53 protein-coding genes and 1 pseudogene (1 of these 54 running past the window's edge) are annotated in these 57,671 nt (G+C 39.5%); 17 read left to right on the top strand and 37 right to left on the bottom strand.

Annotation, left to right across the window (positions count from 1 at the left end; all coding sequences use genetic code 11):
* Positions 1-451, top strand: partial view of a class 1b ribonucleoside-diphosphate reductase subunit alpha gene (gene nrdE / locus NFR51_RS05875; protein ID WP_251712805.1) — the 3' end only. The gene continues 1,718 nt to the left of window position 1, outside the view; only the last 451 of its 2,169 coding nucleotides appear in the window; its start codon lies off the left edge, out of view; its stop codon occupies positions 449-451.
* Positions 452-465: 14 nt separating this feature from the next.
* Positions 466-1,452 (top strand): class 1b ribonucleoside-diphosphate reductase subunit beta, encoded by a 987-nt coding sequence (nrdF, locus tag NFR51_RS05870; protein WP_202231339.1) that lies wholly within the window; start codon positions 466-468, stop codon positions 1,450-1,452.
* Positions 1,453-1,565: 113 nt separating this feature from the next.
* Here the strand turns inward: nrdF and NFR51_RS05865 are convergent, their stop codons facing one another.
* The 5 genes from NFR51_RS05865 to queG form a co-directional block, all read right to left on the bottom strand.
* Positions 1,566-3,242 (bottom strand): hypothetical protein, encoded by a 1,677-nt coding sequence (locus NFR51_RS05865; RefSeq protein ID WP_251712804.1) that lies wholly within the window; start codon positions 3,240-3,242, stop codon positions 1,566-1,568.
* A 227-nt stretch (positions 3,243-3,469) separates the two neighbouring features.
* Positions 3,470-4,405, bottom strand: a complete 936-nt coding sequence (gene ftsX, locus NFR51_RS05860; protein WP_202230990.1) for a permease-like cell division protein FtsX — start codon at positions 4,403-4,405, stop codon at positions 3,470-3,472.
* A complete protein-coding gene (gene ftsE / locus NFR51_RS05855) occupies positions 4,398-5,090 on the bottom strand; it encodes a cell division ATP-binding protein FtsE (protein WP_251422258.1) in 693 nt (230 codons plus the stop codon). Before ftsE ends, ftsX begins: the two co-directional genes overlap by 8 nt.
* A gap of 205 nt (positions 5,091-5,295) precedes the next feature.
* A complete protein-coding gene (prfB, locus tag NFR51_RS05850) occupies positions 5,296-6,393 on the bottom strand; it encodes a peptide chain release factor 2 (protein WP_251712803.1) in 1,098 nt (365 codons plus the stop codon).
* Positions 6,394-6,597: 204 nt separating this feature from the next.
* Complete coding sequence (queG, locus tag NFR51_RS05845; RefSeq protein WP_251712802.1) at positions 6,598-7,662, bottom strand: tRNA epoxyqueuosine(34) reductase QueG; 1,065 nt, start codon at positions 7,660-7,662, stop codon at positions 6,598-6,600.
* Positions 7,663-7,765: 103 nt separating this feature from the next.
* Between queG and NFR51_RS05840 the strand changes: the two genes are divergently transcribed.
* The 4 genes from NFR51_RS05840 (at position 7,766) to NFR51_RS05825 (ending at position 13,207) form a co-directional block, all read left to right on the top strand.
* Positions 7,766-9,391, top strand: coding sequence for an Rqc2 family fibronectin-binding protein (locus tag NFR51_RS05840; RefSeq protein WP_251712801.1), 1,626 nt, complete (start codon positions 7,766-7,768; stop codon positions 9,389-9,391).
* A gap of 279 nt (positions 9,392-9,670) precedes the next feature.
* On the top strand, positions 9,671-11,200 hold the full coding sequence (locus NFR51_RS05835) for an ABC transporter ATP-binding protein (protein ID WP_251712800.1): 1,530 nt from the start codon (positions 9,671-9,673) through the stop codon (positions 11,198-11,200).
* A complete protein-coding gene (locus tag NFR51_RS05830; protein WP_202230984.1) occupies positions 11,184-12,254 on the top strand; it encodes an ABC transporter permease in 1,071 nt (356 codons plus the stop codon). Before NFR51_RS05835 ends, NFR51_RS05830 begins: the two co-directional genes overlap by 17 nt.
* Entirely contained in the window at positions 12,254-13,207 is a 954-nt protein-coding gene (locus NFR51_RS05825) for an ABC transporter permease (RefSeq protein WP_251712799.1), read from the top strand. The genes NFR51_RS05830 and NFR51_RS05825 overlap by 1 nt, the downstream gene beginning before the upstream one ends.
* A gap of 571 nt (positions 13,208-13,778) precedes the next feature.
* Here the strand turns inward: NFR51_RS05825 and NFR51_RS05820 are convergent.
* From NFR51_RS05820 to NFR51_RS05790, 7 genes are all read right to left on the bottom strand, one after another.
* Positions 13,779-14,798, bottom strand: a complete 1,020-nt coding sequence (locus NFR51_RS05820; RefSeq protein ID WP_251712798.1) for an Rgg family transcriptional regulator — start codon at positions 14,796-14,798, stop codon at positions 13,779-13,781.
* Positions 14,799-14,923: 125 nt separating this feature from the next.
* Positions 14,924-15,901: an L-lactate dehydrogenase gene (locus tag NFR51_RS05815; protein WP_237459985.1), complete on the bottom strand. Its 978-nt coding sequence runs from the start codon at positions 15,899-15,901 to the stop codon at positions 14,924-14,926.
* Positions 15,902-16,150: 249 nt separating this feature from the next.
* Positions 16,151-17,659 (bottom strand): pyruvate kinase, encoded by a 1,509-nt coding sequence (pyk, locus tag NFR51_RS05810; RefSeq protein ID WP_202230981.1) that lies wholly within the window; start codon positions 17,657-17,659, stop codon positions 16,151-16,153.
* Positions 17,660-17,769: 110 nt separating this feature from the next.
* Positions 17,770-18,798 carry a 6-phosphofructokinase gene (gene pfkA / locus NFR51_RS05805; RefSeq protein WP_202230980.1) on the bottom strand — a complete coding sequence of 343 codons (1,029 nt, stop codon included), beginning with the start codon at positions 18,796-18,798 and terminating at the stop codon, positions 17,770-17,772.
* A 253-nt stretch (positions 18,799-19,051) separates the two neighbouring features.
* The gene (nagA, locus tag NFR51_RS05800; protein WP_251712797.1) at positions 19,052-20,203 is read right to left on the bottom strand and encodes an N-acetylglucosamine-6-phosphate deacetylase; all 1,152 of its coding nucleotides are present in this window, start codon (positions 20,201-20,203) and stop codon (positions 19,052-19,054) included.
* Positions 20,204-20,303: 100 nt separating this feature from the next.
* Entirely contained in the window at positions 20,304-21,470 is a 1,167-nt protein-coding gene (locus NFR51_RS05795; protein WP_251712796.1) for a toxic anion resistance protein, read from the bottom strand.
* 9 nt (positions 21,471-21,479) lie between these two features.
* The gene (locus NFR51_RS05790) at positions 21,480-22,058 is read right to left on the bottom strand and encodes a 5-bromo-4-chloroindolyl phosphate hydrolysis family protein (protein WP_251712795.1); all 579 of its coding nucleotides are present in this window, start codon (positions 22,056-22,058) and stop codon (positions 21,480-21,482) included.
* Positions 22,059-22,376: 318 nt separating this feature from the next.
* Between NFR51_RS05790 and NFR51_RS05785 the strand changes: the two genes are divergently transcribed.
* The 6 genes from NFR51_RS05785 to rsmG all read left to right on the top strand — a co-directional run bounded on the left by NFR51_RS05785 (position 22,377) and on the right by rsmG (position 27,031).
* Complete coding sequence (locus tag NFR51_RS05785) at positions 22,377-23,396, top strand: NAD(P)H-dependent glycerol-3-phosphate dehydrogenase (protein WP_251712794.1); 1,020 nt, start codon at positions 22,377-22,379, stop codon at positions 23,394-23,396.
* A gap of 25 nt (positions 23,397-23,421) precedes the next feature.
* The gene (gene galU, locus NFR51_RS05780) at positions 23,422-24,348 is read left to right on the top strand and encodes a UTP--glucose-1-phosphate uridylyltransferase GalU (protein WP_251712793.1); all 927 of its coding nucleotides are present in this window, start codon (positions 23,422-23,424) and stop codon (positions 24,346-24,348) included.
* A gap of 97 nt (positions 24,349-24,445) precedes the next feature.
* Complete coding sequence (locus tag NFR51_RS05775) at positions 24,446-24,841, top strand: NusG domain II-containing protein (RefSeq protein ID WP_251712792.1); 396 nt, start codon at positions 24,446-24,448, stop codon at positions 24,839-24,841.
* Positions 24,838-25,368, top strand: coding sequence for a Gx transporter family protein (locus NFR51_RS05770; protein WP_251712791.1), 531 nt, complete (start codon positions 24,838-24,840; stop codon positions 25,366-25,368). The genes NFR51_RS05775 and NFR51_RS05770 overlap by 4 nt, the downstream gene beginning before the upstream one ends.
* Positions 25,359-26,318, top strand: coding sequence for a polyprenyl synthetase family protein (locus NFR51_RS05765; RefSeq protein WP_251712790.1), 960 nt, complete (start codon positions 25,359-25,361; stop codon positions 26,316-26,318). Before NFR51_RS05770 ends, NFR51_RS05765 begins: the two co-directional genes overlap by 10 nt.
* Positions 26,318-27,031, top strand: coding sequence for a 16S rRNA (guanine(527)-N(7))-methyltransferase RsmG (rsmG, locus tag NFR51_RS05760; RefSeq protein WP_251712789.1), 714 nt, complete (start codon positions 26,318-26,320; stop codon positions 27,029-27,031). The genes NFR51_RS05765 and rsmG overlap by 1 nt, the downstream gene beginning before the upstream one ends.
* Positions 27,032-27,157: 126 nt before the next feature.
* Here the strand turns inward: rsmG and pyrF are convergent, their stop codons facing one another.
* From pyrF to NFR51_RS05745, 3 genes are read right to left on the bottom strand one after another with little or no spacing between them, the layout of a single operon-like run.
* Complete coding sequence (pyrF, locus tag NFR51_RS05755; protein WP_251712788.1) at positions 27,158-27,877, bottom strand: orotidine-5'-phosphate decarboxylase; 720 nt, start codon at positions 27,875-27,877, stop codon at positions 27,158-27,160.
* The gene (locus NFR51_RS05750; RefSeq protein WP_251712787.1) at positions 27,870-28,805 is read right to left on the bottom strand and encodes a dihydroorotate dehydrogenase; all 936 of its coding nucleotides are present in this window, start codon (positions 28,803-28,805) and stop codon (positions 27,870-27,872) included. The genes pyrF and NFR51_RS05750 overlap by 8 nt, the downstream gene beginning before the upstream one ends.
* Positions 28,805-29,614 carry a dihydroorotate dehydrogenase electron transfer subunit gene (locus NFR51_RS05745; protein WP_277613156.1) on the bottom strand — a complete coding sequence of 270 codons (810 nt, stop codon included), beginning with the start codon at positions 29,612-29,614 and terminating at the stop codon, positions 28,805-28,807. Before NFR51_RS05745 ends, NFR51_RS05750 begins: the two co-directional genes overlap by 1 nt.
* Before the next feature lie 574 nt (positions 29,615-30,188).
* Here NFR51_RS05745 and NFR51_RS05740 point away from each other — a divergent pair.
* The 3 genes from NFR51_RS05740 to NFR51_RS05730 are packed head-to-tail and all read left to right on the top strand — an operon-like array spanning position 30,189 to position 33,337.
* Entirely contained in the window at positions 30,189-31,418 is a 1,230-nt protein-coding gene (locus NFR51_RS05740; protein ID WP_251712785.1) for an SPFH domain-containing protein, read from the top strand.
* A gap of 21 nt (positions 31,419-31,439) precedes the next feature.
* A complete protein-coding gene (locus NFR51_RS05735; RefSeq protein WP_251712784.1) occupies positions 31,440-32,540 on the top strand; it encodes a TFIIB-type zinc ribbon-containing protein in 1,101 nt (366 codons plus the stop codon).
* On the top strand, positions 32,537-33,337 hold the full coding sequence (locus NFR51_RS05730) for a TPM domain-containing protein (RefSeq protein ID WP_251712783.1): 801 nt from the start codon (positions 32,537-32,539) through the stop codon (positions 33,335-33,337). Before NFR51_RS05735 ends, NFR51_RS05730 begins: the two co-directional genes overlap by 4 nt.
* 28 nt (positions 33,338-33,365) lie before the next feature.
* Here NFR51_RS05730 and NFR51_RS05725 read toward each other — a convergent pair whose 3' ends face one another.
* Positions 33,366-33,899, bottom strand: coding sequence for an rRNA large subunit pseudouridine synthase E (locus NFR51_RS05725; protein ID WP_251712782.1), 534 nt, complete (start codon positions 33,897-33,899; stop codon positions 33,366-33,368).
* Positions 33,900-33,989: 90 nt separating this feature from the next.
* On the bottom strand, positions 33,990-37,175 hold the full coding sequence (gene carB / locus NFR51_RS05720) for a carbamoyl-phosphate synthase large subunit (protein WP_251712781.1): 3,186 nt from the start codon (positions 37,173-37,175) through the stop codon (positions 33,990-33,992).
* A gap of 489 nt (positions 37,176-37,664) precedes the next feature.
* Between carB and NFR51_RS05715 the strand changes: the two genes are divergently transcribed.
* Positions 37,665-38,099, top strand: a complete 435-nt coding sequence (locus NFR51_RS05715; RefSeq protein ID WP_251712780.1) for a Spx/MgsR family RNA polymerase-binding regulatory protein — start codon at positions 37,665-37,667, stop codon at positions 38,097-38,099.
* A 37-nt stretch (positions 38,100-38,136) separates the two neighbouring features.
* Here NFR51_RS05715 and NFR51_RS05710 read toward each other — a convergent pair whose 3' ends face one another.
* From NFR51_RS05710 to NFR51_RS05655, 12 genes are all read right to left on the bottom strand, one after another.
* Positions 38,137-39,408, bottom strand: coding sequence for an ABC transporter permease (locus NFR51_RS05710; protein WP_251712779.1), 1,272 nt, complete (start codon positions 39,406-39,408; stop codon positions 38,137-38,139).
* Complete coding sequence (locus NFR51_RS05705) at positions 39,401-40,300, bottom strand: ABC transporter ATP-binding protein (protein ID WP_251712778.1); 900 nt, start codon at positions 40,298-40,300, stop codon at positions 39,401-39,403. The genes NFR51_RS05710 and NFR51_RS05705 overlap by 8 nt, the downstream gene beginning before the upstream one ends.
* 419 nt (positions 40,301-40,719) lie before the next feature.
* Positions 40,720-41,901, bottom strand: coding sequence for a CHAP domain-containing protein (locus NFR51_RS05700; protein ID WP_251712777.1), 1,182 nt, complete (start codon positions 41,899-41,901; stop codon positions 40,720-40,722).
* A gap of 231 nt (positions 41,902-42,132) precedes the next feature.
* Entirely contained in the window at positions 42,133-42,564 is a 432-nt protein-coding gene (locus NFR51_RS05695) for a flavodoxin family protein (protein WP_251712776.1), read from the bottom strand.
* A 152-nt stretch (positions 42,565-42,716) separates the two neighbouring features.
* Positions 42,717-44,030, bottom strand: coding sequence for an FtsW/RodA/SpoVE family cell cycle protein (locus tag NFR51_RS05690; RefSeq protein WP_251712775.1), 1,314 nt, complete (start codon positions 44,028-44,030; stop codon positions 42,717-42,719).
* A 105-nt stretch (positions 44,031-44,135) separates the two neighbouring features.
* Positions 44,136-44,741 (bottom strand): TVP38/TMEM64 family protein, encoded by a 606-nt coding sequence (locus NFR51_RS05685; protein WP_202230491.1) that lies wholly within the window; start codon positions 44,739-44,741, stop codon positions 44,136-44,138.
* Positions 44,742-44,758: 17 nt separating this feature from the next.
* Positions 44,759-45,154, bottom strand: a complete 396-nt coding sequence (locus tag NFR51_RS05680) for a CvfD/Ygs/GSP13 family RNA-binding post-transcriptional regulator (protein WP_251712774.1) — start codon at positions 45,152-45,154, stop codon at positions 44,759-44,761.
* 1 nt (position 45,155) lies between these two features.
* Complete coding sequence (locus tag NFR51_RS05675) at positions 45,156-45,746, bottom strand: peptidylprolyl isomerase (protein WP_251712825.1); 591 nt, start codon at positions 45,744-45,746, stop codon at positions 45,156-45,158.
* Between the two features lie 316 nt (positions 45,747-46,062).
* The gene (locus tag NFR51_RS05670; protein ID WP_251712773.1) at positions 46,063-46,695 is read right to left on the bottom strand and encodes a response regulator transcription factor; all 633 of its coding nucleotides are present in this window, start codon (positions 46,693-46,695) and stop codon (positions 46,063-46,065) included.
* A gap of 17 nt (positions 46,696-46,712) precedes the next feature.
* Positions 46,713-47,693, bottom strand: a complete 981-nt coding sequence (locus NFR51_RS05665; RefSeq protein WP_251712772.1) for a sensor histidine kinase — start codon at positions 47,691-47,693, stop codon at positions 46,713-46,715.
* The gene (gene liaF / locus NFR51_RS05660; RefSeq protein ID WP_251712771.1) at positions 47,690-48,307 is read right to left on the bottom strand and encodes a cell wall-active antibiotics response protein LiaF; all 618 of its coding nucleotides are present in this window, start codon (positions 48,305-48,307) and stop codon (positions 47,690-47,692) included. The genes NFR51_RS05665 and liaF overlap by 4 nt, the downstream gene beginning before the upstream one ends.
* Positions 48,308-48,373: 66 nt before the next feature.
* Complete coding sequence (locus NFR51_RS05655; RefSeq protein ID WP_251712770.1) at positions 48,374-48,712, bottom strand: metal-sulfur cluster assembly factor; 339 nt, start codon at positions 48,710-48,712, stop codon at positions 48,374-48,376.
* A 203-nt stretch (positions 48,713-48,915) separates the two neighbouring features.
* Between NFR51_RS05655 and NFR51_RS05650 the strand changes: the two genes are divergently transcribed.
* On the top strand, positions 48,916-49,446 hold the full coding sequence (locus NFR51_RS05650; protein WP_251712769.1) for a TetR-like C-terminal domain-containing protein: 531 nt from the start codon (positions 48,916-48,918) through the stop codon (positions 49,444-49,446).
* A 45-nt stretch (positions 49,447-49,491) separates the two neighbouring features.
* Here the strand turns inward: NFR51_RS05650 and NFR51_RS05645 are convergent, their stop codons facing one another.
* The 8 genes and pseudogenes from NFR51_RS05645 to NFR51_RS05605 form a co-directional block, all read right to left on the bottom strand.
* Positions 49,492-50,661: a MalY/PatB family protein gene (locus NFR51_RS05645; protein ID WP_251712824.1), complete on the bottom strand. Its 1,170-nt coding sequence runs from the start codon at positions 50,659-50,661 to the stop codon at positions 49,492-49,494.
* Between the two features lie 48 nt (positions 50,662-50,709).
* Positions 50,710-52,761 carry a maltose/glucose-specific PTS transporter subunit IIBC gene (malX, locus tag NFR51_RS05640; RefSeq protein ID WP_277613155.1) on the bottom strand — a complete coding sequence of 684 codons (2,052 nt, stop codon included), beginning with the start codon at positions 52,759-52,761 and terminating at the stop codon, positions 50,710-50,712.
* A 106-nt stretch (positions 52,762-52,867) separates the two neighbouring features.
* The gene (locus NFR51_RS05630) at positions 52,868-53,596 is read right to left on the bottom strand and encodes a MurR/RpiR family transcriptional regulator (protein ID WP_251712768.1); all 729 of its coding nucleotides are present in this window, start codon (positions 53,594-53,596) and stop codon (positions 52,868-52,870) included.
* 555 nt (positions 53,597-54,151) lie between these two features.
* Entirely contained in the window at positions 54,152-54,502 is a 351-nt protein-coding gene (rplS, locus tag NFR51_RS05625) for a 50S ribosomal protein L19 (RefSeq protein WP_251712767.1), read from the bottom strand.
* An 87-nt stretch (positions 54,503-54,589) separates the two neighbouring features.
* The gene (locus NFR51_RS05620; protein ID WP_251712766.1) at positions 54,590-55,981 is read right to left on the bottom strand and encodes a sensor histidine kinase; all 1,392 of its coding nucleotides are present in this window, start codon (positions 55,979-55,981) and stop codon (positions 54,590-54,592) included.
* A gap of 9 nt (positions 55,982-55,990) precedes the next feature.
* Entirely contained in the window at positions 55,991-56,386 is a 396-nt protein-coding gene (locus NFR51_RS05615) for a response regulator transcription factor (RefSeq protein ID WP_251712765.1), read from the bottom strand.
* Positions 56,386-57,039, bottom strand: coding sequence for a GTP pyrophosphokinase (locus tag NFR51_RS05610; RefSeq protein ID WP_251712764.1), 654 nt, complete (start codon positions 57,037-57,039; stop codon positions 56,386-56,388). Before NFR51_RS05610 ends, NFR51_RS05615 begins: the two co-directional genes overlap by 1 nt.
* Positions 57,040-57,341: 302 nt before the next feature.
* Positions 57,342-57,671 (bottom strand): annotated as a pseudogene (locus NFR51_RS05605) (hypothetical protein); the annotation flags it as partial.

Raw genomic sequence — 57,671 nt, 5'->3', positions numbered from 1 at the left:
TAATTCTTACCGAATGGCTGTTGCACCAAATGGTTCTATCTCTTACATCAATGATTGCTCTTCTTCTATTCACCCTATCGTCAATCGCATTGAAGAACGTCAAGAAAAGAAAGTCGGTAAGATTTATTACCCTGCGGCTGGCCTTTCAACAGATACCATTCCCTATTACAAATCTGCTTATGATACAGACATGCGTGCCGTGATTGATGTTTACGCTGCTGCAACTGAACATGTTGACCAAGGACTGTCTATGACCCTCTTCATGCGTTCAACCTTGCCGGAAGGTCTTTACGAGTGGAAAATTACGAACAACAAAATGACAACACGTGATTTGAGTATCTTGCGTAACTATGCCTACAACAAAGGAATCAAAACAATCTATTACGTCCGTACATTTACTGACGATGAAGCCGAAGTTGGCGCAAATCAATGTGAAAGCTGTGTTGTTTAAAAAAAGGAAGTACTATGTCTGAACAAAATAACCAAAAAGTCCCTACTTACTATGCAGCCATCAACTGGAATGCAATTGAGGACTCTATTGATAAATATACTTGGGAAAAACTGACCAGCCAGTTTTGGTTGGACACACGTGTCCCTGTTTCTAACGACCTTGATGATTGGCGCAAGCTACCGCAGGTTGAACGTGATACCTTTGCCAAGGCCTTCGCTGGGTTGACTCTCTTGGATACTTTACAGTCTGTTGATGGAGCTGAGGTGCTTAAGCATGATGCACGCACCCCTCAAGAAATCGCGTGTTTCAACAATATTCAGTTTATGGAGTCCGTGCATGCCAAGTCATACTCCACAATCTTCAGTACTTTAAATACAAAATCAGAGATTGAAGAACTTTTTGACTGGGTAGATACGAATGTCTATATGCAAAAGAAAGCCAAGATTATCAACGATATCTACCAAAACGGCAGTGCGCTTCAAAAAAAGGTGGCCAGCGTTTTCCTTGAAACCTGCCTCTTCTACTCTGGTTTCTTTACCCCCCTTTGGTATCTGGGCAATAACAAGATGATTAACTCTGCAGAAATCATCAAGCTCATCATTCGTGACGAAAGTGTCCACGGGACATACATTGGCTACAAGTTTCAACTGGGCTTCAACGAGCTGCCAGAAGAAGAACAAAGTGAACTTCGCGACTGGATGTATAACTTGCTTTACGAACTTTATGAAAACGAAGAAGCTTATACACACCTGCTCTATGATGAAATCGGTTGGACAGATGAAGTCTTGAAGTTTCTCCGTTACAATGCCAATAAAGCACTGATGAACCTAGGCCAAGACCCCCTCTTCCCAGATACAGCAGCTGATGTCAACTCTGTTGTGATGAACGGTATCTCTACATCTTCATCAAACCATGACTTCTTCAGTCAGGTCGGAAACTCTTACTTATTGGGCGAAGTTGAGCCTATGTCGGATGAGGATTATACTATCGGTATGAAGTAAAAACAGAAAGTCAGAAACAAAGATAAAACGTGTACTAACTCTGGTAAATACAAAAAATAAAAATGCTCAACCTTGCTATTTACACGCAGGTTGAGCATTTTTTGTTTGCTCCCTCAATTGGATTGATTGACAATAAGGGCAGGGCGAACACCTCTGGCATCTGTTGTCCAATTTATATTACCACTGCCATGCAAACCTCCAGAATAGACAGTTTCACTTGCAGCAAACACCCGCCAAGCACCGTTACCTCCAGCAACACCGGGAGTCCGAGTAAACCAGTCATTATTTTCTCCAGCATTTCCAGCTACCCGTTCCGCACTACTCGGGAAAGCACGTCCTGGTCCCGATAAACGAACCACATCTGCTAGAGAAAGTGCAAAGGCACGCGGGCTACCACTTGAATTAACTTCCGTAATATCTGCCGCTACATCAGAAAAGTCACTGAGATTGACAGGTATCCATCGCCAAGTTGCTTCCTCATAACCACCCCCTGGCCTCCAAATCAATTCGCCCTCTCCAACATTCCCTGTATTAAAGGTATCTGACACGGGCTGAACCATAGCTTGCACTGCTGGATCAAGAGCTCCATACCAGCTGTTAAGCGCATTATTTTGACCGTTAAAGGTTATATTTGGAATCATCTCGTTCCTGATAATCATATGGTTGTTCCCCATATTCTCCAAATAACGGTACTGCTCCCCAGCCATAGTAAAGATGGTTCCCGGTGCCATGATGCTAAAGTTGATTTGGTCAGGTTGGACATTATCATCTGGTCCCGGATTCCCCCAGTTGTTATCGATAGAACCGTTTTGTACAGCTGTCAGGAAGTCTGACAGGTCGGCATGATGCGTATAGTCTGGATCTGCAGCCAAGAAATCATTGATACGGTCAGGACTGATCAGTTGCCCGTCCACATGGATACCATAATAATATTCGCCCGGGATGTTGTCCGCCGCTGCGGTCATCTGAGCTGCATCCAAGAGGTAAGAAGTGGTCTCTCCTGCTTGGAGTTGGTTCGCCCAGTAAGCCCAGCCTGTTTGGTGGTCAATCACCCAGAAGTTCCCGACTTTCAGATTATTCGGTAGGGCTGCCCACTGGCTGATTGTCATTGGGGCACGGTCTTGTTGCAGGTTTTGAGCGGCATCATGGGTGACTTCTTCGCCCGGCCAGACTGATCCGCTGTTGTCAAAGCTGTCGCCAGAGGACCAGTAGGCATCTGTACCGTCTCCGGGATGTGTAGCTCCATCTGTGACACCGTCTGTGGCTGTACTTGTGACCCAGTCACGGGCATGTCCTGCAGAGGCGGTCATCAGGTCTGAGTTGTCCCGATTGAAGGTGGGCATGAACCATGGGGCATCTTGGCCTGAGCGACTCCAACCAAAGGTCAGGTTGGCGTAGGTGTTGAAAGCAGCTGAGTCACCTACACGGGTGTTGAGATTGGTCTCTGAGGGACCCATGACCGTCCAAGTGTTCACTTGGTCACGGATGGTGCCGTTCACTATAGGCGTAAAGTCTGTATCTCCTGCTGAGCGTTTCTCCATGAACTCGGAGAGGCGGATACGGGCCATGAGGGGCACATTGCCATAGTTCTCCACGAAGACGTCCTTGTTTTCGGTGTCACGGTTGTAGTAGTCGTGGACACGGCCGCCGGGGATGTTTTCTCGGAGCCGGTCATTGATGGCCCGCTGGTTGAAGGCTTGGAAGGCGAAGGTGCCGCCTACCAAGAGCAATAAGAGGGACAGGAGCGCGAGGTTGCGCAGCCGCCGCTGGTTTTTCTTTTCTGGTGTCATAAACTCCTCCTTTGACGTAACCTGTACTTTTAGATTTTCATTACATATACATTTCTAATGTTACGTTTACTTTCTGAGTCTATAGTATAAAAAAAAAAAGGTCAAATGAAATGAGTGTTTGATGAGAAAAATCAAGCACAACTTCTTTATCATGCAGACCTTCTGTACAACGAAAAAAGCTTAAGCGGGTTCTTTCTACCAGCGCTTAAGCTCTATTTTTATTATATTTAAACTTTTAAGAAACGACGCATCGAAGTGACTGCTCCAAGTGAGCCAATCAAGATTCCGATAAGGAAAAGCAAACCAATCATCATTGGGACAAAGCTTTGTGCAGGCAAGAGGTATAAACTCTGTGACTTCAAGCTTGGCGTAAAGCTTGAAAACGCAAGATTATAAAGCCAAGCAATTAAAGCACTCGGAAGAATTGCTCCAAGCAGTCCCACCCAAGCTCCTTCAAGGAAGAAAGGCCAACGGATATAACCGTTACGTGCCCCAACCAGTCGCATGATTTGGATTTCACGCTGACGTGACATGATGGTGATACGAATTGTATTTGAAATGAGGAAAACGGCAACCAAAATGAGAAGTGCTGCAGCTGCCCCGCCCCAAATCTTAACATTATTTCCTAAAGCAAGGATACGTTCTGTATTGGCGCCACCGTAGTTGGCAGATTGGATACCTTCTATTTTTTCAATAGACTGAGCAACTTTTTCTACATCCTGTGGGTTATCCGCTTCGACAATATAAGCATCGTAGAGGGGATTTGCATCGCCTTGGAAAAGAGACCACGCATTCCCTAGTGTTTCTGTCAATTGCTTAAGTTGCTCATCCTTACTTGAAAACTTAACTGAACGGATGGCTGGAATTTTTTCAATTTCTGAATAAATTTTTCGATAGTTGGGGTTATCGATTTTTTTATTAGCATTCTTAGGATCTTCTATTTGCTTGTCCATATCATGAACGTTCAATTCCATATATGCAACAACACGAACATTTTTTTCAATATCGCTTGATAACTTCGCTGTATTTAAAATAACGGATAAGAAGATTCCTACCAAGGTCAAAGTAATCATGACAGAAGAAACTGCTGCTACAGTCATCCATCCATTACGGCGGAGATTTTTCAGTGATTCTAACAAATGTTTAAAGAAATTTCTAATCATCGTAACCGTAATCTCCTTCCGCTTGATCTCGAACAATGCGTCCATTTTCAATAGCAACAACACGGTGACGTAATGTATTTACGATTTGGCTGTTGTGTGTTGCCATCAAAATAGTCGTTCCTTGCAGGTTAATCTTTTCCAACAAGTTCATAATCTCCCATGAATTTTCTGGATCCAGGTTCCCTGTAGGCTCATCAGCAATTAAAAGCTTTGGTGCATTGGCAATAGAACGCGCAATGGCAACACGCTGTTGCTCACCACCTGAAAGCTCATCAGGAAAAGAACGCAATTTGTGCTTAAGGCCAACAAGATCTAAAACTTCATTGACACGCTTTTTGATTTCGCGTGGACGTTTACCAACAACTTCCATCGCATAAGCGATATTTTCGTACACTGTTTTCTTAGGTAGAAGTTTGTAGTCTTGGAAGACAACACCAACAGAACGACGCAATAAAGGAACATCACGACGTTTAAGTTTCATCAAGTCAAATTTAGCAACAATACCTGTTCCTTTGTCAATCTTTAACTCATGATAAAGCAGTTTGATAAAGGTCGACTTACCAGCTCCAGACGGACCAACAATATAAACAAACTCTCCTGCTTCTATATCAAGAGAAATGTTGCGTAATGCTGTCGTTCCGTTAGAGTACTTTTTTGATACATTATTCAATTTAATAATATTCATTATCTTTAGTCTCCATTGAATTGTTTTGCAACTTCTTTTCTATGTTATTCTATACAAATAGAAATAAGAAAACCCTTTTATAAGGAGTTTACAACTCCAAAAAAGCAAAGGTCTTCTCATTATACCAGATAAAAAGATTTTTAGGTATAAATTACATTACTGATTTTCGGAGAAGTTACAAAAAACTTTCTAAAACATTACTCATCTACATTTTCCAACGCAGATAGGCGTGGATAAATCCATCCAAATCACCATCCATTACCTTGTCAATTTGTCCGGTTTCGTGTTCTGTTCTGGTGTCTTTAACTAACTGGTAGGGCATAAAAACATAAGAGCGAATTTGACTTCCCCATGAAATATCTGCTTGATCTCCACGAAGTTCATCAACTTCGGCTTGTTTCTTGTCCATTTCTAGCTGATAAAGTTTAGACTTCAGCATAGCCATAGCTTTATCACGGTTTCCATACTGTGTACGATCCATGGTAGAGGCAACAACAATTCCTGTAGGAATGTGTGTTAAACGGACTCCCGTGGAAACTTTATTGACATTCTGTCCCCCTGCACCGCCTGAGCGGAAGGTATCCATCTTGATATCCGCATCTCGCACATCTACTTCGACTGTATCATCAAGCTCTGGCATGACATCAACAGACGTGAATGAAGTATGACGACGATTTTGTGAGTCAAAGGGAGATATACGCACTAAACGATGGACGCCTTTTTCACCACGTAAAAAGCCGTAAGCATTGCGGCCCTCAAATTTTAATGTAGCTGACTTTAATCCAGCTACATCACCGTCTTGATAATCCAAAATTTCAACTTTGAAGCCATGAGCGGCGCCCCAGCGTTCATACATACGCATGAGCATGCTGCCCCAGTCTTGAGACTCTGTCCCTCCTGACCCCGGATGAATTTCTAAAATCGCATTCATGTGGTCATAGGGTTGATTGAGCATGATTTCTAATTCATAAGTTTCAATCTTCTTGTCCAGTTTTTCGATATTCTCTTCAAGTTCATCCTGCATATCTTCATCAGTTTCTTCTTGAAGCATCTCCAACAAGACCTCGCTGTCTTCATGCAGTCTTGCAATAGACATGAAGTTTTCGTACTTAGCCTTAAGTGCATTAGATTCATCAATAACCTTTTGAGCTGCATCATTATCATCCCAAAAGTCTGGCTCTGCCATATCATTATCAAGCAAAGCAATTTCTTCTTCTAGACGATCTAGGTCAAGCGAACTCCGAAAGTCCTCGACTTTCTGCCCATAAGACTCTAGCTTGTTTCTCATTTCAGATAGTTCCATAAGCTCCATTTTATCATATTTGTCCCAAAAAAGACAGTAGACCAAATGCTGTTCACGGAATTTTCACAGAAAATGAAAGCCCCATCCAAATTCCAATAATGTGCAAAAGAATAAAAACGTTGAGCAATCATATTACAGTTTGATTTTTTCGCCTTGTCTATTTTCTGGCATATTGACAAAATTTTATCGGCTGTAAAAGTGACATTAATGCTCCTCTTTTTCTCTTCGTCTGATTTTGTGTTTATTTTCAAGTTTTTCAATGGCCCATTCTGCTGCATCAACTATATAATCTCGGACATCATTTTCAGCAATATCATGTAATTTAGGCAAAGCTGTGCGATCATTGGCATTGCCCAGCGCATAAATGGCATTACGCTGAATCGGATTTTTCCCACGCCAGCTTCCAGCCATATTTCCAAATTTATCCATGAAGGCCTTGTTTGACAAGTCCAAGAGTGGGAGTAACTCAGGGTTTGTCAATTCAGGATCCGGCTCCATTTCTGGATGAAAATGACTATTTATCCCCTTATTATAGGGACATACAACTTGACATATATCACAACCATAGATGACGGTTTTAATTTTTTCACGAAATTCCTCTGGCATGGCGCCGCGCGTTTGGGTTTGGTAAGACAAACAGCGTTGTGCATTAAGCCGCCCATCTCCTAATAGAGCACTTGTCGGGCAAAAATCTACACAACGTGTACAAGAGCCACACCCGTAGTCCACAGGTTGATCCGCCTCAATCTCTAGGTTTGTCACTAACTCCCCTAAAAACAACCAGGAACCATATTCCTTACTCACGAGCAGGCCATTTTTTCCGATAAATCCAAGACCAGCACGCGCAGCTACTGCCACATCAATGAGAGCCCCCGTATCAACCATTGCTTTGTAATTAAAAGAACCCGCCAACTGCTCTATTCCTTCAGCCAAATCTTTTAATTTTTTCTGTAGGACATGGTGATAATCTTCGCCCCAGCTGCCTCGTGAAAAGGAACCACGGCGAAACGCCGTCTTTTGCGGCTTACTCTCAGCTTTATTTGGATAAGCGATACCAATCGAGATAATCGTTTTTGCATCCTCTAAAGACAACCTAGGTTGCAGACGTTCATCAAGATTTTTATGTTCAAACCCTGATGTATGCCCCGCCTCTTTTTGTTCAATCAAAGACGCACGCAGATACTCAAAATCATCCGCTTTGCTAAAACCAATTTTCTGAATATTAAGTTCCACCGCAAGTTTTTGGATTTCTTCTTTTAAACTTTTCATCGCTTAACCCTTTCTTTATACCCATCTTAACATAATTTCTAACAGCAGTTTCAATAATTATGGTAAAATAAGCTTTAGATTATTAAGAAACACGGGGTAAAATATGGCTTTCGACGGTATTTTCTTACATCATATGACAGCTGAAATTTCCGAAGTTCTCAAAGGAGGACGAATCCAAAAAATCAATCAGCCATTTGAACAAGAACTTCTTTTAACTGTACGTTCAGGACGGATTTCACATAAACTATTACTTTCGGCACATCCAACCTTTGGACGCATTCAAATCACAAAGACCGAATTTCAAAATCCGCAAAATCCCAATAATTTTGTCATGATTTTACGCAAGTACCTCTCTGGTGCTTTTATTGAAGAGATCGAGCAAGTAGGCAATGATCGCCAATTAATTTTCCATATCTCAACCAAGGATGAGATTGGTGATTCTATGCAGATTGCACTGGTTGCCGAAATCATGGGGAAACACAGTAACATTATCCTCATGGATAAAAGCAGCAATAAAATTATCGAAACCATTAAACACGTTGGCTTTTCTCAAAACCAGTACCGAACACTTCTTCCTGGCTCAACTTACATTGCACCACCTACAACAGAAAAGATAGACCCTTTCCATGCCTCAGATGAAAAGATTTTTGAAGCCTTACAGACACATAAACTCCAAGACACTTTCCAAGGTATTGGTCGTGATAGTCTTCAAGCTTTAGAAGGATTGACACTTCCTGAGTTTAAGGAGAGGCTCTATACAGTTCTTCCTTCTATCTACCCCAATGATAAGTTTTCCGCTATCAAATTAAACGAAAACTATCAAGCCTTTTCCAATTTGTCTGAGATGCTTGATGTTTACTATGCGGATAAAGCTGAACGCGACCGTGTAAAGCAGGTTGCAAGTGAAGTCATCAAAAAAGTTCAAAATGAACTCAAGAAAAATCGTGACAAGCTAAAGAAACAGGAAGCTGAATTACGTGCAACTGAAAATGCTGAAATTTTTCGGCAAAAAGGCGAGTTATTGACAACATTTCTGCATCAAGTCCCCAACGATAAACCTGAGGTAATACTTGATAATTACTATACAAATAAACCCATTACGATTAGCCTCAATCTCGCACTCAGTCCTTCACAAAATGCACAGCGTTACTTTCACCGCTATCAAAAACTAAAACAGGCCGTAAAATTTTTAGATGAGCAAATCAAAAACACCAAACAAACTATTGCTTATCTCGAATCTGTTGAAGCCAATCTTACCCATGCTGACGTGGTCGAAATTACAGATATTCGTGAGGAGTTAATCCAAACAGGATTTATTAAAGCCAGACATCGCAACAATAAAAAGCAAAAAATGCTTCCACCAGAAAAATATCAGGCAGAGGATGGTACGGTTATTTTGGTAGGAAAGAACAATCTCCAAAATGAACAAGTCAGTTTCAAACTCAGCCGTAAAGGGGATCTTTGGTTCCACGTTAAAGATATTCCTGGCTCACATGTGTTAATCACTGGCAATCCTAACCCTTCCGATGAAACCATCACTTTCGCAGGAGAACTCGCTGCATACTTCTCTAAAGCCCGTTATTCCAACCTGGTTCAGGTTGATATGATTGATGTTAAGAAACTCCATAAACCAACAGGAACCCCTCCTGGTTTTGTGACTTATACAGGACAAAAAACCATTCGTGTCACTCCAGATGAAACGCGAATCAAAAAGGCAAGGATAAAGTAAAAAGTTCATAAATATTTTTGTGAATTTTTCTTTAGCCCCCAATATTTTTGTATTTTTGTAAAAATTGTCAAAACTCCTTTGAAATACGGAAATTTTTGACATCTCGCGAAGGCGTTTTATACTTTGATACAGAAAGTTCTTTATAAAAGCCCTTTTATTTGTTATAATGAAATGTAATTATTTTGTCTGAAGTGTAGTTATATTGGGGCTTTCAGTAAGTTTCTCTTTTTAATTTTAACTTTAGTCATTATGCCATAAAAATTTTTAGAAGGAGCCGCCATGGCCAACGAAAATGTTATCCAAATGATTAACGTTACCAAAAAGTTTGGTGACTTTGTCGCAAATGACAAAATCAACTTGGAGCTGAAAAAAGGTGAAATTCATGCTTTGCTCGGTGAAAATGGTGCCGGTAAATCAACTTTGATGAACATGCTCTCTGGTCTTCTGGAACCTACAGAAGGTGAGATTCATGTTAACGGCAAACTTGAGCAAATAGACTCCCCGACAAAAGCTTCACAGCTTGGTATCGGTATGGTTCATCAACACTTTATGCTGATTGATGCCTTTACCGTTACTGAAAACATCATGCTGGGAAGTGAAGTAACAAAAGGTCTAAGCCTTGACCTAAAAACAGCTCGAAACAAGATTGTTGAATTGTCTCAACGTTATGGACTTGCTGTCGAACCAGATGCGCTTGTTCGCGATATATCTGTAGGACAACAACAACGCGTAGAGATATTGAAAACACTTTATCGTGGCGCAGATATCTTAATTTTTGATGAGCCCACAGCCGTGTTGACCCCCTCTGAAATCACTGAACTCATGTCCATCATGCGTAATTTGGTTAAGGAAGGTAAGTCTATTATCCTTATCACCCACAAACTTGATGAGATTCGTGCTGTAGCAGATCGTATTACCGTTATTCGTCGTGGTGTTTCTATTGAAACTGTTGAGCTGGGTGATAAGTCAAACAAAGAACTTGCTGAGATGATGGTGGGGCGTTCCGTTTCGTTCAAAACGGAGAAAGAAGCTGCAAATCCTCAGGAAGTCGTGCTTTCCATAGACAACATCTCCGTTAAAGAAAAACGTGGCTCTTTTGCTGTTAAGGGACTTTCCCTAGACGTACGTGCTGGTGAAATCGTCGGGCTTGCAGGTATTGACGGAAATGGTCAAACCGAACTAGTCAAAGCAATCACAGGTTTGATGAAAATTGACTCTGGTTCTGTTAAACTCAAAGGAAAAGATATCACAACACATAAACCACGTAAAATTATTGAAGATTCTGTTGGACATGTTCCCGAAGACCGTCATCGTGACGGTGCTATCCTTGAGATGACTGTTGCAGAAAACATTGCTCTTCAGACTTACTATAAAGCCCCATTAAGTAAATACGGTTTCCTTGACTACAACAAAATCAACGCCAAGGCCCGTGAACTCATGGAAGAGTTTGACGTTCGTGGTGCTAGCGAGATCATTCCTTTCAAATCACTCTCAGGCGGAAACCAACAAAAAGCCGTTATTGCACGTGAAGTTGATCGCAATCCTGATTTACTCATTGTTGCTCAACCGACCCGTGGACTTGATGTCGGTGCCATTGAATACATCCATAAGCGCTTGATTCAAGCACGTGATGAAGGTAAAGCAGTTCTCGTTGTTTCTTTTGAACTCGATGAAATCCTTAACGTTTCTGACCGTATTGCTGTAATTCATGACGGACAAATCCAAGGAATTGTAAATCCTGAAACCACAAGCAAACAAGAGCTCGGAATTCTTATGGTCGGAGGTAATATTAATGAACAGCAAAACTAAAAAAATCCTTGTACCTGTCATTGCCGTTCTTTCGGGTTTTGCGATTGGTGCAATTATCATGCTCCTCTTCGGATTTAATCCCATTTATGGTTACGAAGATTTAATTATCGGTGCCTTTGGTACACCACGTGCCATTGGTGAAACACTTCAAACAATGGGACCTTTAATCCTTTGTGCCTTAGGTTTTTCAGTAGGTATGAAGGCTGGTCTCTTCAATATTGGTATGTCCGGCCAAGCGCTTGCTGGTTGGATTATGTCCATGTGGTTCGCTTTGAGTTTCCCTGATATCCCCAAACCGATAATGCTTCCTTTAGTAATTATTATCGGGATGTTCTTCGGTGCGCTCATGGGGGCTATTCCTGGTATCTTGCGTGCTTTTCTTGGAACATCAGAAGTCATTACTACCATCATGCTTAACTATGTCATCCTCTTCATGTCAACATTCTTGATTCATGATGTCTTTAGTTCAAAGATTATGATGCCAAACTCAAGTGACCAAACACAATTAATCAGTTCAAATGCTTCTTTCCGTACAGCCTGGCTGTCTGATTTAACCAATAATTCTACCTTGAACATTGGACTCTTCATTGCCCTAATCGTTCTGATTATTATGGCCATTGTCCTTTCAAAAACAACGCTTGGTTTCGAAATCAAAGCAGTTGGGTTAAATCCAGATGCTTCTGAATATGCAGGAATTTCAGCAAAACGTACCATCATCATGTCTATGATAGTAGCTGGTGCTCTCTCAGGTCTTGGAGGCGTCGTTTACGGCTTCGGATATATGCAAAACTTCGTGACCCAATCAGTAACACTTGATATTGGTTTCAACGGTATGGCTGTTGCCCTCTTGGGCGAAACAAACCCAGTAGGAATTCTGTTTGCTGCCTTCTTATTCTCAATGCTTCAAACAGGCTCAGGTAACATGAGTAATATTGATAATATTCCGCCACAAATTGTACAAATCGTGACAGCTACAATTATCTTCTTTATCGCCGTTAAATTTATTATCGAAAAGGTTCTCCCAAATGTTAAGAAGAAAGGAGAAAAAGCATAATGAATGTTGTAGACACACTACAAATTATAGTTGCAAATATGCTCATTTACTCAACACCCTTAATTTTTACAAGTATTGGTGGTGTTTTCTCCGAACGTGGCGGTATTGTCAACGTTGGGTTAGAAGGAATCATGACAATGGGAGCATTCAGTTCTGTTGTCTTTAACCTCGCTCTCAGTGAAAGCTTTGGTGATCTCACACCTTGGCTGGGTATTCTCTTTGGAGCCTTTGTCGGTGGTATTTTCTCTCTCATCCATGCTGTTGCAACAATTAACTTCCGTGCCGATCATATCGTATCTGGTACTGTCCTTAACTTGATGGCACCTGCACTTGGCGTTTTCTTGATTCAAACTTTCTACCATGCAGGTCAAGTCAACATCAGCAACCAAATCGGTTACTGGAATTTCCCCGTCCTATCGAAAATTCCAGTAATTGGACAAATATTTTTCTCACAAACTTCACTACCAGGATTCATTGCAATTCTTGTTGCCTTTCTTTCTTGGTATATTCTCTTTAAAACGAAATTCGGTCTCCGCCTTCGCTCTGTTGGTGAAAATCCTCAAGCAGCAGATACTTTAGGTATTAATGTTTACCTTATGCGTTACTCCGGCGTAATCATCTCTGGTATCCTCGGTGGTATCGGTGGAGCTATCTACGCACAATCTATCTCAGGAAACTTCTCTGTAGCGACCATTGCTGGACAAGGGTTCATCTCGTTAGCAGCGATGATTTTTGGTAAGTGGAATCCTATTGGAGCAATGCTTGCCTCCCTTCTCTTCGGTCTCTCAACATCACTGGCTGTAGTAGGTGGACAAATTCCTGTGATTAAAGAAATACCTTCTGCTTTCCTTCAAATGGCGCCATACGTTGTAACTATCATCGTTCTCGCTGCCTTCCTCGGAAAAGCTGTTGCGCCTAAAGCTGATGGTGTCAACTATATCAAAACAAAATAAGTCATAAAAGCATTTCAAGTCTGAAATGCTTTTTTTGTGTTCTTGTAAGACTATGGAGTTTTCTACAACCTCTTCATTTATCTCATCATTCTGGATGGTTACTTATTTATTTTTGAAATAAGTTTTTTGAGGAAATAAACAAGTGTGAGGATTAAAACAAGTGTTACTATAAAAATAATGCTGACTATGATCAATTATTATAAACCACTATTCTATTCGAATTATCTAGCCTTACTCGGACCCATCCTGTCCAAGAGAGCACATTATGTATTGGAGTATTGAAGCCAAACCGTGCTGTTGCCTGCCTGCTATGATTAACTTTTACATTAGATGTTCGAACAGGCATTGCAATGATGTAATTTAAGTCATATGTGGAAAGAATCACTTGCTCTCCCTTCTGCATAAACTGTAGAGACTGGTAATAATTTTTCTCATAATATTTCCTTTCTTTTTGTCTTCTTCTGGTTGTACGATTTAATCTCCTTTATAAATTATTTTTTTACAAAAACTTCCTTACACATCTATTATACATTGAAATTTAGGCAAAAAATTAAACCATGCCAAATGTGTCCTATTTTATTAATTTTTCATAATTTTCCTGATACCACTCCTTCATGAGTCCGTTTTGCTTAAGGGACATATCACAGACTTCCTGCATAATCACTTTGTGTCTTTCTTCTCCTGTTTCTCTATAGCTGTATAAACTTTCCACAAAATGATAAGTTGTCTTAGTCAGCTCATCCGACTCCCGTAAAAACTCCTTGGAAAAATCTAAAAAATATCTGGCTGCTATAGATTTTTTTCTTTTTATTCGTGACAGTGCAATTTTCAGTCCTGCTAATGCTAATCGTCGTTGACAAAAAAAGCGATCCTCAAAGAGATATTTTAAACTTAGAATATCTGTACATATCAATTTTAGATTACTTGAACTCAGGAGATATGCGGTATGCTGAAAAACAAAGAGTTCATAATTTGTCCATAAATCTACTGTCATGAAGAACCCCTCCAGTTCCCTGATCTCCTCACAAGAAATTTTCTCTAAAAGAACTTTGATACTTAGGGATAGAAACAAAAATCTCCCACATTCTTTCGTTTCAAGATAAAATTTTTGGAGAGCAGGCTTATCTCCCTTATAATAAGCACCATCAATGTCTTGAAGCAAAGCGCCAAAGGGTTCTTCTGCTCCCTTATTGAGCAAGAAACTATAATCTTGTAGACTAATGTTCATCTCTTGCAACATGGCATATATTGTGTCAAACCCCAACATGATTATACTTGTCTCAAACAGTTTAATCTGATGACTTGTCACTGGAATATCTGAGAAATCTTGGAGGGAAAATCCTCTTTGTTCTCTTAATCTCTTAAATACCTTTCCATACCTTGGATATATTTTTTTATCATGTGTTGCATGATAAAAATCATCTAGACTAAAATCTAACCTCTGTAATAATGCTTCTAGCTTAGATATAGGAAAATCAGTTTCTCCTTTTTCATATCTTGTCAAAGTTCTCCGAGGTACAATATCTTCCATTTCCTTTAGGGAGACCTTTCTCGCTTTTCTTATTTTTTGAAAAAGTTCTCCATAATTCATAGTACTCATTTATCCTATATTTCTATCTCTTTCCATATATTTTTACTTCTCTATGCTTAATACGAAAAAAAATGATAAAAATAACAAAAAAAATACCCAAATACTGGGCATTTTTCCAATAAATACTAATTTTTAGCAGCTGATGCAAATTCTTCTTTAGAGAAAGCTTCGTCCAAAATTTCTTTAAGCTGCTTAGCTGAGGCTTGCATTTTTTGCAATTCAGCATCGTTCAATGGAATGTTTACTGGGCGAACGATACCTTTATCACCAACGATAGCTGGTTGACCAATGTAAAGATCTTCAACGCCTTCATATTGTCCCTCTTGGAAAGTTGAGAGTGGCAATACAGCATTTTCATTGTCAAGGATAGCTTTAGTGATACGTGCTAAGGCTACAGCGATACCATAGAAAGTTGCACCTTTCTTCTCAATGATAGAGTAGGCAGCATCACGAACTGACTCGAAAAGTTCAACCAATTCTTCTTCTTTTACGCCACGGCTATCTTTAAGGAATTCTTCAAGATTAACACCGGCAACGTTAGCGTGTGACCATACAGCAAACTCTGAATCTCCGTGCTCACCCATGATATAAGCATGAACTGAACGTGCATCAATATCAAGTTTTTCTGCCAAAGCTTGACGGAAACGTGCAGAGTCAAGTGAAGTTCCTGAACCAATCACGCGTTCTTTAGGGAAACCTGAGAATTTCCATGTTGCATAAGTTAAGATATCAACAGGGTTAGCAGCAACAAGGAAGATACCATCAAAACCAGAAGCTACAATCTCAGTAACCACTTGTTTAGTGATACGCAAGTTCTTCTCAACGAGATCCAAACGCGTTTCACCTGGTTTTTGTGGTGCACCAGAAGTCAACACAACCAAGTCAGCATCATGAGCATCAGAATAATCCGCAGAGTAGATTTTTTTAGGAGAAGTAAACGCAAGTGCGTGTGAAAGGTCTTCTGCATCACCTTGTGTTTTTTCTTTGAAAATATCTACGATACCTAATTCTTGCGCAATTCCTTGGTTTACAAGTGAAAAAGCATAGCTTGAACCTACGGCACCATCACCAACGAGGATAACTTTTTTATGTTGTTTAGTCATAATTGTTCATTCCTTTCCTGAATGCAATAATAATGTTTACTGTACTATTATAGCATTTTTTCACAATCCTGTCACATTAGAAAGTGATTTATATCACATTGTAACGCTTACATTTTAATTATCATAAATAGCTGAAGTTATTGACTGAAAAACAAAGTATATTTTTGCTTTTTATTGGTAGCAGCAGCCTTTTATTATATGAAAAAACGCCTTTTACAGGCGATTAATCTTAGAATAAACTCTTGAAAATTATTTGATTGTACGGATACGCATGGTATTTGTACGGCCTGAACCAACTGGTACACCAGCAACAATAACGATATTATCACCTGACTCTACTAGACCAGAAGCTAGTGCAGCTCTCTCAGCTACTTCAAACATATCATCTGTTGAATCTGGTTTATCCATAAGCATTGGGATAACACCCCAGTTAATCATAAGTCCACGCTCGACTTTTTCGTCAAAGGTGATTGCCAAAATATCAGCTTCTGGACGATATTTAGAAATCAAACGCGCAGTTGCCCCTGACTCAGTCAAAGCAACAATAAGTTTAACCTCCATTGATTCTGCAGCATTTTTAACTGCTGAAGCAACAACTTCCGTTACTGAATCTTTATCACAGTTTTCTGGGTGAAGGCGACCGTACTCTTTCAACAATGTTTGAGCATTTTTGTTAACGGTAGCCATTGTACGAACTGATTCGCGTGGGTATTTACCATTCGCAGACTCACCTGAAAGCATTGTTGCATCAGTACCATCAATAACTGCGTTGAAGACGTCAGAAATCTCTGAACGTGTTGCACGTGGTTTTTCAGTCATAGATTCAAGCATGTTTGTCGCTGTAACAACAACCTTACCTGCTTGGTTAACTTTACGGATGATTTCTTTTTGGAACACAGGAACCATCTCGAACGGTACTTCAATACCCATATCACCACGGGCAATCATGATACCATCAGCTGCATCTATGATTTCATCAAGGTTATCAATACCTTGCTGATTTTCAATCTTAGCCAAAAGTTGTACGTGTGTATTACCAGTTTCTTCAAGAATAGCACGTACTTCGTTAACGTCTTTAGCAGTACGTACGAATGAGATTGCGATGAAGTTCAAACCATTTGGTTGTGAAAGTCCGAAACGGATATCGTCGTTGTCACGTTCTGCAAGCGCGGGGAAAGGAATTGTAGTGTTAGGAATGTTAACACCTTTTTGTTTACCGATAGCACCATCGTTTTGTGCCACAACATCAAATTCACGTGCTTCAACGTCTTTAGCAGCTACTGTAAGTCCCAATTTACCATCATCGATAAGGATTGTTTGACCTACCTCAACATCGTCAAAGATGTCCAATCCACCAGCAACATTCAAAGCAATATTATCACGTGTTGATTTCAAACCTTGTTTTGTAGAAACACGGAATTTATCACCAGTAACATATTTGTATTCGTCTGCACCATCTTCGAATACTTCAGTACGCATCTCAGGACCTTTTGTATCAAGCAAGAACCCAACTTTACGACCGGCAATTTCTTCAGCACGAAGAACAGTCGCCATACGTGCAGCCTGCTCCGCGTGGTCACCATGTGAGAAGTTGAAACGGAAAACATCTGCACCTTCATTGATTAAATCTGCAATTGTTTGTGCTGATGTTTCAACATCAAGTTCTTCTGCCCAGTATCCTTTTTCTCCGAATTTTTTACCGCCACGAGTTTCTACCGCAGGTCCAAGTGTTGAGACAATTTTTACGCGTTTGTTCATTTTGAGTAATTCTCCTATTTTATATAAATATACCTCTTACCTAGTAAAATGTGAATACCCTATATTTTAGATGAGCACAAAAATATCTAGACAAGATGATAACTAATAACTTAATTAAATTTGATGTCAAGATTGTTTAAATCAGCATTTAAACGATAGAGTTCCAATCCAGCTTTATGCGGATTGTTAACAACGATTTTACCTTCTTCTGTCAGACTGAAAAGTGCCCCTTCTTCTGCAGTACCAAGGATTGGGCTTTCGACAAGTTTTTCATTACGAATGCCGACAGCAACCCCACCGATGCCATCACGAAGTAGTTCAACCGCACGTGCGCCCATACGAGATGCGAGAACGCGATCTCGCGGTGTAGGTGAACCACCACGTTGAATGTGACCAAGCACAGAGACACGAAGGTCAGAATCGTCACCAGCAGCTTTGAGTTTCATGGCAAATTCTTCACCCGACATAACGCCTTCAGCAACAACGATGATGTGGTGATTTTTCCCTTTCGCATAACCTGACTTGATGTTACGAACGATGCTTTCAAATTTGAATTCTTTCTCAGGAATTGCAATATCATCAGCCCCTGCTGCTATACCAGACCAAAGAGCGATATCTCCAGCATTACGTCCCATAACTTCAACGACAAAAGTCCGGTGATGAGATGATGACGTATCACGAATTTTGTCAATAGCATCAACAACTGTTGATACAGCTGTATCAAACCCAATAGTAAAGTCTGTACCAACAATGTCGTTATCGATAGTACCAGGAAGCCCTACTGCAGGGAAGCCATGTTCAGTTAAACGCATAGCACCATGATAAGAACCGTCACCACCAATAACAACGACACCTTCAATGCCGTGCTTCTTAAGTTGTTCAATACCCGCAAGCTGCCCTTCAAGTTGAGCAAACTCTGGGAAACGCGCTGAATACAAGAAAGTACCACCACGTCCAACTTTATCACCAACACTTGCTGATGTCAGTGGGAAAATATCGCCTGCTACCATCCCTGCATAGCCGTGGTTGATACCGTAAACTTCGATATCTTCAGAAATCGCTTTACGAACAACAGCACGAATGGCTGCGTTCATACCTGGTGCATCACCACCAGAAGTCAAAACTGCAATGCGTTTCATTAAAGTTTTTTCCTCCATCATATCCGATACTTAATTTGCAAAAGCAAATTTAAAGTTCAATTTTTGTTTCATGTTTATTATATCACGATATGAAAAAAAAATCTCTTTAAAACGCTATGATAGCGTTTTTATTTGCACTTTGCTAAATGTAATGGTTTTCAACTCGCAAAAAATTCCTACTGTTTATAAGTCTATTTTCTAGACTGTCAAATAAAAAAAGGTGCTCTTATAGACAACTTTTCCTTTCATAATATTAAGCTTGATAACGTTTCACGCCATCAAGATAAGTTGCAACAAGTTCAAGATGTTCGTCAAGAACAATAAAGTCCGCATCCAAACCTTCTTCGATTTGACCACATAGATTATCGATTTTTACAGACTTCGCAGCGTTTAAGGAAGCCATTTTAATCGCTTCAGCTGCTGTTGCAATTTGCCAGTCCACAACATTTTTCACTGCATCTTTGAGAAGCAGAATGGAGCCTGCAAGATTGCCACCTTCTTTCAAACGTGCAGCTCCATCTTTAACAATAACTGGAAACTCACCAAGATAGTATTCTCCATCACTCAGCCCTGCTGCACGCATTGAATCGGTAATCAATACGATATGGTCCGTGCCTTTTTCACGCATCAAAATTTGACATGCTTCTGGGCGCACATGAAAACCATCGCAAATAAGTTCCGCATAAGTATTTGGCAAGTTGAACACCGCACCAACCATGCCAGGCTCACGGTGATTAAGACCACGCATACCATTAAAGGCATGTACCCACATTGAAGCACCAGCTTGAACAGCTGCTACTGCATCTGCATAAGTCGCGTTTGAGTGACCAAGTGCAACAGTAAAACCATGTTCCACCGCTTCTTTAACAAAGGCAGTTGACCCTTCACGTTCTGGTGCAATACCAATCTTAATCGGCAGCCCTTTTGCTGCTGCATCATATTGTGCAAGTTCGTCATATGAAGGATCACGCATATATTTAGGATTTTGAGCGCCTTTGAATTCCTCGGTAAAGTAAGGACCTTCAAAGAAAAGACCACGAATTTTAGCTCCCGCTGCCTTGCCTACATTTGAACCGATTTCATCTGCAATTTCCAATAATTCTTCATGACTAGCAGTTACAGCCGTTGGGAAAAAGCTCGTAACTCCTGCAGCAAGTAACCCCTCACTCATGGTTTTGATGATGCCCTCAATCTTACGATCATTAGTATCTGCACCACCAAAACCATGGATATGGGTATCTACTAATCCTGGTGCAATGATTTGTCCTGAATAATCTAAAATTTCTGACCCGACTGGTGCCTCCGCTGTCCATTGTCCAAATTTACCGTTACTAATCTGCAAGAAACCACCCGTCTTCACTTCATAGGGATAGAAAAATTTATCTGCTTTAATATAATAGGCCATAACCCGCTCCTCCGCTGCTCTGTATTCACCAATATTCTAACATTCAACAATAAAAAAGTCAAGAATTGGTATATATCAATGCTCGACTTTTTATTATTCTTTATTTAGATAATTCTAGCAATTTTTGCTTAATCTCATCTTCCATCTTGATTAGCTCTTGCTCAGACTGTTGACGTTTTTGACGTCCGTCAGACTGGATACGCATTGTTTCCTGAATCGTGTCAATGAGATTCTGTTGTGTTACTTTCAGCGTTTCAACATCAATAAGACCACGTTCATTTTCTTCTGCTGCTTCGATAGTTGAAGACTTAAGCATTTCAGAGTTCTTGCGAAGAAGATCATTTGTTGTTTCAGAGACGATACGTTGACTAGCCAAAGCATCCTTTTGCTTAAGCAAAGTCAAGGCAATAGCAACCTGATTTTTCCAAAGTGGAATAGCAGTATTGATTGACGTTTGAATTTTCTCCGCAAGCTCTTGATTCGTATTTTGAATCAAGCGGATTTGCGGTGCTTGTTGAATCGTCAGTTGACGAGCCAAGCGTAAATCATGTGCACGCTTGTCCAATCTATTTTTATAAGCCTCAAGATCACTAACTTTTTGAACGGCGAGAGCCCCATCATCACCTGTCCCTTGCGCTTCTCGTCGTGCTGCTGGAAGAATTTCCTGCTCAAGTTCTTCAATTTTGAGTTCAGCACCAGCAATGTATACATTGAGTGCTTTAAAGTAGTTTAGATTTTCATCATAGAGCTTGTCAAGCATTTCATTGTCTTGCAACAAGCCCTGTTGCTCATTATTTAGCTTGGCTGAAATTTTGTCAATACCAGCACCGATTTTTTGATATTTTTGTGTTACCTCAAAAATTGACTTTTTAACCTTGCCAAACATCCTTTGGAAAACACTTTTATTTTCAGCGACAAGTTCATTGGGGTTAGCTTGTTGTAAATTATACATTAAGTCAGTCAAAGAACCACCAACTTCTCCCAAATCTTGTGCTTGAACCTTGTCCAAAACACTTTGGGAAAAAGCCGAAATTTTATCTTGAGCATTTGCACCATAAGCAATTACTGACTGTGAGCTGTTCTCATCCAACTGCTTCGCTAATTCTTTAGCTTTGGCCAGTTCTTCTGGACTCAATGCATCTATTGCACGTAGAGATGCTCTTTGGTGCATATCTACCAACTCTGTCTTTTGACTTTCCGAAAGAGCCTCTGCTTCTTTTACAACCTTATCATCATTAATTAATTCATCTAAAATAGGGTTTTCCATTGTTACTCCTTAATCAAACTTTACTTCATGCTTAATGACATTCACATCATCCATCAAAATATCATGATAGTTTTTAGAAATGTTGGATGATAATGTCTTAATCAAAAGCAATGTTTCATCCATATCACGCTCTATTTCTTGAGTTTTTACAGATTGTTTTTGCATCTCAGTATACTTCTCGGTTAATTTTACCATATTTGGCAAGTCTTTATAGAGAAATTCATTCTGTTTCGTTAACTGTGTAGGATTCTGCACAATATATTTGAACAGGAGTTTACTTGCTTCAATACCACCTGTTACTGAATCAACGACTTCTAACTCATCGCTTCTTTTCGTGTTTGCTTCCCATTTTTCAATATTCTCTTTAGCATCAGCTAGAGTGTCACGAAAGATTTCAATGTCGCTTTCAGAAAGCCCTGCTTCTTGGTAGCGCTGGATATTCTCTTTACGTGCTGGCTTTTTCGTTGGCTTATCCTTTTTTATAGTTTTCCTTCTCAGCAAACTTATAAGCCAAAGTGCTACTAGTAGAACTAGAATTGTCCGTATAAATCCAGACATTCCATTCATCATAATCCCTGTCATATGCATTTTTAGCCTCCGTTCTTGTCTCCTGTTATAACAAGCTTTCTTTTCTTATTTCATTTTCATCAGCCAAATGGCTATACTTTAATTTTATCATATTCTGAGAAAAACTTTTCAGACTTTCGTATGATTTCAAACAGAGGATAAGCTTAGTTTGAGAAATGTTAATCAAGGACATGTCTTTTTTATCGGACTTATACGCGATAGCTTTTCATTCTGCTTTTAAAAGGCTTTCATGTTTTCAGTGAATTTTAATACATATTGTGGTAAAATGAGAATGTCTTGGGCTCTTAGTAGCTACGATATACTAGTAAAGGAAAAAGTATGAATCCACAAAAAATTGCCGTGCTTGGTCCTGGATCATGGGGAACTGCTCTTTCACAGGTTCTTAATGACAATGGGCATGAAGTACGTATTTGGGGAAATAATGTTGACCAAATTGCTGAAATTAATGAAAAGCATACCAACGAACGTTACTTCAAGGGAATTACTTTGAATCAAAATATTTCGGCCTACACAGATCTTGAAGTTGCCTTGGCTGATGCTGATGCTCTTCTCTTCGTAGTTCCAACAAAAGTAACACGCTTGGTTGCTCAACAAGTCGCCCAAGTCCTTAAACATAAAGTGACAGTTATGCATGCATCTAAAGGGCTCGAACAGGGGACTCACAAACGTATTTCTTCAATACTTGAGGAAGAAATTCCAGAAGAATACCGAAGTGAAATTGTTGTGGTTTCTGGTCCATCGCATGCCGAAGAAACAATTCGGCGTGACATTACTTTAATCTCTGCTGCCTCAAACGATTTAGCAACGGCTAAATATGCGCAAGAAATTTTTTCCAATGATTATTTCCGGCTTTACACCAACACTGATGTTATTGGTGTAGAAACAGCGGGTGCTTTGAAAAATATTATTGCTGTTGGTGCTGGTGCTTTGCACGGTCTTGGTTTTGGTGATAATGCCAAAGCAGCAATCATCACACGTGGTTTAGCCGAGATTACACGTTTAGGAGTCGCTATGGGAGCTCAGCCCCTCACTTACAGCGGTTTATCTGGTGTAGGCGACTTGATTGTTACTGGAACTTCGATTCATTCACGAAACTGGCGTGCTGGTGATGCACTTGGACGCGGTGAAAAGCTCCCAGATATTGAAAAAAATATGGGGATGGTAATCGAAGGGGTATCAACAACTAAGGCTGCCTACGAGCTCGCTCAGAGTATGAACATTGATATGCCAATCACAGAAACAATTTACAAAGTTCTTTATGAAGATTTGGATGCACGTGAAGGTATCTTAGATATCATGAGACGCGAAACACGCGCTGAAAACGAATTCAGCATTTAAACTAAAAAGGAGAAACTTTTTCAAAATGACTAAAACTGTTCAAAAACAAAAAGTAAGAAAAGCAATTATTCCTGCAGCGGGGCTTGGGACACGCTTTCTTCCAGCAACAAAGGCTCTCGCCAAGGAAATGTTACCTATTGTTGATAAGCCAACAATTCAATTTATTGTTGAAGAAGCTCTAAAATCTGGTATTGAAGACATCCTTATCGTTACCGGCAAAGCAAAGCGTCCTATCGAAGATCACTTTGATTCAAATATCGAATTGGAGCAAAATCTCAGAGAAAAAGGTAAAACTGAACTTCTAAAACTCGTTGAAGAAACAACTGACATCAATCTTCATTTCATTCGTCAAAGTCATCCTATGGGACTTGGACATGCGGTTCTTCAAGCGAAGGCCTTTGTTGGAGATGAGCCTTTTGTGGTTATGCTTGGCGATGATCTCATGAATATCATGGGAGACGGGACTCCTTTAACAAAAGAATTGATTGCCGATTATGAAAAAACTCATGCTTCTACAATTGCAGTCATGAAAGTTCCACACGAGGATGTAGATAAATACGGTGTCATCGCCCCTGAAGGTGAAGTTTCTAAGGGTCTCTATAATGTAGCAGAATTCGTTGAAAAACCAGCTGTTGAAGATGCTCCTTCTGATCTTGCTATCATTGGTCGTTACCTCTTAACTCCTGAGATTTTCCAAATTTTAGAAAGACAAAAACCTGGTGCAGGAAATGAAATCCAATTGACCGATGCCATTGAAACTTTAAACAAAACCCAACGTGTCTTTGCACATGAGTTTACAGGTAAGCGTTATGATGTTGGAGACAAGTTTGGTTTTGTCGAAACAACTATAGAGTATGGGCTCAACCATCCACAAATCAAGAATGAACTGCAAAATTATATCATCGCAAAAGCCAAAGAACTTTCAAAAGCCGAAGCAAAAACTGAAAAATGATGTAAAGCTGTCCGAGAAATGGGACAGCTTTTTGTAACCTTTTATCTAGCATGACAAAACTATTCCAAACTTCTTATTTTGTCTAATTTATGCTATCATGGAGGAGATGAAATTTTTCAAAGAAATCAAGATTAAAGCTCTGGATATTGTCATTATTCTTACCTTGCTTACTGCTTCATTTTCTGTTTTCTTTCTTACACCGAGTGAGGATACTGGAGCAAAAGCTCAGCTGCGTATTCAAGGAAAAGTAATTCGAACCTTTGACCTAAACAAGAACCAGAGCTGGACCTATCACTCTGATGATGGAGATTATAATGAAATCCAAGTAAAAGACGGAGCTATCGCTGTCATTAAAGCCTCTTGTCCTGACCAAATAGATGTACAACGTGGTTTTATTGCAAAAGTTGGCGAGACGATTGTTTGCTTGCCGCATCACTTGGTCATTGAAGTTGTCAGTGGACAACAAGATTCGGGAGTAGACTATAACGGATGAATGTAAAAGAAAATATCTATGTGGCTCTACTCACTTCAGCCGCTGTTGTCATGGGAATTTTTGAGAGTTGGATCCCCTCTTTTTTCGCTTTTGCTCCCGGAGCAAAAGTTGGTTTAGCCAATCTGGTTATGATTATTGCAATCTTTACCCTCAACTGGCGTAAAGTTTGGACAATGCAAATTTTGCGGTTACTGATTACAGCACTATTCACTGGTTTTTCTGTTTTTATCTACTCTGCCGCTGGAGCAGTTCTAAGTCTCTTGGCGATGTATCTCATGAAACAGTTAGGACCGCGCCGGGTTTCTCTCATTGGTATTTCTGTTGTGGGTGGTTTCTTTCACAATCTAGGACAGCTTGCTATTGCCTCACTTTTAGCAGGAACAAGCACAGTGCTGCTCTATTTACCTTGGCTATCTTTTTTCGGAATGCTTGCAGGATTTGCTATTGGTGTCGGAGGCAATCAACTTATTCAGCGGGTAGAACCAATTCAGTTATTATTTATCAAAGAAAGTAAAAAATGGACGTAAAAAATACAATTTGGTCAGAATATCCAAAATTAAGAGCCTCATTAACTAAGGTTCAAAAGTTAATGAAGCAACAAGTTGGCATCAAAAATGAAGACATTAAGTCGGCTATTTTTGATCTCTTTGATGCAGGCGGTAAAATGCTGCGCCCTGCTTACTTATTGATGTTTGCTGATTTTACAACTATGGACAATAAACATAAAATTGCCTTGGCTGCCAGTGTCGAAATGCTGCATACTGCAACACTTATCCATGATGATATTGTAGATCAAGCAGACACGCGACGTGGTGTGGAGACCTTATCTAAAAAGTACAATCCGTCTATTGCAGTTTATGCTGGCGACTATTTATTTGTTGCTGTTTTCAAACTTTTAGCAAAATATTCCTTTGATTTGCCCAATCTGACAAAAAACATCGGTTCTATTGAAAGATTACTTGGTGGTGAGCTGGGGCAATTGAATAAACATTTTGATTTTGAACAAACAATGGATGACTATCTCCAAAATATTTCTGGTAAAACAGGTGAACTTTTTGCTATGTCATCATCAATCGCTCCTCTCATTATGAAAAAGGTTCACTTATCTGAACTCGCTTATAATATCGGCATGGATATTGGTATTGCCTTTCAAATTATGGATGATTATCTCGATTATGCTAGTAACAGCGAAACTCTGGGTAAACCTGTACACGAAGACATTAAACAAGGCATCTTTTCTGCTCCTGTTCTCTTCGCTTTAGAAATAAACCATGAACATGTTAAAGCTTTAATTCAGAATGAACAATTTGATGAAGTTTATACCTTTATTCAAGAATCTGGAGCACTCACTAAAACCAAAGATTTAGCCAAAGATTATACAAACAAAGCCCTCAGGCTAATCAATAAACTGCCTGAGGGGGATACTCGTGATAATCTCAGCACTATTACAAAAAAACTTTTGGAACGGAACTTATAATGAACCCTGAAGAATTTTACACGCAACTTGAAGCTTTTGATATTTTCTTAAGTGAACAACAAAAGGAACAGTTTGAACGCTATTTTGAGCTTCTCGTTGAATGGAATGAGAAAATTAACCTCACAGCAATTACAGAGAAAAAAGAAGTTTTCCTCAAACATTTCTATGATTCTGTAGCGCCGATTCTCTATAGGCTCATTCAGAATGAACCGCTAAAAATCCTTGATATTGGTGCTGGAGCTGGTTTCCCAAGTTTACCAATGAAGATTATTTTTCCGGAATTACAGGTTACAATTATTGATTCCCTAAACAAGAGAATTAACTTCTTGTCACTTTTGACTAATGAGCTAGATCTGGAACATATTACATTACTGCATGGTCGTGCTGAGGACTTTGGACAAAATCCCGACTACCGTGGACAGTTTGATATCGTGACGGCACGTGCGGTTGCTCGACTTAACGTACTTTCTGAGCTTACGCTTCCCTTCCTCATGAAAAATGGACGCTTATTGTCACTTAAAGCTGCTAAGTTTGACGAAGAACTTAACGATGCTAAAAACGCTATTGCTGTTTTGGGCAGCAAATTCATTGAGCAGATAGATTATCAACTTCCCAACGGTGACGAGCGCCATATTGCTATCATTGAAAAGAAAAAAGAAACACCCAAAAAGTACCCACGTAAAGCAGGCACTCCAAATAAAAAACCTCTTTAATAAACTTTCCCCAATGACATAAATACCGAAAAAATGAAAAACGCTTAAGACAGCTAAACAATACTGTCGCCAAGCGTTTTTATTTTATATTCTGGTCTACCTTTATTTCAGTTGCATTTTTCTTTTCTAAAAGTGACCATTCCACTCATTTTTAATTGTTTGATAGGCTTGCATCGGATTTTCGGCGCGGGTGATTGGGCGTCCAACAACAATATAATCTGAGCCAATAGTACGCGCTTCTGCTGGGGTTACGACACGTTTTTGATCTCCTTTAGCAGCCCCTGCCGGACGGATGCCAGGCGTCAAGCAGATGAAATCTGGACGGGTTACACTTTTAATCTTTTGAACCTCATGGGCTGAACATACAACACCATCTAAGCCAGCCTCATCCGTACATTTAGCGTAGTGTAGAACAGATTCTTCCAAGCTTGTCATAATCATTTGATCATGTTGCATACTTTCTTGACTTGTGGAAGTCAGCTGGGTGACAGCAATCAAATCTGCAACCTTTTCTCCAGCAGGTGTTCCAGCAATCAACCCTTCTTTAGCTTGCTGCATCATCTCAATACCTCCAGCAGCATGAACATTAATCATATCTATTCCTAAACGCGCTAAACCCTTCATGGCTGAACCAACTGTATTTGGAATATCATGGAGTTTCAAATCTAAGAAAACATCATGGCCTTGGAATTTAAGGAAATCCACAACAACAGGTCCTTCTTGATAGAGGAGCTCCATCCCCACTTTGACATAGAGTTTTTCGTGATCATCAAAACGCAGTAAAAAATTCTTTACGTCGCGTAAGCTTGGGAAGTCGAGGGCTACCATTGGTCTTGATTCATGCATTTTCTTTTTTCTCCTTTTTTACTTCTTTACGTAATTCTTCTAAACTTTCAATCCCATACTTATCCATAAGTTCAGGAAGTTCATTAATAATGTTCGGACACACATAAGGATCGGAAAAGTTTGCTGTCCCTACTGCAACCGCACTTGCACCAGCCAAATAAAATTCAAGAACATCTTGTGCGGTCATTACACCACCCATTCCAATAATCGGTAAATCCACTGCTTGTGCCACTTGGTGCACCATTTTTAAAGCTACTGGTTTAATCGCTGGTCCTGAGAGACCACCTGTAATATTGGCTAAGATAGGTTTACGTGTCTGCAGATCGTAACGCATTCCCATTAAAGTATTGATCATCGTAATTCCATCGGCTCCTGCTGCTTCTACGGCCTGAGCGATTTCCACGATATCCGTCACATTTGGCGAGAGCTTGACGTACAGTGGGACATCCGCTACTTCCTTACAAGCCTTGACCAAATCATGAGCAACCTTCGAATCTGTACCAAATGCTTGTCCGCCATGCTTTACATTAGGACAAGAAATATTGAGCTCGATAGCTTTAACATTTGGAGCTGTCCCTATTTTATCGCAAACAGCTACATAATCATATTGTTCAGAACCGGCTACGTTAGCAATAATAGGCAACTCAGGGAAATTTTCATAGAGCCAAGGTAACTTGTCTGTCATCACCACATCAAGTCCGGGATTTTGTAGCCCAATCGCATTGAGCATGCCAGCATTCGTTTCTGCCACACGCGGTGTTGGATTCCCATACCGTGGTTGAAGCGTTGTAGCCTTAATCATTATGGAACCCAGCTGATTCAGATCATAATAGCGTGCATAGTCCTCACCAAAACCAAAGCAGCCTGAAGCAGGCATAATTGGATTTTTAAGGTTCAACCCGGGAAGTTCTACTGCAAGTCGATTCATTATATTACTACTCCATTTCCTTTAAATACCGGCCCATCTTGACATACTTTTAAAGCATGATTTGGGTCTTTTTTATCAGGGACAACGCAAGCATAACACGCACCAATTCCACAAGCCATACGTGCTTCCATTGACAGATACAAGCGCTCTAGATTTTCAAATTTTGTGGCAACAGCTTTTAACATCATTGGTGCGCCGCAAGCATAAACTGCATCTGCTTCTTGGTCAAGCTGGTTTAATAACTGTCCAATGTGTCCGTGGTAGCCATAAGAACCATTATCTGTCGCTACTTTTACCTGAACATTAGGGAGTTGCGCAAACTGTTCTTCAAGAATCTTAACTTCTGCACGTGCAAATCCAAGTAAAACCGTAATGGCACAGTCTTTTTTACTCAGCTGTTTCGCCAACTCATACAAGGGGGGAACACCTATTCCTCCACCTATAATAAGGACTTGATCTGTTTTTGTCACTTCATCAACTGGAAATCCTTTACCTAAAGGGCCCAGAATATCTACTGATTGTCCTGCAACCATTTTTGACAAAAGATAAGTGCCAGTGGTTTTATCCCCTCGACGGTAGAGTAATGTACACGTCTTTTCCTGCTTATTCCAACTTGAAATCGAAATCGGTCGCCGTAAAAGTAAATCTTGACTGGGAACTTTTAATTGCAAAAACTGTCCTGCCATTTCCATGTCATTCACCAAATCGCCTTGCAACACCAACTCAAAAATGTCTTCAGCAACTTCTTTCTGACTGACAATAAGCATCTCTTCTTGAAGCTTCATTACTCCTCCTTTTTGTAAAACGATTTTATTATCCAATCTGTTCTGCAGGTCCAAGCTTTACTTACGCGAAAAATCCACAGCTCGCTATGCTTCCTGAGTATTATCATTCTCGTTTGCTAAAGCAAAAAGAATGGAAGAAGGATCACAACTCGCTTCGCTCCTTGCGTATTATCATTCTCGTTTGCTAAAGCAAAAGAATGGCTGAAGGTTCACAACTCGCTTCGCTCCTTGCGTATTATCATTCTCGTTTGCTAAAGCAAAAGAATGACTGAAGGTTCACAACTCGCTCCGCTCCTTGCGTATTATCATTCTAATCTGCTAAAGCAGAAAGAATGATAATAAAACACCTGCAGAGGCGCTGCAGGTGTACAAAAAGCATCTATCTCCTTTGCCAAGCTCCTAGAAGCGGGCAAAATAAGGGAAATATAATTCATCGTATCCTTGCTAGCCTCTCTGGACTAAGTTAAAGGTTTTAAGGTATTATAACCTAAATTCTAAGGAATTACAAGAATCAATAAATCCTACTTGAGTTGTAAAAAAATCCTTTCTTTATATGGTATAATGAAAACGTGTAATTAAATAAAGACAGGAGAAAAATATGGGTATCATTAAAGCAGCAACAAGTAGCCTTGGAGGCACATTAGCCGATCAATGGCTTGAAGTCATCGAACCAGAAGATATGTCCGATCAAACCGTCATGACCAAAGGTGTTATGGTGCGCAAGGACGATAAACGTGGCAGCAATCGTCGTGGAACTTCTGATGTCATTACAGACGGCTCTGTCGTGCATGTCTATCCGAATATGATGATGCTCTTAGTTGACGGGGGAAAGATTATTGACTATACCGCTGAGGAAGGTTATTATACAGTCAAAAATGATACTGCACCTTCTATGCTTAACGGTGGGCTTAAAGAATCTGTGCAAGAAGCCTTCTTCCGTTTTAAATTTGGTGGTGTGACACCCCAAAAGCAAGAAGTTTACTATATTAATCTTCAAGAAATCAAGGGCATTAAGTTTGGAACAGCAACGCCTTTGCAATATTTTGATAACTTCTACAATGCAGAACTCTTCCTCCGTACGCATGGGACATATTCAATAAGAATTACTGACCCTATCTTGTTCTATGCTAACGCCATTCCTAAAAATCAAACGCAAGTTGAAATTTCAGATATCAATGAGCAATATCTCCAAGAATTTTTAACAGCATTGAACACGTCGATTAACCTCTACTCAGCACAAGGGGAACGTGTTTCCTTCCTCCCTTCAAAATCTGTTGAACTTTCAAAATATATGGCAGACACACTTGATGAAGAATGGCGTAAACTTCGTGGAATCGAAGTGGTCGCTGTTGCTGTAAGCTCAATCAGCTACACAGATGACAGCCAAAAATTAATCAACATGCGTAACCAAGGTGCAATGCTGGGTGACCCAAATGTACGTGAAGGCTATATGCAAGGTGCTGTAGCGCGCGGTATTGAGGCTGCTGGAAGCAATACTGGTGGAGCTATGCAAGCCTTTATGGGAATGGGTATGGGAATGAACCAAGCGGGTGATGTGCTTGGTCAAGCCAGTGCTTCAAATCAAGCTCAAATGACTCAACAAGAAAAGACTGCAACAAAATCAGAAAATACATGGACATGCTCCGCTTGCGGGACAGAAAACACAGGCAAATTCTGTTCAAACTGCGGTGAGAAAAAACCTGAAGCAGCAGCCAACCTAAAGATTGAAATGGCTTGTTCAGCCTGTAATGCAGTCGTTAATTTAGCGAATGGTGTTCCTAAATTCTGTCCAGAATGTGGTCAGCCTTTCGTTGCCAAGCCTTTATAAAGATCAGAAAAGAGGTAAATTATGAGCCAGTCGAAGGTTCTCACTCATCTCTGCCCAAATTGTGGTGGTCCTCTCTTATTTGATCCCAAAAGTCAAAAGTTTCACTGTCAGTACTGCTTGTCTAGCTTTACGGAAGAAGAAGTCACTGCCTTTGAAGCCAAGCAAACAGACAAGGGAATTCCAGAAGAAAGTGTTTCAACTGCTTCTGTTGAAACTTCAAATATTGAAGCCTCTAACGATAATCAGGTTGGGCTCTTTGTTTGTCCTTCTTGCGGTGCTGAGATTGTGACAGAAGCAACTACTGCTTCTACTTTTTGCTATTATTGTCACAACCCTGTTGTGCTATCTGAACGTTTGTCTGGAAAATTCCTCCCTGAAAAGGTTCTTCCTTTTCAGATTGAGCAAAAAGAAGCTGAGGAAGCCTTTCTTAAGTGGGTAGGCAAAAAGAGATTTGTCCCGAAAGATTTCTTTGATAAAAAACAAATCAAGCAACTTCAAGGCGTATATTTCCCTTATTGGGTTGTTGGCGCAGATTTACAAGGTCAACTAGAGGCCAGTGCCAATAACATCCGTGTATGGATTGTTGGTGATTTAGAATATACAGAAACAAAGCAATATCATATTATCCGTGAAGGTGAAAGTTCTTTTCAAGATTTGGTAAAAAATGCTTTGAAAAAAAATGAGCCTGAAAAGATGGTCGGTGCCGTTCAGCCCTTTGACTTATCCAAAGCTGTTTCTTTCAAAAATCAATACCTTTCAGGTTTTTTAACTGAAAAAAGAGACATTGAGTTTGAAGAAATCAAAGAAAGAGTTGATAGCGAGCTACGTCAGTATTCTGAAGCGCTGATGCGCGATACGGTTCAAGGCTACACAGCAGTTACGAGCGTTCAATCCAACCAAAAGATAATGGAGCTCCAAAGTGACTATGTTCTTTTGCCTCTCTGGCTTGTCACTTATCGTCAGAAAAACAGTGACAAACTTTTCTATTACGCCATGAATGGACAGACAGGGAAAACGGCTGGAATCCTCCCTGTTGACAAGACCAGAGTTATTCTTGTAGCAGTATCTATCTTCTTTGCTGTTCTTCTCTTAGGCTTGATTGTGGGGTGGTATGTATCATGAAAAAGAAAATAACATTTTTATCCCTGTTTCTTACCTTATTTGCAGTGTTAACGCTGTTTGGCTTTTCCAAAACAGTAGAGGCACAGCAAATAGGCATTGATGATCAGGCAGGTATTCTGGAGGGTACACCATCTGTCCTCACAGAGGAATCCCAAAGGCTATCAGAGAAAACTAAAGCTGGTGTCTTTGTTGTTACAACGACGACCAATACACAGGCTCCAAAAGACTTTGCGGTTGATTATCTGGCTAATAAAGTCGGACAAGGCAATAATGGTATTGTTCTCCTGATTGACATGGGGCAACGTGAAATTTATATCTGGGCGACTGGAAATTTAAAGCACTATATCACTCCTTCTCGCATTGACTCTATCCTTGATGTTGTCCAGCCTCAGTTAAGTAATGGAAATTATCAGCAGGCTATCGAAGGTTTTTATGAGCAAGTCAATCACTATTACCAGCAAGGTATACCTGGCGGTCGTCAATACTCAGTCAACCCGAATACAGGAGAAGTTACTTTTCACCGCTCCTTTCGTCCTGCATATATCTTAATCGCTGTTATTGCCGCACTGATTTCCGCTGGCGCGTTTGTTGTTGTTTTGGTTTCCCGCTATCAGCTAAAACTAGGCGCACGTTGGAACTATGAGTATCAAAAAAATGGGGCATTAAAACTCTCCAAGCGTAGCGATACACTTGTGAACTCCTTCATCACGACCCGACGTATCCCGCGGAATAATAATTCTAGCGGCGGAGGCTTCTCTGGTGGTGGGGGCGGTTCCGGGGGTGGACGTAGTTTTTAAGTAGCTAAAAAAGAGCAAATGCTCTTTTTTACTTTATCATTTTATATTTACCTAAAGGAAGGTCGCCGAGCTCATAATCGCCAATCTTTGTACGTATCAAGCGTAATGTTGGAAAGCCAACATGGGCAGTCATTCGCCGAACCTGCCGGTTTTTCCCTTCCTTGATGGAAATTTCGACCCAGCTTGTGGGTATTGATTTTCGCTCACGAATTGGTGGGGTTCTTTCCCAAAGCCACTCTGGTTCTGAAACACGTTTAACTTTTGCAGGAAGTGTTTTACCATCCTTAAGCAGAACTCCCGCGCGCAGTTTTTGTGCTGCTTCTTCAGTGAATTCTCCTTCCACCTGTACAAGATAGGTCTTGTAAGATTTTGATTTAGGGTCTGTTAACTTATGATTTAATTTCCCGTCATCTGTGAGTAAAAGTAAACCTTCACTGTCTTTATCTAGTCGCCCAGCTGCATAGACATTGGGAATGTCAATATAGTCTTTCAGTGTTTTACGATTTTCAGAATCTGTAAATTTTGTGAGTACGTCAAAGGGTTTATTAAATAGTAATATCATCCTCTCTATTGTACCAAAAGTAACCCAGCTTCGCATCTGTCATCAAGTCAACTTCACGTCAAAAAGGCAGCTCTAGTCTGCCTTTTTGGTTTAAATGACATTCATTGTAAACGAGCGGCTCTCCATCACACGGAGGATAGCTTCTGCTGTGTCTAAAGCTGTAAAGAGTGGAATACCGCGACTGATTGCCTCTTGGCGAATCAAGAACCCATCCGTTTCTCTTGTCGATACGCGCTTGCTGCCCATGGTATTGACAATAGCTTGTACTCGACCTTTACGAATATCATCGAGTACCGTTTCCTCAGTTGACTCGGTTACTTTACCAACTTCTCGAACATAGAGTCCTGCGGTTTTTAGGTACTGTGCAGTTCCCGAAGTGGCGATTAAAGAATAACCGATATTGGCGAAACGTCTCGCCATCTCTAATGTTTCTGCCTTGTCTTCATCCGCAACAGTAAACAGGATTGCCCCATGATCAGCCATGTGCAACTTTGCAGCTTCAAAGGACTTATAGAGCGCCTTCTCTAAGGTTGTATCTGATCCCATAACTTCGCCAGTAGATTTCATTTCTGGACCAAGAAGACTATCTACTTTCGCCAATTTACTAAAGCTAAAGACGGGAGCTTTGATGTGGACAAGTTCTGATTCAGGAGCAAGTCCCGATGCATAACCGAGCTCTGCTAGTGTTTTCCCTAAAATCATCTGTGTAGCAAGTTGTGCCATTGGAATACCTGTGACTTTTGATAAGAAGGGTACCGTACGCGAAGCACGTGGATTGACTTCAATGACATACACCTTTTCCTCGTGAATAACAAACTGAATGTTCATCATACCGATACAGTTTAAGCCTTGTGCCAGCCGTTTAGTGTAATCCACGATTTTCTCAATAATTTCCGGACTGAATGTTTGTGGCGGATAAACTGCCATAGAGTCTCCTGAGTGAACCCCGGCACGTTCGATATGTTCCATGATTCCTGGTAATAAAACATCCTTTCCATCACATATAGCGTCAACTTCACACTCTTGGCCAGTTAGGTAGCTGTCTACTAATACAGGGTGCTCTGGTGAAACTTTGACCGCACGATTCATATAGTTACGCAAGTCTGCTTCATTATCAATGATTTCCATGGCACGTCCACCTAAGACAAAGGAGGGGCGCAACAAGACAGGGTAGCCAATCTTCTCAGCATTAGCAACTGCTTCTTCTTCAGTAGTAGCTGTGGCTCCTGGTGGTTGTGGAATATCCAAGTCCGATAGGGCCTTCTCAAATGAATCACGGTCTTCGGCACGTTCGAGATCTGCCACTTGCGTTCCTAAGATGCGTACACCAGCTTTTTCCAGAGGCTCCGCAAGATTAATGGCTGTTTGTCCGCCAAACTGCACGATAACACCTTTAGTCTCCTCTAAATCAATAATATTCATGACATCTTCGAAAGTCAATGGTTCAAAGTAGAGCTTATCTGAAATTGAGAAATCAGTAGAAACCGTCTCAGGATTACTGTTGACAATAATTGCTTCATAGCCCATAGCCTGAATCGCTTTAACTGAGTGAACGGTCGCATAGTCAAATTCCACCCCTTGACCAATACGGATTGGTCCTGAACCTAAAACGAGGATTTTTTCCTTTTCAGATTTTACAGATTCGTTTTCCCATGCATAAGAGGAGTAGAAATATGGTGTACTACTTTCAAACTCAGCAGCACAAGTGTCTACCATTTTGTATACGGGAAGAATTTCTCCATCTTTGCGGCGGCGACGTACTTCTGCCTCCGTCACATTCCAAAGACGGGCAATTTCTTTATCGGAAAAACCGTTTTTCTTGGCTATCTTCAAAATTTCTGGATCGAAAACATTGAGTTCTAACTCTTTTTCAATCTCGACGATATGGAGCAATTTGTCCAAGAAGAAAACATCAATCTTACTTAAAGCCGCAATCTCCTCAATAGGAATCTCTCGACGAATCGCTTCGGAAATATAGAAGAGTCGGTCATCTTGCGCCTTGGTAATTTTTTCGTATAAAAACTCTTCTGTGACTTCTTCAGCACCTTCTAAACGGTTGTGGCTCACACCTATTTCCAGTGAACGCACTGCCTTAAGGAGGCTCTCCTCGATGTTACGCCCGATAGCCATAACTTCACCGGTTGCTTTCATTTGCGTACCGAGATTACGGTCGCCATTTTCAAATTTATCAAAGGGGAAGCGGGCGATTTTGGAAACGACATAGTCCAGCGCTGGCTCAAACATAGCATAGGTTGTGTTTGTTACAGGATTGATGATTTCGTCCAGAGTCATGCCAACCGCAATTTTGGCCGACATCTTAGCGATAGGATAACCTGTGGCTTTAGAAGCCAAAGCAGAGGAACGTGACACACGTGGGTTTACCTCAATCACATAATATTTATAAGAATGCGGATCTAAAGCAAGCTGAACATTACAGCCTCCTTCGATTTTCAAAGCGCGAATGATTTTTAATGAAGCATCACGAAGCATTTGATATTCAACATCTGACAAGGTTTGACTTGGCGCAAAGACAATCGAGTCTCCTGTATGGATACCTACAGGATCGAAGTTTTCCATGTTGCAGACCACAATCGCATTGTCTGCAGAATCACGCATCACTTCGTATTCGATTTCTTTATAGCCAGAGATTGACTTTTCGATCAAACATTGTGTCACAGGAGAAAGCTTTAAGCCATTGGCAACTACTTCGCGAAGCTCTGCTTCATTGTCGCAAATGCCGCCTCCTGTTCCCCCCATCGTAAAGGCAGGGCGAACAATAATGGGGTAACCGATTTCTTTCGCTTGCGCGACTGCTTCTTCAACACTTGTGGCAATTTCGGACTCACACAAAGGCTCGCCAATACTTTCGCAAAGTTCTTTAAATAATTCGCGGTCTTCTGCTCGGTCAATTGCAGATAGTTTTGTACCTAAAAGTTCAACCGAAAGTTCTTCCAAAATACCGCTTTCGGCCAGTTCCATCGCCATATTTAGACCCGTTTGACCCCCTAGTGTTGGCAAGAGTGCATCTGGTCTTTCTTTACGGAGAATCTTGCTGACAAATTCAAGCGTAATTGGCTCAATATAAACCTTATCCGCAATCTCGCGATCAGTCATAATTGTCGCTGGGTTAGAATTAACCAAAACAACTTGGTAACCTTCTTCTTTAAGCGCCAAGCAAGCTTGTGTACCAGCATAATCAAATTCTGCGGCTTGTCCAATAACAATCGGTCCTGATCCAATAATCATAATCTTTTTAATATCCGTACGTTTTGGCATAATATCTCCATTTCTAAAATTCCAAGTAGCTGTGAGATAAACTTTGCTCTGCTCTTTGACAGATATTTTCTTATTTCCCAAAAAGTTTGAGAAAAAAGCACCTGCCAGAAAAACAGGTGCAAAGAAGATAGAGTACGCCCTCTTTTGAAAAGAGCTTAATATTCATGTCCACAACCTTGCTAGCCTCTCTGGACCAGTTTAAAAGTTTTATCCTTAGTAGGATACCATTTTCTTAGTAAACAGTCAAATGAAAGCTTTGAAAGTGAAAAATATTCTTACCTAATCTTATATAATAACAGAGCAATATAAGCTCTATTATTAAAATTTTCAATGGATTACTGGGATAATTTTACCCGAATATTAAAAATAACATTGGAATAAAATCAAAATATTCCAATGATGCTCTTGACACACTTTTTAAAAATGTTATAATTAGTTCATATATAAATTAGAAAAAAATAAGATTTTCATATATATAAAGGAGACAACATGATAAAAATTTATACAGTTGCAGGGTGTAGCTCAAGCCGAAAAGCCAAAAGATGGTTACTTAATAACGGTATCACTTTCAAAGAAATTAATCTTCTCACAGATGATATCAAAAAAGAAGACTTTCTTGAAATTCTTGCTCTGACAGAACATGGGACTGAGGAGATTGTTTCGATGCGGAGCCACGCCTATAAAAGTTTATCATTAGATTTAGAACAGTTTTCTTTAAACTCCATGATTACAATCATGAAAGAAAATCGTACTATTTTACGTCGTCCTCTCATTCTTGATGAAAATCGTCTTCAGATTGGTTATAACAACGATGATATACGCAAGTTTCTCCCGCGCTCTGTACGTCAAGTTAAACTGAAAGATATTAGTCAGGAGGTTCGCAATATCGTTATGGAACGTGATTTCCAAATTCAGCTCAGTTAAAAAATCTCGCCTCTATATTTACAAGGCGAGATTCTTTTTATTTAAGTTTATTTTTTAGTCTATCTTCATTTTTCATATTATTGATAGATTGTTTCAATGCTTTCAATAAACCGCCATTACTATAAATCAAAACATTAGATTTATAAAGCCGTGCTGAGAACAAAAGCGTAAACACCATTGCGGCAAGCATGATTCCCATCGAAAGCCAAACTTGTAAATTACTTGCAACTCCAGTCGCAATCTGCATTGGCAAAACAAAGCTCGAAATAAATGGAATATAACTTGTTGCAGTCATCACAATATTATCAGGTTGAGAGGCAAAGATAATGGATAGCATATATCCCAATAAACCAATCATTGTTATTGGTGTTTGAGCTTTAGGTACATCTTCCACACGTGAAATCAGCGATCCAGATAGAGCGGCGAGGAAGGTAAACAGAAGTACTCCTAAAATTACAATAGGGATGACCAACCAAAACTGTCCCGTAAAGACTTCTTGAAGCTTTAATCCCTGTAGAAGGTGACGAACCATATCATTATCCTTGAAAACGAGATAAGCTACTCCAATCTGAAAAACATAAGCCATAATATTCACCGCACAAACGAGTATAATCCCAACAAGTTTTCCATAAAAATGCGTTTCAGCTTTAACACTTGAAAGGATAACCTCCATGATACGTGTTCCCTTTTCACTTGCAATTTCTTGTGCAACAATACTACCATATGTTGCAACAAATACCCAAATGAGAATAATTAAAGCTGTAGCAATGGCCTGCCTTAAACCAGAATAATCCGTCCCCTGTATCCTATTTCCTTCCTCATCAAACTCCACATGTATAGGTTCTAATTGAGCTGGGGAAAGTAGATTGGCTTGCTCTTCTGGAGAGAGTCCTAGCTGTGTTGCCAAAGCACTCTGCTGTATGCTTGTGAGTGTTTGTGACACCAACATTTGAGTTGCCATATCCATTGAACGTGTCGTTTCTAAGCGTGCATGAATTTTTCCTTGATTTGACTCCAGGACTAAAATCGCTTCAACCTCTTCATCTTTGAGTTTATGATCAGCTTCTGAGCGATCCATCACCTTATACTTAATTTCTCCTTTAACTTCATTAAGAGCAGAAGCGATATTTTTATTTTCCGTAACTACAGCGATGCTATCAACATTTCCTTGACCATTGTCCACCACTCTAGCAACCACATAGAAAACAAGCCCTATCAGTAAAGGAAGGAAAACCATGATGAGAAAAGAAACTGACTTAACATTTTTCCGAAAAACTTCTCTTACAATTATCCAGAACTTACTATTCATGTGTTTCACCTGCTTTCATTTTGAATATTTCTTCCAAACTTGGTGGTTGTTGAGAAAACATATGAATATAGCCTGATTTTGTGACATAATCGAAGACAGCTTTTCCAGCTTCTTCATTTTCCAAAGTCAACTCATAAGTACCATTACGTTGTAAAAGTACTTCTTTTACCCCCTCAAGATGAGATAATTCTTCTTGTGATACAGGTGCTTCGACAAAGACTTTTGTACGACCAAAGCTTTGACGTACAGCATCTACAGTGCCGTCTAATATTTTCTTGCCTTCTTTCACCATAATCATTTTATCAACCATTTTTTCTACATTCATCATATTATGATCTGAAAAGACAACACACACTTTTTGGTTCCGAAGTTCAGCCACTGCTGTTTTTAATAACTCTGCATTAACTGGATCCAAGCCCGAAAAAGGCTCGTCTAAGATAACAAGCTTTGGTTCATGGATAAGCGTAGCAATAAGCTGAACTTTTTGTTGATTACCTTTTGACAGTGTTTTTACCTTATCTGTCCGTTTTCCTTTGACCTCAAACTTCTCCATCCAGTAATCAATTTTTTCATCAATTTCTTTTCTAGTTTTTCCTCTAAGCTGACCAAAAAAGCGCAACTGTGACTCAATACTCTCTTTTGGATAAAGTCCTCTTTCTTCTGGTAAATAACCAATAATATCATAGTCCTTGCTGGACAGTGGATGTCCATTCCACAAAACACTTCCTGAATCTTGCGTCAAAAAATCCAGTATAAGCCGAAATGTTGTTGTTTTCCCAGCTCCATTTTGTCCGATAAAGCCCAAAATCTCCCCATCTTCTATGTTGAAGCTTAGGTCATCTACTGCAACAAGATCACCAAATGTCTTCCTAAGATTTTTTACTTCAAGCATTCCCTTCCTCCTTCTAAAAGCAAAGCGCTTCTTTTATAATTAGTATAACTTATTTCAACAATAAATTAAACTCAAAATATGCTAGAATTTATTTTTTTCATCTGAATATTCGAATATTATCATCCAATAACAACTTTACTGATTTTCATCTAAGGAAAAGTTTAAATAAAATGCCTCCAAGTTGGAGGCTTAGGAAAGGCCTATAGAGGCCGCTTGCTAGCTAGTATTAGCGCCTTGAGGTGCAAGGATAGGAAGACTAATATGACGGTGAAATTCAAAAACGATATTTTTTTGAAGTTCATCTAATGAGAGGCTTAAGCAAGGCCCTATAGGGCTTGCTGTCTAGCATTAGCACCTTGAGGTGCAAGGATAGGAAGCCTATCAAAAAGAAGCAAGAATATCTTGCTTCTTCCTGTTTGCTATGGATTGATGAAGTAAACACCTGATGTTGAAACAGTACGTGTTGATCCCCAACCTCCATTAAAGTTTCCTTCAGAAATTACAACTTGACCATTTCCCAAAACTTGTTCTACAACGGCAACGTGACCATAAAATGAGTCAGCACCTTGAACCCCTGGAGGAAAGACAATAATGTTACCCGGAGCTGGACCTGCATTAGCATAAACTACCCAGTCTGCTGCATTACCCATATAGGTTGGCATATTGCCACCGAGACGTTCCCATACGTAAGCTGTACATTGCCCTGGTGGGTATGGGTTATTGCTAGGTGTTGGTGGTGGAGCTGGTGGCCCTACTGGTCCAGGAGGTGCTGGTGGATTTGGTGGCGTAACTTCTGAGCCACCTCCTAAATCTGGTGTAGAAGGCTGCACTGGACTTGGAGAAGTTTCATTTGCCTTCTCTTGTTGTGCTACCATAGATTGTTCAGCAGCCAATCTTTGCGCCTCAGCAGCGGCCTGTGCAGCCCTCTCCGCTTCGGCTTTTTGGCTAAGCAATTCTTGCTTCTTGCCTTCCTCAGTTGTTATCATAGCCTCATAATTCAACTGAGCAACCTTGAGTTGAGCTTCTTGGGTCGCTAACTCGTCTGCTTGACTTTCCAAGTCTTGCTGCAAGCGTGTGACCTTAGCATATTTGTTTTGGTTATCTTTAAGTTTATCTTGGATATCCTTTTGATCTGCCTCTTGCTGCTCAATCATCGACTTATTCGCACCAGCAACAGTTGCCATGGCAGTCATTTTTTGGATAGCATCTGTCAATGACTTAGAATCTAAAAGAGCAGAGATATAGTTTGTTGCTCCTCCTTTTGTTTGTGCACTGCGGGCTTGAGCTTCCAAGGCTTCACTGCGCTCTTGGATATTCTTATTTAACTCTTGAATTTGTTTAGACTGTTCCTTCTGTTGATTGGATAACTTTTCAACTTCCTCTTTCATTGAAACTTGTTTCTCTTTCAATGTATTGACTTGAGTCCCTATTGCCTCAACTTGAGATTGAGCTTGTGCTGCCTCATCTTTTACGGCTGCAATCTTTGAGTCTTGCTCAGCAATTTGACGTTCTGTTGAATCAGCATTTACACTAGACAATGGAGCACCTGCAGTCAAAACAACTGTTGAGAGCATCAATGTCGCAATCAATTTCTTTTTCATAAAAAGTAAAATCTACCTCCTCAAATTCTCTTAAATGAATATTACCATTTTATCACAAATGTTTTTATTAATGTAACAAAACAGAGGCTATAGATTGCGTTTAAGTAACAATTTATTTCTTAATGTAACATTCGTTTAATGAAATAAAAATATTTAATAAAAAAAGACAACAAAATAAAAAAGCTCCGAAATGAATGAAGCTTTCATATAAAGGACGATTTAAAATTAATATTATAACTTAGAAACGACTTCATCAACAAAGTTTTCTACTTGTCTAACCTGCTCTTTTGTTAAATCACCGCCCGCAGGAGCGAAAAATGTGAGGCCTTGCATGTTCATATGTAGGTCAAAAGATTTTTCATTAACTTTAATCCCTTTTTCCTTTGCTGCTGTGGTAATTTTTTTAATCGCTGATTCCAAGTGACCAGAGGTAGAAAAAGCCACAATCTGCTTGATTTTTCCACTGTCTAGAGCTGCCAGATATTCTTTCATATCCTTGGTTACAGAAGCAAACCAAACGCCTGCTCCAAGAAACAGCACTTCAACTTCTTCTTCGAGTGGCTCTGAAATACGTTTTGCTTTAATATTGAGCTTATTTGCAATTACATCTGCAACTGCACGCGTATTTCCTCCACGTGATGCATATCTTACTGCATATTTCATTTTATAATTCCTCCCTTGTATTCTCATCTATAGCCTACCACATTTTATTAATTATGTGAAATTTTTAGTTTGAGAAATTTAATCTTCTTTTCTTGGGGTACTAAATCTGAAAGAAAAAAAGCTTTTTCCATTTCATTTGAAAAGCTTTTCTATTATTTACTGCTTTTGCGTCTTCCCGTTGTCTTAACTCTCTGCTGTGAAGTACGTGACAAGCGTGCTTTTTTATTTTCTAAAGATTTTCTTCCAGCTTCACGAACCATTACAAACTCTGGCAACTGATTGTATTTCATCGAAAGAACAAGTCCAAGACCGATAATGTTGCTGATGAGAGCTGATCCCCCTTGGGAAATAAAAGGCAATGGAATACCTGTTAACGGAAGCAAACCAATTGCTGCCCCTATATTTTCAAATACATGGAAGAGAATCATCATGATAATCCCTGTCGATATAAAGATATAAAATTGGTTATTGGACTGGAATGTCACACGAATCATGCGATAAATTAGGGCAAAGTAAAGCAAGATGACAAAAGTCGATCCAACGAAACCAAAGTCCTCTCCAATCACAGTAAAAATCATATCAGATTCACGAACTGGTACATTAACGTTTGCCACACCAAAACCACGACCAAACAAGCCCCCTACTCCAATCGCAATCAAAGCACGCGACTGTTGAAGGGAAAAAGTTTGAGTGTACTCAAAGGGATGAAGCCAAGCCACGAAACGATTAACTTGATATTGACTAAATACATTTCCTAGCAATTCCTGTCCGTCAGGGTTCATAACCATGGCAACGATACCTGCTGCGACAAGTGCAGCTGCAGTAAGAACAGGCAGGATAATTTTCCAAGACACACCTGATACTAAGACAATACCTGCTGCGATAGCTAAGAAAACCATGAAAGTTCCGAAGTCTTCCTGCAGTGCGGCAAGTACAGCTATGGGAAGAGTTGCTAAAATAATTTTGCCAATCAAGATAAAGTCGTCCCTAATATAACGTTTTTTTAACTTGTTTTGAAAGGACACAACGATTCTTGCTAAAAATAATATATATGCTATTTTCATCAGCTCTGAAGGCTGGAAAAGGTTTGTATTATGAAAGGCAATCCAGTTCCTTGCTCCTGTTAGATCATACACCGATTGGCTATAAAAGAATATGGGTAATACCATTAAAATAAGACCAAATCCATAAAAAACCGGTGTGAGGTTCCAAAGGAGTCTCGAATCCATATGCATCACAATCAAAGCTAAAATAACTCCGACAATAATCCAAGTTCCTTGCTGCCCTACCATCTTCACTGCTTGTGTCGGATAGTCATGGCTAACAGCAACCCAAATAGCATACAGTCCAATGGCTGTTAGAAGAAAAGCCGGCAAGATTAACGCATAATCAATACGGCTATCAAAACTTAGCTTAGTTTTAGACTGCTTTTTCTTTTTCTTTATTGTATTTGTTTTATTGTTCAAAATGGAGCTCCATCACTAGAAAGTCTACTAGGTCTATTATACATTATTTATATAAAAATGGTTGCTTTCGCAAAACCATTTTTAAACATTATTTGAAGTTCTCTACTAGAAAATATTTCCAAGCAAATTCCCACCGAAAATCAAGGCATAAGAATAAAACAGAATCGGGAGTGGTTTGCATAAAATCATCACCCAATTAAAGAATTTCCAACTCATTCGCGTTTGACTCGCAATAAGAACTAGAGCATCATCTGGTGCAATCGGCGACAATATCAAGAGAAGAAAAGCAATATTAAAACGTTTCTGCCCCTTTTCCAACCAAGCCATATATTTATTGTAGGTCTTCTCTTTTACAAAGATTTGGACCAAAGATTGTCCATATTTTCGCCCAAGATGGAAAAGTATCACAGAACCTACAAGAATACCCAAATAATTATAAACAAAGCCCCATACAGGCCCAAAAATCAAGACTCCCGCCGCTATAGTCAATCCTCCAGGTATAATTGGAATAATAACCTGAATGATTTGCATGAGCAAGAATATAACAGGGCCTAGAATGGCATGGGCTGTTATTATGCGTTTTAAAATTTCTTGATCTTGGAAAGCGCCCAGATGCCAGAGGTAAACACTGCCAACAATAGTAGCAATAAAACCCAAAATAGTAATCACGTTAAAAACTCGTTTGGTATATTTTAAGACATTGTCGTTCATCTTCACCTCGTTTGTATTTAATTTACTCTTTCTCTTAAATAATTTTCGCCTTCTTCAATCCACATCTCCCTTTTATCCGCTAAGCTTTTGAAACCAATCTTGTCACGAGAATCTGTGAATCTTTTTTTGCGATAAAAATAATGGTTTTGTGGATGCTCCTCAAGACTCCGAATAGACAAGCTGATTTTTCCATTGTACTCATCAATGTCAATGATTTGCGCCTTTACGTGCTGGCCAACTTTTATGACTTCTCGGATATTTTTAACAAAACCTGATTGTACCTCTGAAATATGAATCAAACCTTTATGTTCATTATTTTCTCGATCTACAAATTTTACGAAAGCCCCATAATCTTGCAAGCCGATAATTTCAGCGGTAACTTTGTCCCCAATTTTTACTGATTGATCCATCATTTTATTTCTCAACAATTTCAATGTTTTCAATAATAACGTCATCAACTGGACGGTCTTGTACGCCCACGCGCACAGCTGCAATCTTATCTAGAACTTTAAACGAATCTTCATCTGCAAGCTGCCCAAAGACTGTATGGCGGCCATCAAGATGTGGTGTGCCACCTTGTACATAGACTTCAGCAATCTCTTCAGGCCAGCCTCCTTCAATCAAAGCCGACTTAGGATAAGGAAGATTTTGATTTTGTACGATGAAGAATTGACTTCCGTTTGTATCTGGTCCTGCATTGGCCATTGACAATGCACCGCGAATATTAAAAACATCTTGTGAAAATTCATCTTCGAATTTTTCACCATAAATGGATTCGCCACCCATACCCGTACCTGTTGGGTCTCCTCCTTGAATCATAAAGTCCTTGATGATACGATGGAAAATAACTCCATCGTAATACCCTTTTTTACTCAGTTCAACAAAGTTTTTAACAGTCTTCGGAGCCCGATCATCAAAAAGTTTCACAGTCATATCTCCATGATTTGTATGAATGATCGCTGTTGTGCCTTCATGTTTTTCAAGATTAAGTTGTGGGTAAGTCATTTGTTTCTCTTTTCTAAATTTTATCATAAGTCTCGCCAAGGAAACTTTCACTTTTGTAAGTTTAAACGATTAAAAAACACTATGGATGTCGCAAATTTCTGGAAAAATAGCCTAAAAAACTTGAACGGTTACCACTCCTAGCTTTTTAATCATACAAAGTATCACCAATATAGCAAAAATAAGTTTTAATTTTCGAAACTTTTTAAACTAAACTTTTATTCTTCTATTATAACAGATATGGAGTGTTTTCGCTATTGGACATGCATGTTTAAACTACAGTAAGATAAAAAATCTATCCCTAAGTGTAATATGCCTACTAATCAACAAGCTTATGTTGAATCGCATAAATAGTCGCCTGTGTACGATCACTCACTTCTAACTTATTAAAAATATTAGACACGTGTGTCTTGACTGTTTTGAGACTAATAAAAAGTTGATCAGCAATTTCTTGGTTGGATAAGCCTTGAGCCAAAATTTTCAAAACTTCCATTTCCCTTTTTGAAAGCTCATCGTAAAGTTCTGGCTTACGGTGCTTTTGTTGATTTATTTTTTCTTTAACAGCTTCTGATAAAACATCTTGTCCGCTCGCAACTTTACGGACAGCATTCGCAATTTCAGCGGCTTGGGATGTCTTTAAAATATAGCCTTTAGCCCCAGCAGCCAAGGCTGGGAAAACTTTCTCATCATCCAAGAAACTTGTTAATATCAATATTTTCTGCTCTGGACTTTCTGCCAATATTTTTTGTGTTGCGCCAATACCGTCTAGGCGATCCATAACCAGGTCCATCAGTATTACATCAGGTTTTAAACTTTGAGCTTTGAGATATCCAGACTCACCATCAGCAGCTTCTCCTACTACTTCAATGTCTGGTTGAATATTCATAAAGCTTGACAAACCAAGCCGAACCATCTGATGATCATCCACGATAAGTAATTTTATTTTATCCATTTTTTCCTTTTATATTCTTATTGATTCACTTGTGGGATACGTATCTCTACACTTGTACCTTGATTGGGAGCACTTACTATCTTAACATCACCGCCAAGTAAAAGTGCGCGTTCCTTAATATTGACAAGTCCATAGCTGGCAGACTTACTGTTTTTAGTATCAAAGCCAACACCGTCGTCAGTTATCCTTAATATTATATTATCATATTGTTCCTTTAAGAGCACTTCAATATTATCAGCTTGTGCGTGTCTTAAAGTGTTACTCAGAATTTCTTGAGCCATTCGGAAAAGGTTGTCTTCTACGTTTGATGAGGCTTGAATATCACTGAGTTTTACATTAATATTTGATGAAATTTTTGCCTGCAATTCATCCGTTAAGGAATTCAATCCCGCTGCCAATGATTTGCCATCCAGCTCAATTGGTCTTAGATGCAGCAATAAGGCACGCATTTCATTTTGCGCTTCATGTAAGATTTTTAAAACCAGACGTGTTTGTGTTAAAATCTGGTCTTGCGTGAGATGCGTTGCTTCTGCTTCATTTCCCGTTACAGAAGATAAAATCATCGTTGCAGCAAAAAGTTCCTGACTAACTGAATCATGAAGTTCACGCGAAATTCGCTTTCTTTCTGTTTCAATAATTTCTGCCTTATTGGCTGATTTTTGAGCTGATAACTCTTGTAACTCTGTCGTCATTTCTTTTAAGCGCAAATAGAGTTCCTGCAGCTCCCGATTTTCTGGTTCTTGATTTTGACTAAGTCGCTGAATGTCGTCAAAGAAATTTTTCTTTATCTTACTGTTTTCTAAATAGTTAAAAAAGGTAAAGACCAATGCTAATAAGCCTGCTACGGAAAGAAAAATCCATATTCCATAAAAATTATTAACTTTCAAGCCCACGAGATTTATTGTGGAAGCATCACTCGTGACTAAGAAGAGTAGCGTATTAACCAAAACAATGATTATAAAAAGGACAGTAAAGGTTCTAATGATTGATTTTTTCATCCCTTAACCACCTCAATATTTCCCGTATCCACTTGAATGTTGATACGGATACGTTTTTGACTTTCTTCTTTCATTTCAGAAAAATAGCGGAAATTTTTAGGGTTAATTTCTGTTTCCTCGTCAAAAATTTTGACTATACCATTATGAACTGTTATCTCTAGAGCAATTGCTACATCCTCGGGAACGATAATTTTAGTATTTCCGGCAGATTTTTTGATGCTTAAGCTGTTTCCTTCAGGTCTAAAGTTTACGTCGTAGAGATCAATGACATCATTTCCATTGGCACGCGTAAGTTTTTCCGAACTTTCAGCATAGTTTTGACTATAGTTAAAGCTTGAACTGGTACCTGACTGCTTCTTCCAGAAACTAATCCCTACAAGGATAGGAAAAAGTAGGGCTAACCAAAACCAACCTGCTGTCAATAACATTACAGCAAAAAATATCCAAAGCACTACTGAAACTGGACGTAGAAAAATTATTTTTTTCGACAGAACACTGAAAGAGATAGCAAAAGCTAGGAGCAAGAGAAAGTAAGGCGATTTCATAATATGAAACAGCAAGGCAACTATGATACATAGTTCAATAATGATGAAGGTTTTTATCTGTCTAGTCATGTCTCCATTTTACCAAAAAAAGACCTTGTTCTACTCGGTCTTTAGTCCTATTTTAAAATATATCTTCTAGCGAATACCCAGAGCAATGCGCGCATAGCGGCTCATTTTATCAACAGTCCATGCAGGGTACCAAACGAGATTCACCTTAATCTCAGTTACTTCGTCAACTTCTTTAAGTGCATCATGAATTTGGTCTGTCAATATATCAGCTAAAGGACAGCCCATAGTGGTCAAGGTCATTTTAACTTCAGTAAATCCATTGTCCTCAAAAGAAATCTCATAAACCAAGCCCAGATTAATAATATCAATACCTAGCTCAGGATCAATCACCGTTTCTAAAGCTCCTAAAATCTTTGTTTTAATTTCTTCAATTTGCGCTTCAGTATATTTGCTTTCTTCGCTCATAAATTTCTCCCTGTCCTCACTGTAAAATCTATTTGACATTGTTATTCTATCATATTTTTCAAAATTTGACGAGAAGGAGGGAGACAAATTTATCCACTGCTTGCTTATATATTTTTATAGACAATACGTCTAAAAAGTGCTATAATAAACTTTTAAGACGGGAAAGTAAAAATATAAGTTTCACAAAAGAAAAGGATTAAACTGTGGAAAATAGAAAAGAACGTACAAAAGCACGCCTTCGTGATGCGATGACGCAACTTCTGCAAGAGAAAACATTTGACCAAATTACAACAACTGAACTTGTGAAAGTTGCAAAAACAAGTCGCAGTGGCTTTTATACACACTATCAAGACAAGTACGAGATGATTGATCAGTATCAAAAAACATTGCTCAACACTATTCAATACGTCTTTGAAAAAAATGATGTCGATTTGCAAAAAACGATGCTGGAAACATACGAGTTTCTCGATCATAACGAAATCTACGCTGCGCTCCTTTCCGAAAATGGCAGTAAAGAAATTCATCAGTTTATGCAAGCCAAGCTAAAAAGTATGATTGAACGCTCTATTCTTCCAAAAGATGCCAAGAGAAGCCAGCTTGGCCAACTCGGTAAAATCTATGCAGGAACTTATTATGCTCACGCAATTTTCGGACTTACGCAAGACTGGATTCGTCGGAAGCGTAAAGAAACACCAGAAGAAATCACAAGAATCCTTAGTCAACTCGTTCACTAGCCCACAAATAAAAGCGTCAACTCTCAGTTTGAACGCTTTTTATTTTTAGAAAGACTGGATACTTTTAAGCAAACGTTCAAGTCCTTCTTTGACCTTAGCTCTTGAGCAACCTATATTTAGACGGAGAAAATTGGTGCCTGTTTGACCATAGATTGTCCCATCCATAATTGCCACTTTTCCTACGTTAATCAAGGCTTTTTGTAAATCCTCCATCGGTATTTTCAACTCCGAAACATCAAGCCACAAAAGGTATGTTGCTTCGGATTCAATCAGTTTTACCTGAGGCAGTTTTTCTCGTAAAAAATTTCTCGTAAACGCGATAGACTTATCCAAGTAGTCATTAAGTTCTTCCACCCATTGGTCAGCCGTTTGATAGGCTGAAACTGTTGCTTCCATTCCAAGAATGCTGCAAGAAGAAAGACCATCTTTTTCTTTCAAATGTTTACAAAATTTATCTCGGAGCTTGGCATCAGGAATCAGTAGGTAAGAAAAGATTAATCCTGGAAAATTGAAGGTTTTACTCGCTGATGTGAGAAGAGCGATATTTTCCGTTCCATGTCGCAAAATAGGATGGTGTTGCTTTCCTTTCCGAAGAATATCCATGTGGATTTCATCTGAAATGATAAATACATCATATTTTTGACACAGTAAAATTACGCTTTCTAATTCCTCACTTGTCCACACGCGACCAGTAGGGTTATGTGGTGAACAAAAGAGCAATATTTTATTATGTGGTTCTGCTAATTTTTCTTCCAAATCTTGAAAATCAATACTGTACTTCCCCTCTTGAAAAAGTAGGGGATTTTCAACATACAAACGCCCATTTGCCGTGACTGTCTTAGAGAAAGCATCATAAGCTGGTGTTTGTACAACAACACCTTCTCCTGGCTGAGACATGATTTCAATCAGCTGTGAAAGGGAGTAAATAACACTTGGGCTGTACAAAATCCAGTCTTCTTCAAGCTTAAACTCAAATTGTTTTCGGTACCAAGTTGAGACAGCAGACTTGAAATATTTGTGATTCCAACGCGTGTAACCATAGATAGGATGCGTAAGTCTCTTTTGTAGTGCTGCGTTCACTGTCTCAGGAATTGCAAAATCAGTATCTGATATGGTAAAAGGAAGTAAATCCTTCTGACCAAACCGATCCTCTACAAAATCCCACTGAGTACAAAACGTTCCTTTGCGATCAATTATTTTATCAAATTCTGTCATATCTAAATAGTAAAACAAGACTTTCTGCCTTGTTTTACCTTTCTCCTTCTAAATCAGATTGTCCAAATCATTTCGAACAGTTGTTACTTTTGTCCCAATGATAACTTGGACACTTGTATCATCCAAATGTACGACACCTAAGGCACCTAAATCTTTTAGCTTATCGTCTTCAACAATATTACCGTCATTCAAAATCAAACGAAGACGTGTGATACAGTTGTCCAAAGTGACGATGTTTTCTTTTCCACCAAGAGCAGCTAAGATTGCTTCTGCATTATAACCTGAGGTATTTCCTGAGTGACCCATTTCTTTGTCTGAATACTCTGGTTCTATGACTGCTTCACGTCCTGGTGTTTTCAAATTTTTCCAAAGAATAACTTTTTTGAATGTAAAGTAGTATGCTGCAAACCAAAATGCACCAACAAGAGGAATTAAGAACCACTGTGTATAAGAGCCTTGCATCACTCCGAAGATAAGGAAGTCAAGAACACCACCGTCTGTATTTCCGATTGTCACGCCTAAGAGACTGACAACCAATGCACCAAGTCCTGTCATGATAACATGGAAAATCCAGAGGAATGGACTGATGAAAAGGAAGAGGAATTCAATTGGCTCTGTAATACCTGTAACAAATGTTGCAATAACACCAGAGATTAAGAGTCCTTTTATTTTTGCACGATTTTCTGGTTTAGCTGTACGATACATCGCAAGGGCAGCAGCTGGAAGGCCGAACATAAAGGTTGGCATCTTTCCTTGCGATAAGAAAGCAGTTGCTGAACCTGAGATAGGTAGGCGATTAGAGAGCTCCGCATAGAAGATATTCAAAGCGCCATACACTTCTTGTCCCTCAATGAGTGCTGAACCCCCAGCTTGAGTGAAACGAATAGTCGCCACCAAGATATGATGCAATCCAAAAGGTAAAAGCAAACGTTCACCAGAGAAGAAAAGGAATGGTCCGAAAATACCTGCACCTTGAATCAAGCTCCCCACTTGTTGGATAAGAAGGGCAAAGAGCGGCCAGATTACAGGAATAAGTAAGCCCACCAATGCCATTACTAAAGCTGTAATAATTGGGACAAATCTTGAACCACCGAAAAATGCAAAACTATCTGAAAGTTGGATATTGTAGAATTTCTTATGGAGATTGTAAACAATAATACCAGCAATGATACCTCCAAGAACTCCCATCTCGATAGTTTGAACACCTAAGGCCATCCCTTGACCTGCTTTTTGCATGAGTTCTGCATCCGCAAGTTGGCCACGTTCTGTTAAAAAGAAATTAATAGAGAGGTTCATAACCATGTAGCCTACAAACCCAGAGAAAGCGGCCACTCCTTTTTCTTTCTTTGCCAAACCTAAAGGAATTGCCATCGCAAACATTACGGGAAGATTGCTGAAAGCAAAGCCACCAATTGCAGAAAAGAAGCGGAAAATAACTTGGAGTACTTCGTTGCCTAAGAATGGGAAAGCATCAATAGTAGATTGGCTAGAAAATGAACTTCCCAAACCTAAGAGTAAGCCCATGAAAGCCATAAGGGCAACTGGAAGCATGAAGGTTTTCCCTAACTCCTGAAAGAAGCCACCCAAGACAAATTTTTTCTTTTTCTTCTGGGACTCGGCAGTTTTTGCTTTGGCTACTCCTTTTACAATAGCCTCACCAATCGGACTTCCACCTTTTACTTTTCCTGAGTCACTGATCTGAAGTCTTTCCAGTTTTTCAGCTGTGTTAGTAATAACCACAATAGCCGTTTTTTCAAGCCCAGCCTCTTCAACAGCTTTCCAGTTCACACGTCCAATAGCTTGGCCAGCTTTTACACTGTCCCCTTCTTTAATATTGAATTCAAATACCGATTTGTCAAGGCTTACTGTATCAATACCAATATGAAGCAATACTTGCAAATCATCTGCTGTATCAAATCCTGCAGCATGGCCTTGAACCATTCTTACTCTGCCAGAAACAGGGGCATATATCGTTTCTCCCGTGGGCTCAACTGCATAACCCTCCCCCATCGTTTTCTCAGAGAAAATCGGATCTTTAACATGCTCTAGCTTAAGGATTTCGCCATCAAAAGGAGCATAGAGATTCTTTTGGTTACTCATCATTTAACCTACCTTTTTATTTTTTGTTGTACATAAATATTACCACAATGTAAAACGCTTTCAACAAAACTACTAAAAAAACACTTTTCTTTCGAAAAGTATATTTTTAAATGTGTAAAATTCCACGATAAGTATAGTAAAGCGACTGCAAAATCAAGAGTAACGGCGTTTTGTCAGTTGTATCATAGCCGTTCACCTCCTCCTCTTCCGTTAAGCAAAAGAGCGAAATGTCTGAGAGTTGAACCAATCTGTTCTCCTTTAGATTAGTAAGGCTAACAATTTTGTGTTTTTTCTCCTTAGCCAGTGTCGCCAACTCTAAAACTGACGGTGTTTCGCCAGATAAGGAAACAAAAAAGAACAGCTCACTGGACGAACTCAGAATTTTCTTTTTCATCTCCTGCTGATATTCAAAAAATTGAAACTTATTATCCAATGCAAAGAGACTTTTCACATACATTTTAGTTAAAAGTCCTGTCTGATCTAGGGCATAAAAATTGACAAATTTAGCTTTCTGCATGAGCTGCACAACTCTCATCTCTCGTTCTTTATCAATGAGATCAAAGTTTTTCAAAAGAATTTCCTTATGGGGGCTTGTTGCTTCCGGAATTGCTAACTCTTGCTTAAGATTTATCTTAAACTCAGAAAAATTATCATAACCTAATTTTTTACAGAAACGTGTAATCGTATTAGGCACGGTGTAGAATTTTTGTGATAAGATAACAATTTTTGTTTGACTCACTTCTTCCTTATGTTTAAGAATATAGTCTGCTAAGTCTTCCTCTAGCTCTGTCAATCTATTTTCTTTATTCCTTATACGTTCTTGAAAACTCAACATATCTATTCCTCTTCATCCGTTTTTAATGCCCGCATACTTCTCTTTTATTCTATCACAGAACCATTTCAAATCAAAAATGCTTTAATCATGAGTAAGTGTCAACGAAACTGCTCTAGTAAGTTTTACTTTTACGATACAATAATTTTTGCAGCCTTTAATGGATGGTAATCCGACCAGAGGTGATGCTGATGATATTTTCGTGAGCAGGCCTCACAAAACATGAAAGGCGAAAGATTTGTCAATAATGTTTGCTCTTGCATTTGCAACGCTGATATTAAAAATCAGTGATAGAAACAAAAAATAACCGTTCAGCTTAGCCCGTTGACGATTATTTTTATATAATAATTAAATTCGGCTACCGTTCTTAAAACGGCTACATGGAACTTGTTGACGCAAGTCCTTTTTTGATGCCTCAACTATATCATATTTAGGTTTTAAAGTTCAATGGTTCAAATCCAACTGCCCCCTTTTTTTTAATTCCAAGATTTCACTGTTTTCACAAGTCATTTTAGTAAAAAGAAAAACCGCTCAACAGAGCGGTTAGACAAGTCAAAATTATTTACGACGTTCTGGGATACGGGCTGCTTTACCTTGCAATGCACGCAAGTAGTAAAGTTTAGCACGACGTACACGACCGTGACGGATAACTTCGATTTTTTCAACACGTGGAGTGTGAAGAGGGAAGATACGTTCTACACCCACACCGTTTGAAATTTTACGAACAGTGTAAGTTTCTGAGATGCCAGAACCTTTACGTGCAATAACGACACCTTCGAACATTTGGATACGTTCGCGAGTTCCTTCGACAACTTTAGCGTGAACACGTACAGTATCTCCAGAACGGAACTCAGGGATATCTGAACGAAGTTGACTTGCATTGATAGAATCGATCAATGAAATAGACATTTTTTTCTCCTTTTGCTTATCAATAAAGCCTTTGGCCCAGCGGATAAACAGTTTTATTTATGCCAAAACGGCACTTCTCACATTCTATCAAATTTCCTCTTTCTTTTCAAGCATCTTTTCTGGAGTTTTGCTAAAAATCATGGTGAAAACAGTCTGATTATCTTCACTCTTGACATAGATTTGCCCCCGATGCTGTTCAACAATGCTTTTGACAATGGCTAAACCAATACCATGAACCCCTCCTGCGCCTTTGTAAAAACGTTCAAAAATATGGGGCAAGGTCTCTGAATCAATGACAGGTCCATCATTTGCAACTGAGATGAGAATCTCGTGTCCCTTATTTACACAAGTGAGCGTAAGTTCTGTTTCCACATAGCGCATGGCATTTGAAACTAGATTACTCACTGCTCGACGCAAGGCCTTATAGTTACACGTTAGCATGACTGCTTTTTTATCGAAAACACTTGTTATCTTCACGCCTTTTTGCTCGGCGAAGATTTCTTGCTCTTTAACAATGTCACGCATGATTGCTCGAACATCTTGACGCGCCATCTCTTGATGTCCTCCAAGACTGTCAAGGCGCGATAAGGTCAAAAGATCTTCAACTAACTCGCTCATCCGATCGGTTTCATAAAGAATCGTTTCACTCGCCTTTTTGGGATCCATTACTTCATAAGAAATCCCCTCAGCATAGCTCTTAATCGCCATTAGGGGTGTACGAAGCTCATGCGAAGCGTTTTGAAAGAAAAGCTTTTGATTTTTATCGTTATTATCTAGCTGTCTTGCAGCCACATTCATATTATGCGCTAAGGTAGCTAATTCACGATCTTGGAAGCTTCCCTTGTATTCAGTAAAGTCTCCTTGCCCGATACGTGTCGCAAATTTCGCTAAGATAGACAATGGTTTAATCAGTCTTTGCGTTACAAAAGTCACAGCCAAGCTTAAAATTAAGATGACGGCTAGAGCAACGGAAACCAAAAATAGATTCACCGAGTTAGTAAAATTAATAATCCCTGTGATATCAACATACAGCACTTGATAGAGCCCAGATTCTTGGCGACTCGCTTCGATATAAAAAGTGCTTCCTGATATATCAAGGCGATAATTTTTCACATTATCAAGTGAAACTTTTTGACTTTTCAAGGCATGAGCAATATGATTTGCTGTTTCTTTCTCAAAGTTGCCTACTTTTTCTAAATCCTGTACTTCGTACTTGTCATTCATATTAAAAGCAACGGGGTGTGTATTAAAACTTCCCCGAGGGGCATCTTCTAGATTAATAGATATACTGCCTGAGGGCGAAGTGATCTGTGCTTGATAACTTCTAACTTGCGCTAACTGACTGGAAGCTGAATTGCTGATATAGTTATTGATTAAGAGATTAAAAATTAAGATAATCCAGAGAAAAGCAAAGAAGACAAAACCAATATTTGTAAGAAGCAAGCGTGCCTTAATACTGAGTGGTTTTCTCCTAATCATAATTGCTCCTTACTCTGCTTCTTCATTTTTTTGTTTTTCGAACTCGATACGGCGGAAAATTGCTTTAACACGCATGACCAACTCCATTGGACTAAAAGGTTTCGTAAAGTAGTCATCACTTCCCAAGTCTAGTCCTGTGGCATAGTCTAAATCACTGTCACGTGCAGTTAACATAATGATCGGAACGATGCTCTGAGCACGAAGCGCCTTCAAAATTGTAAAACCGTTTGACCCCGGCATCATGACATCCAAGATGACAAAGTCACTCGGTTGCTCGTTAAAGCGTTCCAGTAACAAATCTCCTGTCGGAAAATCCTCTACTTCAAATTCTTCTTTTTCCAAAAAAGCTTTGATTGCCAAGCGAATATTATCGTCATCATCCGCAATGTATATTTTTTTAGTCATTAAATTTCCTCCTCATTTATCATATCTACTAATTCATGAATAAGATACATCCGATTATCCAGCGCATGGATTTGTTCTGCACACACTTGAAGCTCGTTGCTAAGGTGGTCTGGCATTTCCCCACCATACTTATAACGAACCTTATGTTCCAATGTCGCCCAAAAGTCCATTGCTGAAGTGCGAAGTTGTATCTCTACGCGGCGGGTTTCGTTGTTAAAAAGGGGTCCAAGATAAACTTCCAAAATCATATGATAAGAGCGGTAGCCACTTGGTTTCGGATGTTCCAAATAATCCTTTTCACTGATAACCTTAAAGCCTTCTTGACTTTTGATAATATCCACGATTTCGTAGATATTTTTGGCGTAAGCGCAAATGATCCTTACTCCTGCTATGTCAGATAAATATTGTTCAGCAGCTTCTGCTGTCACGGGTAAACCTTTTTTCTTCAACTTACCCGCAATACTTTCTGGGGATTTTATCCTCTTCTTGATATGCTCAATCGGATTAACCGGTTCATAAGCGTTATAGTAGGCATTGAGATTAGAAAATTCGGTCATTATGACCGCTAAGGCGCATTCGTATTTGACCAGATTTTGCTTAAGTTTTTCAAATTCTTCTACTTCAAAACGAGTATTCATTATTTCTTTATTCATGTCCCATTCCATTCTTGAAAGAGTTTTCACATACACTCATTATAACAAAGACTGCAAAATTTATCAGTTTTAAGGTCTCTATTTTTCTTCCTTCTTCCTCTTAAACTCTCAGCTAAAACTAAAAGAGCTTTCGCTCTTTTTCTATCACTCATGTATTCTGATTAAGTTATGCTTGATACATCACAAGAAAATTATACGCCATCTCTCTTAAAGTCCACTCAATTAAAACTTAAAATTTTCTAAAAGACAGGTATTTTGTATTTTCTCTTGGTATTTTTGATAAATCACTTGCTGATCAGTGCTTATATGCTTGAAGTCCATGCACCGTCTTGGTCACGGAGGATGAGATTAGGACGAGCTGCTGCTACCTGTGAAACAAGACCGACATTTATATTTAAAATAGCAAATGATCCTAGATGGCCACTAGCCAAAACTGCCCATGATCGGTTATTGTTAAACAATGTTCTCGGCCTAAAGCCGCCACCTCCACGTGAAGCCATTGTTGGGAAAGCTTTTTCTGGACCCGAAAGATGATTGAGTTCTGCTAGGGAAAGAGCAAAGGCCTTCTTCTCACCGTTAGGATCCACCTCCGCAAAGTCATTTTTCAAAGCAGCCGTAAAGGCTGGATGTTC

Origin of the sequence: Lactococcus ileimucosae (genome assembly GCF_943193185.1) — a bacterium.
GTDB lineage: Bacteria > Bacillota > Bacilli > Lactobacillales > Streptococcaceae > Lactococcus > Lactococcus ileimucosae.
This window is presented reverse-complemented; position numbering and strand designations above follow the sequence as displayed.

Excerpts from the sequence above, each read along its gene's own strand:
- nrdF (WP_202231339.1), top strand. The coding sequence starts at position 466 with ATGTCTGAACAAAATAACCAAAAAGTCCCTACTTACTATGCAGCCATC.
- NFR51_RS05865 (WP_251712804.1), bottom strand. The coding sequence starts at position 3,242 with ATGACACCAGAAAAGAAAAACCAGCGGCGGCTGCGCAACCTCGCGCTC.
- ftsX (WP_202230990.1), bottom strand. The coding sequence starts at position 4,405 with ATGATTAGAAATTTCTTTAAACATTTGTTAGAATCACTGAAAAATCTC.
- ftsE (WP_251422258.1), bottom strand. The coding sequence starts at position 5,090 with ATGAATATTATTAAATTGAATAATGTATCAAAAAAGTACTCTAACGGA.
- prfB (WP_251712803.1), bottom strand. The coding sequence starts at position 6,393 with ATGGAACTATCTGAAATGAGAAACAAGCTAGAGTCTTATGGGCAGAAA.
- queG (WP_251712802.1), bottom strand. The coding sequence starts at position 7,662 with ATGAAAAGTTTAAAAGAAGAAATCCAAAAACTTGCGGTGGAACTTAAT.
- NFR51_RS05840 (WP_251712801.1), top strand. The coding sequence starts at position 7,766 with ATGGCTTTCGACGGTATTTTCTTACATCATATGACAGCTGAAATTTCC.
- NFR51_RS05835 (WP_251712800.1), top strand. The coding sequence starts at position 9,671 with ATGGCCAACGAAAATGTTATCCAAATGATTAACGTTACCAAAAAGTTT.
- NFR51_RS05830 (WP_202230984.1), top strand. The coding sequence starts at position 11,184 with ATGAACAGCAAAACTAAAAAAATCCTTGTACCTGTCATTGCCGTTCTT.
- NFR51_RS05825 (WP_251712799.1), top strand. The coding sequence starts at position 12,254 with ATGAATGTTGTAGACACACTACAAATTATAGTTGCAAATATGCTCATT.
- NFR51_RS05820 (WP_251712798.1), bottom strand. The coding sequence starts at position 14,798 with ATGAATTATGGAGAACTTTTTCAAAAAATAAGAAAAGCGAGAAAGGTC.
- NFR51_RS05815 (WP_237459985.1), bottom strand. The coding sequence starts at position 15,901 with ATGACTAAACAACATAAAAAAGTTATCCTCGTTGGTGATGGTGCCGTA.
- pyk (WP_202230981.1), bottom strand. The coding sequence starts at position 17,659 with ATGAACAAACGCGTAAAAATTGTCTCAACACTTGGACCTGCGGTAGAA.
- pfkA (WP_202230980.1), bottom strand. The coding sequence starts at position 18,798 with ATGAAACGCATTGCAGTTTTGACTTCTGGTGGTGATGCACCAGGTATG.
- nagA (WP_251712797.1), bottom strand. The coding sequence starts at position 20,203 with ATGGCCTATTATATTAAAGCAGATAAATTTTTCTATCCCTATGAAGTG.
- NFR51_RS05795 (WP_251712796.1), bottom strand. The coding sequence starts at position 21,470 with ATGGAAAACCCTATTTTAGATGAATTAATTAATGATGATAAGGTTGTA.
- NFR51_RS05790 (WP_251712795.1), bottom strand. The coding sequence starts at position 22,058 with ATGCATATGACAGGGATTATGATGAATGGAATGTCTGGATTTATACGG.
- NFR51_RS05785 (WP_251712794.1), top strand. The coding sequence starts at position 22,377 with ATGAATCCACAAAAAATTGCCGTGCTTGGTCCTGGATCATGGGGAACT.
- galU (WP_251712793.1), top strand. The coding sequence starts at position 23,422 with ATGACTAAAACTGTTCAAAAACAAAAAGTAAGAAAAGCAATTATTCCT.
- NFR51_RS05775 (WP_251712792.1), top strand. The coding sequence starts at position 24,446 with ATGGAGGAGATGAAATTTTTCAAAGAAATCAAGATTAAAGCTCTGGAT.
- NFR51_RS05770 (WP_251712791.1), top strand. The coding sequence starts at position 24,838 with ATGAATGTAAAAGAAAATATCTATGTGGCTCTACTCACTTCAGCCGCT.
- NFR51_RS05765 (WP_251712790.1), top strand. The coding sequence starts at position 25,359 with ATGGACGTAAAAAATACAATTTGGTCAGAATATCCAAAATTAAGAGCC.
- rsmG (WP_251712789.1), top strand. The coding sequence starts at position 26,318 with ATGAACCCTGAAGAATTTTACACGCAACTTGAAGCTTTTGATATTTTC.
- pyrF (WP_251712788.1), bottom strand. The coding sequence starts at position 27,877 with ATGCATGAATCAAGACCAATGGTAGCCCTCGACTTCCCAAGCTTACGC.
- NFR51_RS05750 (WP_251712787.1), bottom strand. The coding sequence starts at position 28,805 with ATGAATCGACTTGCAGTAGAACTTCCCGGGTTGAACCTTAAAAATCCA.
- NFR51_RS05740 (WP_251712785.1), top strand. The coding sequence starts at position 30,189 with ATGGGTATCATTAAAGCAGCAACAAGTAGCCTTGGAGGCACATTAGCC.
- NFR51_RS05735 (WP_251712784.1), top strand. The coding sequence starts at position 31,440 with ATGAGCCAGTCGAAGGTTCTCACTCATCTCTGCCCAAATTGTGGTGGT.
- NFR51_RS05730 (WP_251712783.1), top strand. The coding sequence starts at position 32,537 with ATGAAAAAGAAAATAACATTTTTATCCCTGTTTCTTACCTTATTTGCA.
- NFR51_RS05725 (WP_251712782.1), bottom strand. The coding sequence starts at position 33,899 with ATGATATTACTATTTAATAAACCCTTTGACGTACTCACAAAATTTACA.
- carB (WP_251712781.1), bottom strand. The coding sequence starts at position 37,175 with ATGCCAAAACGTACGGATATTAAAAAGATTATGATTATTGGATCAGGA.
- NFR51_RS05715 (WP_251712780.1), top strand. The coding sequence starts at position 37,665 with ATGATAAAAATTTATACAGTTGCAGGGTGTAGCTCAAGCCGAAAAGCC.
- NFR51_RS05710 (WP_251712779.1), bottom strand. The coding sequence starts at position 39,408 with ATGAATAGTAAGTTCTGGATAATTGTAAGAGAAGTTTTTCGGAAAAAT.
- NFR51_RS05705 (WP_251712778.1), bottom strand. The coding sequence starts at position 40,300 with ATGCTTGAAGTAAAAAATCTTAGGAAGACATTTGGTGATCTTGTTGCA.
- NFR51_RS05700 (WP_251712777.1), bottom strand. The coding sequence starts at position 41,901 with ATGAAAAAGAAATTGATTGCGACATTGATGCTCTCAACAGTTGTTTTG.
- NFR51_RS05695 (WP_251712776.1), bottom strand. The coding sequence starts at position 42,564 with ATGAAATATGCAGTAAGATATGCATCACGTGGAGGAAATACGCGTGCA.
- NFR51_RS05685 (WP_202230491.1), bottom strand. The coding sequence starts at position 44,741 with ATGAACGACAATGTCTTAAAATATACCAAACGAGTTTTTAACGTGATT.
- NFR51_RS05680 (WP_251712774.1), bottom strand. The coding sequence starts at position 45,154 with ATGATGGATCAATCAGTAAAAATTGGGGACAAAGTTACCGCTGAAATT.
- NFR51_RS05675 (WP_251712825.1), bottom strand. The coding sequence starts at position 45,746 with ATGACTTACCCACAACTTAATCTTGAAAAACATGAAGGCACAACAGCG.
- NFR51_RS05670 (WP_251712773.1), bottom strand. The coding sequence starts at position 46,695 with ATGGATAAAATAAAATTACTTATCGTGGATGATCATCAGATGGTTCGG.
- NFR51_RS05665 (WP_251712772.1), bottom strand. The coding sequence starts at position 47,693 with ATGAAAAAATCAATCATTAGAACCTTTACTGTCCTTTTTATAATCATT.
- liaF (WP_251712771.1), bottom strand. The coding sequence starts at position 48,307 with ATGACTAGACAGATAAAAACCTTCATCATTATTGAACTATGTATCATA.
- NFR51_RS05655 (WP_251712770.1), bottom strand. The coding sequence starts at position 48,712 with ATGAGCGAAGAAAGCAAATATACTGAAGCGCAAATTGAAGAAATTAAA.
- NFR51_RS05645 (WP_251712824.1), bottom strand. The coding sequence starts at position 50,661 with ATGACAGAATTTGATAAAATAATTGATCGCAAAGGAACGTTTTGTACT.
- malX (WP_277613155.1), bottom strand. The coding sequence starts at position 52,761 with ATGAGTAACCAAAAGAATCTCTATGCTCCTTTTGATGGCGAAATCCTT.
- NFR51_RS05630 (WP_251712768.1), bottom strand. The coding sequence starts at position 53,596 with ATGTTGAGTTTTCAAGAACGTATAAGGAATAAAGAAAATAGATTGACA.
- rplS (WP_251712767.1), bottom strand. The coding sequence starts at position 54,502 with ATGTCTATTTCATTGATCGATTCTATCAATGCAAGTCAACTTCGTTCA.
- NFR51_RS05620 (WP_251712766.1), bottom strand. The coding sequence starts at position 55,981 with ATGATTAGGAGAAAACCACTCAGTATTAAGGCACGCTTGCTTCTTACA.
- NFR51_RS05615 (WP_251712765.1), bottom strand. The coding sequence starts at position 56,386 with ATGACTAAAAAAATATACATTGCGGATGATGACGATAATATTCGCTTG.
- NFR51_RS05610 (WP_251712764.1), bottom strand. The coding sequence starts at position 57,039 with ATGAATAAAGAAATAATGAATACTCGTTTTGAAGTAGAAGAATTTGAA.